Consider the following 57,671-nt stretch of genomic DNA (forward strand, 5'->3'; position numbering starts at 1 on the left):
ATGCCCTTTTTTAATCCAAATTTGAAGAGTTTTATAGTTTGATGGATTTTCCTTTGTCATTTTATTCACCTCCTTGTTAAGGATATTATAGCAAAAAATAGAACGTACGTTCCTATTTTTTCTTGAAAATAAAATATTTCTTTCGATTCACCTCACCACCTTCACTTACATTTAGAGGTGGGAGTCCTCTCGAAAGGCATGATAGAAATGCGAATACAAATGAGACATTTACATATTTTTTTATATTTTCATTTACTCGCTCATCTACATCTGGAAGTTCTTCTTTTCTGTACTTACGCTTTTTGTAATACACACACACTATCAAAAATACAATTGCTAAAACGTTACTCACTACGAGTGATAAAATTGGTATAGCCGGATTCATAATATGAACTACAATGTCTCCCAAAAATAATCCAAAAGTTGCACCAGTAAATAACTTTTTAGTATCGTTCATTTTTTCTCCCCTTACTCTAGCGTAAATATTTCCTCCACCTTCACCCCAAAATATTTGGCGATTTTTAAGGATAACTCTAGACTCGGATTATAATGATGGTTTTCAATCGCCACAATCGTCTGTCGCGTCACCTGCATCGCCTTTGCCATTTCAACTTGCGTTATATGATGTTGCTTTCTTAACTCTTTTATTGTATTTTTCACACCCATAAGCTCCACCTTCGAAAGTAAAGATATCTTTACTTTAATTATAAATATTTTCCATTTACAAGTAAAGATATCTTTACAAATTTTAGAAAAACGTTTCACCGAGCATCTTCCCTAACAACGTACAAGCAAGCGTAACTCAATTTTTATCGGCGATTTTTTTAATATATCGACATCCGTAGCACTATAATCATAAGAAAAAGCTGCCCCAAGTACCTTTGGGAGCAGCTTTTTCCTACTACATAAATCCTAACGCATATACAAGAACGTATCCAAGAATAGAAAGGCAAACCGAGCCGATCAGCCCCGCCATGAATGCTTTACTTCCTAACTTACGGAACGTTTTAAACTCTACATTTAAACCAAGCCCCGCCATCGCCATTGCAATAAGCATATAAGCAATGACAACAATGTATCCCGCAACAACTTCTGGTATAACCCCGAGCGAATGCACTGCACTCATCGCTAAAAATCCGAAGATGAACCACGGAATTGGAAGGTCGCGCCACGATTTTTTTTCCTCGCTTCCTTCACTCTTACCAAACCATAATCCAATTAAAATCGCTACTGGCACAAGCATTGCTACGCGCGTTAATTTCACGATAACTGCGATGTCTACAGCCGTACTTCCTCCTGGCGCCGCAGCTGCGATGACATGAGCGATTTCGTGCAGCGTCGCACCTGAGAATACACCGTAACCGTACGGTGAGAAGCCAAGCACTGGGTATAATAGCGTATAAATAAGTGTAAATATTGTACCTAAAATTGCAATAATCGCTGCGCCGACTGCCGTTTCCTCATCTTTCGCCTTCACTTGCGGCGCAATTGCCACGACCGCAGCCGCGCCGCAAATTGCAGTTCCGCACGCTGTTAAAATCCCTAGCTTCTTCTCTACTTTAAATACTTTCGTTAGTCCATATACAACGAAAATCGTAAATGTAATAACAACCGCTGCGATGACCAATACTTTCGGCCCTGCCTTCGCAATATCAACAAGATTTAATCGCATTCCAAGTAAGATAATCCCGAAGCGAAGTAACTTCTTACTCGCAAAGTTCGTTCCAGCTATCGCTTCTTGCGGGACTCCAATTACCGCACGCCAAACCATCCCAATTAGAATAGCAATTACTAATTGTCCCATAATATTTAAAAACGGAAGCTCTGCTAAATATTTCGCAGCAATTGCGATTAATAGTGTAATCCCAATTCCTTGCGAAAATCCAAAGCCCTTCTTCTTTTGTATAACAAGTGTTTGTTCCATTTTGAACCACTCCAATAATCGTATTGGAACATGCATGTTCTTTCTACTTACATTATAAGAGAGTTTCTATAATAAGTTTAATATCAATATTGAATCTCTATCATCAGAAATACTTATGATAAGATGAAAGAAAAACGAAAGGAGACCATTACATGAACGTAGACATTTTAAAAATTTTTGTTACTGTCGTTGAACAGAAACACTTCTCCCGTGCAGCAGAATTATTAAACCTTTCACAACCCGGCGTAAGTATGCATATACGCAACTTAGAAAACGAATTTGGCACTACACTTATTCAGCGCTCTCCGAAGCACGTTCAAGTGACGGAGGCTGGAAACATATTATATATACATGCAAAGCAAATGCTCTCTCTTTATGAAGATGCTAAGCAAGAAATTAACGAGCTACATAACGTTGTAACAGGAAATCTTCGCATCGGTGCTAGTTTTACAATTGGCGAATACTTACTTCCAAAAATACTGGCTAACTATGCGAATGAAAATCCACACGTCGAAGTTCATACCTTTATCTCAAATACAGAAGACGTTTTGCAAAGCCTTCGCTCTAATCAAATTGATATTGGCTTGGTGGAAGGGCAAGTCGTATACGCCGATGTTGACGTTGAAACGTTTATGCAAGATGAAATGAAGCTCGTCGTCCCGCCAAATCATCCACTGCTCCGCACAAAAGAAATAAATGAAAGCACACTCCAAGATCAAGTATGGGTATTAAGAGAAAGTGGTTCTGGTACACGCGCTTATAGTGACCGCTTTATTCATCAACACCATTTAAAACTGAAGCGCTTCTTTACATTCAGTAGTATCCAAAGCGTGAAGGAAGCTGTTAGTGCCGGACTTGGCATCGCTATCCTTTCTGATTGGACCGTACGGAAAGAGTTACTGGCAAAAGAGCTATTCCACGTTGAAGTTCCAAATGAACAACTCATCCGTCCATTCTCCATCGTGCGCGGCAAATATTTTATTCCGTCTAAAGCTATTCAAGTTTTTTTAAATCATGTAGATTCCTTTGCGAAAAAACAGAGTTGACCTTCACATTAATGTGAAGGTTTACAATACATGTAAAAGGAGTGCGCTTATCACTCAGTTTCAATACATCTTTGATTTTGTTGGTTCATCATTTGAAGGATATATCATTAGGGGCGCAAATGGATTAGATGAAATCAAAAATCATAAACAGAAATAAGTTTGACAAACCATTTTGTATGCGCATACAATAAAAGTAATATTATGAAAGGAAGGTACTTTGACCAATGAAGTTCTAATTCTCTTATTTATTTCATCCATCACAAACAGTGAACAAAAAATGATGAAAACTAGCAGGGGATTAGTCTGTCCATTTGTCGATACTTTCTTTCGAAACGATCATGTAAAAAAATCGTTTATTTATGTACGATTTTTACATGCAAGGGCGACGTTTATCCTCTCTAGTGAAACTAGGGAGGTTTTTTTATGACCATTTTATTCGCACGCAATATTGAAAAGAGCTTTGGTGATCGCACACTATTTACGTTACCGTCACTGGAAATCCAAGCACAGGATCGCATAGGAATTGTCGGAGTCAACGGAGCTGGTAAATCTACGTTATTACAAATATTAAGTAAAGAAATAGAAGCTGACACTGGCATAGTAACTCATCATAGTTCTATCAGCATCATTCCTCAGCTTAGCGAGGAACTACCGGAAACCGCTTCTTCTCTCGCAAAGGGAAAATGGAGTATTTCAAATATTACAGATGCAATGAGCGGTGGTGAACGAATGCGGCTAAAGATCGCCCATGCTCTCGAACAAGATGCAGGCATTTTATTCGCTGATGAACCAACAAGCCACTTAGATATGGTCGGTACAGAGCAATTAGAAAAAGCACTTTTATCTTATAAAGGGGCTCTTGTTTTAATATCGCATGATCGTGAATTTCTAGATAATATATGTACAAAAATCATTGAAATTGAAGACGGCATGATTCAAGAGTATAAAGGAAACTATTCCAACTATCGAAAGCAAAAAGAACGTGAACGAATACAAAAACAAGCAGAATATGAGCAATATATACAAGAAAAAAACCGTTTAGAGCAATCAATTTCACAAAAAAAGAAACGTGCTTCTAGCATGACAAAAATACCAACTCGGTTCAGTTCATCTGAATCTAAACTTTATAAGTTAAGTGGGGCTCACGGGCAAGAACAGGTTAGCAAAGCAGCAAAAGCATTAGAAACACGTCTCGAAAAACTAGAAAAGAAAGAAAAACCAAAAGATCTTTCTCAGGCTCAGTTTGACGTGCAATACCATACACCCATTCATAGTAAAGTGGCAGTACAGTTCAATAAAGCAACAAAGAAAATAGGCGACCGCACACTATTTAAAAATATGAATGGAACTATTGCCCCTAGTGCAAAACTTGCTATTTTAGGTGCAAACGGAAGCGGCAAAACAACTGTGTTCAACATGCTTCTCGCAAACGAGCGTGGCATTCAGCTTTCGAAGAGTTGCAAAATTGGATACTTTGAACAAACACTATCCATTTTAAAAACAGATAAAACCATTTTAGAGAACGTTCTAGAAGAAACCAACTATACAGAAGCATTCGTTCGAACAATACTCGCCCGGCTTCTATTCCGTCGTGAAGATGTTCATAAACCTGTGCATGTCTTAAGTGGCGGCGAACGAATGAAGGTTGCGCTCGCAAAAGTATTTTTAGGAAACTATAATATGCTTCTACTTGATGAACCGACAAACTATTTAGACTTAGCGACGCAAGAAGAATTAGAAAGCATGTTACAAGAATACCCTGGCACAATACTTTTCATTAGCCATGACCGTGCCTTTATTCGCTCTGTTGCAGACCATATTCTACAAGTAGACGAAAGTGAACCAAAAGTATTCCACGGTAATTACGAGCAATACACAAAAAGAACAACAGGGGATTCTGTAAACGTTACTGAACAAGAATTATTACGATTACAAACAAAATTAACAGAAATCATCGGCCGAATTTCCATACCAAATCATCACGATGACATCACGTCTCTCGAACAAGAATACGAAACATTATTAGTTCAAATACGAAAATGTAAAGAAGCGCTCTAATGTCTTCCCTATATATCGACAAGGCCTTCCGCATTTCCCAAGAAATATTTGACCTTCGACATGATAACAAAAAAGCCGTGCATCAGCACGGCTTTTTACTTTAAATACGGACAGCAGTTCCGCTCACTGCAACCATTAGCATCCCTTCGCGAACTACTTCGTAATCCACGTCGATACCAACAATTGCATTCGCATTTTTTTGTCTTGCGAAAGTTTTCATCTCTTCCATTGCAATGTCGCGTGCTTCTTTTAATTTACTTTCATAAGCACCTGCACGACCGCCGACAACGTCACGAACAGAGGCGAAAAGGTCACGAACGATATTCGCGCCCATAATCGCTTCTCCATTGACGATATCGATATACTCAATAATTTCTTTCCCTTGAATTGTAGACGTTGTTGTTACAATCATACTTTATAGCCTCCCATATAAGATGTTCATCTACTTATATGATGTGCTAATTCCGTACAAATTATATTTACGAACTAAACTGAGCTTCGTATAACCTACTGTATCCTCCGCCTTGCTCAATTAATTCTTCATGTGAACCTTGTTCTGCAATACCATCTTTATTTACAACGACAATACGATCTGCATTTTTAATCGTTGCAAGTCTATGAGCGATAACTAATGTTGTACGACCGACAGATAGTTCAGCAAGTGATTTTTGAATCGCTAGTTCCGTCTCTGTATCTAATGCAGAAGTCGCTTCATCCAATATTAAAATGGGCGGGTTTTTCAAGAACATACGAGCAATCGCTAGACGCTGCTTCTGTCCTCCTGAAAGTTTCACGCCGCGCTCACCGATAACAGTATCTAAACCGTCTGGTTGTGAGTAAATTAAGTCTTCTAACTGCGCACGTTTTACCGCCTGCCAAATTTCAGATTCTGACGCCTTTAAATTTCCGTAAGCAATATTTTCACGAATCGTTCCTGAGAATAAAAACACATCTTGCTGCACAATCCCAATCTGCTTACGAAGTGAAGATAACGTCATATCTTTCGTATCAATACCATCAATTTGGATTGACCCAGACGATTGTTCATAAAAACGTGGGAGTAAACTACATAACGTTGTTTTTCCAGCTCCTGATGGTCCAACAAACGCAACTGTTTCACCTGCATGTATTTTCAAGCTAATATCATTTAAAATCGGTTCTTTGTTTTCATATCCGAATGTAATGTTGCTATATTGAATATCACCATGTACATGTTTCACTTCCATCGCATCTTTAGAGTCTACAATGTCTGGCTCTGTTTCAAGAAGCTCTACATATCTCTTAAAACCAGCAATCCCTTTCGGATAGCTTTCAATTACTGCATTAATTTTTTCAATTGGGCGGAAGAAAATATTCGTTAATAAAACGAATCCGATAAATCCACCGTACGTTAATTCACCTTGCAGAACAAACCATGTACCGCATATTAAGACGAAGAGCGTTACGAGACGCATGAGCATATAGCTAATCGACGAATTTAACGCCATAATTTTATAGGCCATTAATTTTGTTGTACGGAAACGAGCGTTGTTAACAGCGAATTGCTCTTTCTCAAACTTTTCATTTCCGAATGCTTGTACAACGCGGATACCACCAACGTTGTTCTCAATACATGCATTGAAATCAGCAACATCTGAGAATAAACGTCTAAACGTACCTGTCATTTTTTTATTGAAGTAAAGCGCTAACCATAATAAGAATGGAATAACGAAGAACGTTAATAACGCTAACTTCCAGTTGATCATCATCATAAATGAGAATGCCCCAACTAAAGTCATTACAGCGATAAATAAATCTTCTGGCCCGTGGTGAGCAATTTCTCCAATTTCCATTAAGTCGTTTGTAAGACGTGAAATTAAATGACCTGTTTTATTATTGTCAAAAAATCTGAATGATAGCTTTTGAATGTGATCAAATAATTTCTGCCTCATATCCGTTTCAATGTTAACACCAAGCATATGTCCCCAATATGTAACGACATATTGTAAGCCTGCATTTAATATATACACTGCAAGTAAACCGAAACAAGCCCATAAAATAAGTGTCCAGTTTTGTCCTGGCAATAACTTATCAATAAATTGATTTACGATAAGTGGGAAGCCAAGTTCTAGTAACCCTGCGACAACCGCGCAAGAAAAGTCGAGTATAAATAAACCTTTATACGGTTTATAGTAAGAAAAAAATTTACGTAGCATATTTCCCCTCCATTTTCCAAAATTAAAAAGACTCTCTAAATGATAACCATTATCAAATAATTATTCAAGTTATTCGTCTATGAAACTTCAAAATTCAAAATAAGGTTTGCGATAGTTGTCGTTTTTTGCCGGAAAGTCGATATATTGGAATAATCGCTGATATATTTTCAGTTGCGCCGATATATTCGGATAATCGTTGATATATTTCGAGTTGCGCTGATATATTGGAATAATCGCCGATATAAATTTCAGTTACTACTAACTCCGCCCGCCCAACAACAAAAAAGGGTATCACCACAAGGTGATACCCTTTCTTCTATTACATCGCTTCCGAATCCCACTCATGCTCCTGCTGAACAAACACAATACCTAATTCATGATGTCCCCCAGCGTATAATGCCGTTTGGGCAAGGCGAATCTCTCCATTTGTATCTAATACTTCTAACTTGCAAAATGCTCCTGTCGTCTTCGTTTGAAGCGCATCATAAAATTCCTCAGCACTTCTTGGAATGACTCCATTTACTTTCGTAATCACTTCTCCAGGCAGCAAATTCAGCTCTGCCCCAATTGTATTCGGAATTGTATCTAATACAACAAGTCCATCATTACGTGCAGCGAAATACGCCGGTCTTGTTTCATCGGCAATTTTTTCTTGCATGGAAATCGTGAAACGTCCAAGCATCGCAACTCCCATCGCGATAATGGCAAGTACGTGCCACCAATAACTTGCGATTCCTAAAACAAGCACAAGTCCTGCTAATCCGTACACACGTCTTCCTGTAAATAATAAAGCTTCCGTTGGCTCATAGCTTCTAATCCTTCTCATAAATCCAATTAAAAATGGAACGAGGAATAGAGAATATGTATCTGAACCTATTGAAACGACAGGCCACCATGAAATAAATTGTGTTACCGCGTCACCTGGTACAAGAATAAAAATAGGAACGATCCATAAACGCTTTGATTCGTGTAAACCAATCTTTAATCCGCGCTTACCCTTCCTAATCTTCGGCGTCGAATATCCTACTGCATTTTTAGAAATCAACAAGCCCTCTACAACGAGCATGACGCCTAGTAAAATAGCAAGAGATACAATCGTATTCTCTTCACCCTCTCCAAGCTGTAAGAAGGAAACTGGTAGCTTAGAAGATAATAGAACGCATACAATCGCGATACTAAGCGTATAAGCCGCTGATAAATATCGATACATAGCAGTTAATCCAAATAGAAACGTCCATAATAAGATGACCCATAAGCTTGCTTTAGAAACAACAAGTCCAAGTCCAATCGTAATAATAGATACGATTAATCCGTATTTAACTCCTGCGAATAGAGATGTTCGCAGTTCAAACCAAATATCATAAACTTTAAAGGAAAAATCCTTTCGTTCACGTAACATACGTAAGTATCCAACGAAGATACTACTTATTAAAAATACATAGACAGCAGGGTGTAAGAAAAAACGTCCAACTGCCCGCATTATTTCAAAAATCCATGCCTCCACGAACCCATTCACCACCATTTATATCATTCTTTCTTTTTATATTATCATAACTGGACAAACGTTTGTTTAACACAAAAAAATACAGGCAGCAAACTGCCTGTATTTCACTTTATTTCGCTATTAATTTTAATGCGGACTGTAATTGTAAATCATTTTCTCCAGAACGGATTTTTTCAATAATTTTCGTTTGAATCGCCTCAGCTGTCTTTTTATCCAGCTGCCCTGTCGCTTCCATCTCATTCGCATTTTGGAATGCTTTCAGCGCTGATTCTGTCTCTTTACTAAAGTATCCATCTTCACGCCCCGGTACATATCCTAGGCTCTTAAGCATTTCTTGTGCGTGTTTTACTTGCACATCATTTGAATTGTATGAAAGTGTTTTTTCAATTTGAATTGGTGTCGCATGATAATAATCTGGTTGCTTCACTTCTACTGTAGGCGCGATTCCTTTTTTATGAATCCAGTTTCCATCCGGTGTTAACCATTTAAACATCGTTAATTTAATGTTGCTGCCATCTTTAAATGGAACGGCCTGCTGCACGGTACCTTTACCAAACGTTTTTTCACCAATTAAATCGTATCCTTCTCCCTCTTTTAGCGCACCCGCTAAAATCTCTGAAGCAGAAGCACTTCCGTTATCAATTAATACTGAAATTGGATATGGCTTTTTCTCCTTCAGTTCCGTAGAGAATTTCTTTTTCTCACCATTTCGTTGCTCTACTTGTAGCATCGGCTTTTTATCCGTCATAATTTCCCCTAGTATCTCTTCTACACTATTTAAGTAGCCACCAGGATTGCCACGCACGTCAATAACTAAGCCTTTGATATTTTTCTTCTCTAACTCTTTTAACTGATCCTTAAATTCTTTCGCCGTATTTTCAGCAAAAGAAGTGATTTGCATATAACCGATATCTTTTCCGCTCTCTTGTTTCACAGAACTAAACACAGTGAAGATTGGAATTTTTTCACGCTTAATTTTAAATACAATCGGATCAGCTACTCCTGCACGCTTAATTTCAATCGCGACAGTCGTTCCTTTTTTACCACGAATCTTTAATACCGCTTCTTCACGTGATAAATCTTTCACACTATTTCCATCTACAGATAAAATTTGGTCATTCGGTTTAATTCCAATCTTTTCTGCTGGTGAGCCTTTAATTGGAGATACGATAATAAGCTTACCGTCTGTTTTGTTCACCTCAGCCCCAATCCCCTCTAACTCAGGATCAAGTGATTCACTAAACTGTTTAGCCGTTTCTTTATCCATATACGTGGAATAAGGGTCCTTCAGCGTAGACAACATGCCTTGTATTGCACCTTCGACTAACTTGTCATCCTTCACGTCTTCCACATAACGTGAATCAATTAGTGCATACGCCTCATTAATTTTTGCCAAATTCCCTTGCGCGGTGCTAGCGTTTCCACTCGAAATTGTTTGCGTTACTTCTGCTGGGTTAACCCCAAATAAAGACATACCTGCAAACATTCCGCCAGCACCAATTAAAAATGCAACAACCATTCCAATAATTGCAACTCTACGTTTCAATGCGGAATTCCCCTTTCCAAAACACACAGGTGGTGTAGCAAAAGGCATCACACAGTGTGTGATGCCTTTACCTATTTCTACTATATGATAAGCTTGTACGAATTATGTTTGCAACTTTTTATACTTTTAAGAAGCGACGAATTGACATTACACTTCCCCACATACCGATTAAAGCCCCGATTAACACTAATAAACCAGCTAATTGGAACACGAAAGGACTGTATGGTAGAAGTTCGAAAATTGTTCCGCCAAGTTTTTCATTAAACACACTTTGTAATGAATTATACGTAACTAGAATTAGGCCAATTGGAATAATTGATCCTAATACTCCTAAGAATAATCCCTCTAATAAGAATGGCCAACGAATAAACCAGTTTGTTGCACCTACCAGTTTCATAATTTCGATTTCTGTACTACGAGCATAAATTGTAATTTTAATTGTGTTAGAGATTAAGAACATCGCTGTGAATAAAAGACCTGCAATTAACGCAATACCGATATTACGTCCTGTTTTTACAGTATCAAATAATTTTTCAACTTGCCCTTTACCATATTGAACATTACTTACAAACTGCATTTTCTCAATCTTTTTCGCGATTGTCGCTGTATCTGTTGGTTCTTTTGCTTTTACAATGAATACGTTTTTAAGTGGGTTATCTTGTTCAAATAACTCAAACGTTTTTCCGCTATCACCTAAGCTTTTAATTAAGCGTTTTAGCTCTTCTTCTTTAGAAGAATATTTAATAGAGTCTACTTTTGCAACCTTACTCATATCATCTTCTAATTTCTTTTGATCAGCTTCTTTTGCTGCTGGATCAATGTGTACACGAATCTCTACATCTTGCTCTACTTTCGTCGCAAAATGGTTCATATTCATAATCGCTGTTAAAAAGACACCTACAAGTAATAATGTAACTGTTACTGCACTAACAGAAGCAAACGTCATCCATCCGTTACGTGATAGATTCTTTACACCTTCTCGCAAATGTCGACTAAGGGTCTTAGCCTTCATATCCGTATCCTCCCTCAATCTCATCTCGAACAATTTTTCCGCCTTCAATCGCGATTACACGATGACGGATTGTATTTACGATATCTGCGTTATGTGTCGCCATAACGATCGTTGTACCGCGTTCATTGATACGTGTGAAAATCTTCATAATATCAAGAGCTGTTTCAATATCTAAGTTACCTGTTGGCTCATCGGCAATTACAACCTTTGGTCTATTAACAATTGCTCTCGCAATCGCAACACGTTGCTGCTCTCCGCCTGAAAGTTCACTTGGAAGTGCGTCTGCACGATCTTCAAGACCTACAAGACCTAAAACTTCTGTTACACGCTCGCGAATAGCTTCTTTTTCTTCTTCAATTACCTCTAAGGCAAACGCAACATTCTCATATACCGTTAACTTAGGTAGCAATTTAAAATCTTGGAAAATTACGCCTAATTGACGACGGAAATATGGAACATCTCTTTCTGCTAATGTTTCAATAACAAGTCCATTTACATTAATCGATCCTGTAGATGGCTTCTCTTCACGATACATCATTTTAATAAATGTAGATTTCCCGGCTCCACTCGGTCCAACTACGTATACAAACTCACCTTGTTTAATGTTAACTGTGAGACCAGCAATGGCTTTCATACCATTCGGGTACTCCTTATAAACATTCGTCATTTTTATCATTATTTATCACCCAATACTTAATGATTTTTTTTCGAAATACTTTTCTGTACATCTAAAAATAAAAGATAACCTTTTATTCTCGCTTAACCACTCTTGTTGAAGGTAGTCTACTTACAATCTTTTTATAAGCAATACTACTATGTAATATATTTCAGCAAAATTCTACAAACCCCATTGTAACATCAAACGGTTTCCAGTTCGGATACAATTTTGTTACAGTTATGTTACACTCCAAAAAAGGAAACGAGCTGTCATAATTCTTATCCAAAATCATTTTGGGATAAGATTATGTAATCAACTCGTCCATTTTACCCTTTTTATTTATGTTCAGCTAACCACTCAGCTACTTTTTTCGCATCCTCACCTTGAATAATTCCTGGTGACATGGAACCGCGACCTTTTTCAATAATCTTTTCAATCTCTGCTGCATCATATTTCTGTCCCACTTTTCGTAAATCTGGTCCAGTTGCTCCCGATAAATCTTTCGCATGACAGCCTATACAACTTTTTTGGTAAATTTGCTCGGCGCTATCCGTGCTTGCAGATTGTTTCGAAGGCTTACTCTCTTCTTTATTTCCACATGCTCCTAAAGCAAAAACAACTGATGTTCCTAGCGCAATAGCCAACAATTTCTTTTTCACTTCTATCGCTCCCCATTGTTGATATTCTTTTCATTCCTAACACACTCATTTTCATTATAAGCATTATCTTTATATAGAAAAACTAAGGTATATTTCATATTTTTCAAAAATACAGTAAGAATCCTGATAATATAAAGCTTTCATAAGTTGTTTCAATTCTGTGAACAACGTAAAAACTTCTATAAAGAATTCTTTTTGAACAGAAAATCAGAAAAGTTCTGTTAAAGTCTTACTCTATTGCCGCTCTGTTTTACTATTCTCTTCTTTTTACAAAACAATATACAACATTATATGCTACATATAATCCCATCAAAAAGAGAAGTTGTCGTTTCCAACTTCTCTTCCTCTTTACTTCATTTATAGAAATAAAATCAAATTCTTTATATCCTCGATTACCCTCAGCATACGCCGACAACTCTGTTGGCTTTTTTTCGCTTCCCCCGCATTAACGGGCAGTAAGATCCCCAACTCAAAATTCAGCGAAAGCAAAGAAGTTAGGTGCGGAATCAACTGTCTGTAAAAGCCCGATTGGTGAAGGCTAATAATCAGTGGGGATGTCCCCCACTGATTAAAGTTTCACTTTATTAGATGCGAGAACGTAAGTAAGCATCAATAAATGGATCAATTTCTCCATCCATAACTGCTTGCACGTTACCAACCTCTGTATTTGTACGGTGGTCTTTCACAAGAGAATACGGGTGGAATACGTAAGAACGAATTTGGCTACCCCATCCGATTTCTTTTTGTTCACCGCGAATTTCATCTAATTCTGCTTGTTGCTCTTCTAATTTCTTTTGGTATAATTTCGCTTTTAACATTTTCATCGCGTGCTCACGGTTTTTAATCTGTGAACGCTCTGACTGACATGTTACAACTGTGTTTGTAGGTGTATGTGTAATACGAACTGCTGAGTCTGTCGTATTAATATGCTGTCCACCTGCACCACTTGCACGGTACGTATCAATTTTCAAGTCCTCTGAACGTATTTCAATTTCAACTTCATCATTGAACTCAGGTACAACTTCACAAGATACGAACGATGTATGACGACGGCCTGAAGAATCGAATGGTGAAATACGCACAAGACGATGTACACCTTTCTCTGCTTTCAAGTAACCGTAAGCGTTATGACCTTTAATTAATAAAGTAACACTCTTAATACCAGCTTCATCACCTGGTAAGTAGTCAACCGTTTCTACTTTAAATCCACGTTTTTCAGCCCAACGTGTGTACATACGTAATAGCATAGAACCCCAGTCTTGTGACTCTGTTCCACCAGCACCTGGGTGTAATTCTAAAATCGCGTTATTTTTATCATAAGGATCGCTTAGTAGTAACTGAAGCTCATACTCATTCATTTCTTGAATTAAGCCTTTCACTTCCGATTCAAGCTCCTCATGTAAATCTTCATCATACTCTTCTTTTAAAAGCTCATGCGTGATTTCTAAATTTTCGAATGTTTCATCTAACTGACGGAACTTTCCAACCATCTCTTTCAGTGCATTAGCTTCGTTAATTACAACTTGTGCGCCTTGTTGGTCATCCCAAAATCCAGCACCCATCATTGTCTCTTCTAATTCTGCAATTTGTTTTTCCTTAGTAGGAAGGTCAAAGAGACCCCCTAAAAGCCGCTAATCTCTTAGCCATTTTCTCTAATTCTTGTCTAATTTCTACTAATTCCATTTCCTTCACCTCTATGTAATTGCTGTTACTTTCGTATGAAAACAAGGGAAACTCTCTCCACTTACTAGGGAGAGAGTTTAATCCTTTTTATTATAACTTGCAAAACAAGCTGAATTCAGCAGCCGCATTTTTTATTAGCTTACAATGCCACAGCAGTTTTTATATTTCTTGCCACTACCACATTTACATAAATCGTTACGGCCCACTTGGTCACCTTTTACAACTGGTTTTTTCTTCGCCTCTTCGCCATCACTAGATGGATGAACAGCTTCACCTTGGACAACTTCTTGACGCTCTAAGTTTTGTTCAATTTCAGCTTTCATAATGTAACGAGAGATTTCCTCTTCAATAGAAGCAATCATTGACTCGAACATTGCGAACCCTTCCATTTGATACTCACGAAGTGGATCAATTTGACCGTAAGCACGTAAATGAATACCTTCACGAAGGTGATCCATCGCATCAATATGCTCTGTCCATTTCGTATCTACTACACGGAATACAACAACTTTTTCGAACTCACGCATTTGCTCTTCTGGCAGAAGCTTTTCTTTGTCGTTGTAACGCTCTATTAATTTCGCGATAATTGGCTCGCTCATTTCCTCTGGAGCAAGACGACGTAACTCTTCTTCTTTTACATCGCCTTCTTGCAGAAGGTTTGTATTTAAGTAGTCAACAAGACCTTTAATGTTCCAATCTTCTTCAATTTCCTCTTGAGTATGAAGCGCAACAGCACGTTCTACCGTGGATTTCATCATACCTTCAATAATACTGCGTAAGTTCTCAGAATCCATTACTTCTTGACGCTGTTTGTAAATAACTTCACGTTGCTGACGAAGTACATCATCGTACTGCAGTAACTGCTTACGTGCATCATAGTTATTTCCTTCTACACGTTTTTGTGCAGATTCTACCGCACGAGAAACCATTTTACTTTCAATTGGCTGTGAATCATCCATACCAAGACGATCCATCATCGCTTTCATATTGTCAGAACCGAAGCGGCGCATTAGTTCATCTTCCATAGACAAGTAGAACTGCGTTACACCAGGGTCCCCTTGACGACCAGCACGACCACGTAACTGATTATCAATACGACGACTTTCGTGACGCTCTGTACCGATAACTGCTAGACCAACGTTTTTAATATCGTCTCCAAGCTTAATATCCGTACCACGACCAGCCATATTCGTCGCAATCGTTACAGCACCTTTCATACCAGCTTCTGCAATGATATCTGCTTCACGCGCATGGTTTTTCGCGTTTAAAATGTTATGGCGTACACCTTTACGTGTTAACATTTTTGAAATAAGCTCTGACGTTTCAATTGCAACTGTACCAACAAGAATAGGTTGCCCTTGTTTATGACGATTTACAATATCCTCAACAACTGCATTGAATTTACCTTCCATTGATTTGAAGATTAAATCAGCACGGTCATCACGAATAATATCTTTGTTCGTTGGAATTACGATAACATTCATATTGTAAATACTACGGAATTCTTCTTCTTCCGTTTTCGCTGTACCAGTCATACCAGATAACTTTTCATACATACGGAAATAGTTCTGGAACGTAATTGTTGCGAGTGTCATACTTTCATTTTGAATTTCTACGCCTTCTTTTGCTTCAATAGCTTGATGTAAACCTTCGCTATAACGACGACCTTTCATAAGACGACCAGTGAATTGGTCTACAATTACGATTTCGCCTTCTTGTACAACATAATCTGTATCAAGATGCATAACAACGTGTGCACGAAGCGCCTGATTAATATGGTGAAGAAGTGCTACATGTTTTAAATCGAATAAGTTTTCAATATGGAAAGCTTTCTCAGCTTTCGTAATACCATCTTCTGTTAACATTACATTTTTCGTTTTCACATCAAATGAATATTCTTTTTCATTTTCTAATGTACGAACGAATGCATTTGCAAACATATATAGCTCTGTTGATTTTTGTGCTTGTCCTGAAATAATAAGCGGCGTACGCGCTTCATCGACTAAGATAGAATCGACTTCATCGATAATAGCAAAATGAAGTGGACGCTGAACGCACTGTTCTCTATATAAAACCATGTTGTCACGTAAGTAATCGAATCCAAGCTCATTATTTGTGCTATACGTAATATCAGCAGCATAAGCCTCTTGTTTCTCTTCGCGTGACATACTGTTTAAGTTAATTCCTACTGTTAAGCCAAGGAACTCGTGAAGTTGTCCCATTTCGTTCGCATCACGTTGTGCTAAGTATTCATTGACTGTAACAACGTGAACACCTTTTCCTGTTAAAGCATTTAAATATACAGGTAATGTAGATGTTAATGTTTTACCTTCACCCGTTTTCATCTCAGAGATATTCCCTTCATGTAAGGCAATACCACCCATTAACTGTACGCCATACGGACGCATTCCAAGAACACGAGTCGCAGCTTCACGAACAACCGCAAAAGCTTCAGGTAGTAGATCATCTACTGTCTCACCTTTTGTTAGACGTTCTTTAAATTCAACCGTCTTTCCTTTTAATTGTTCATCAGTTAAAGGCTTAATAGATGACTCTAATGCATCAATTTGCTCAACTGTCTTCTGCATACGTTTAATTTGGCGTTGATTTACATCAAACACCTTTTTTAAAATACCGATCATAGGAAATACGCTCCTCTTTTTATTAAAATAAAACTTCCGATTGTTTTTCTTTTTCTCTATTACAATCAGTCGTCATAAAAATCAAATGTATGTTATGCCAATTTTTCTCCTAATTAAAAAAACTAAAATGTATATACCTAATGATAATTGTAACACTTGTCTTATAACTATGACAACAATCGGCCGAATGTCAGGCCTTATATTTAGAAAAAGTTTTCATTTCATGTGTTACGTTTCTTTTCTCTGTCTCGTTATTTCAAATGCACGTTACAAATTTCGTATTAAATCTAAATCGATAATTACAAAAAGCCGGAAATTTCGCAGGTGCAGCATCCGTGGATACTTACACCTGCGCAAAACCTCCGACTTTAAAAGATAATATTATGTTGCAAGATTTACTCAACCACAGTACCCAAAAGCACACTTAAAATATATTTGTATCAATCATGCATTAATTTATCGGTATTTCCAATTCATGATATTTCCCTTTCTTATCCTTCGCAAAAGCAATGAATTTCACTTTAGTTGATTCATTTGAAAAGTTTTTATAATTTTTATTAAGGTCATCCCCTATAAAATAATTTGTTCCTATATATCCTCGCACTGTTTTACCAGCAGGTATGAAAGGATCAAACTGGTATTGTTTAGGTAATTCCATTGAATAAGGGATTAAATTATAAAACTCGCCTATTTTAGAATAAAATAATACATTGGAAATAGACTGATCACTCAGTAAATTAATATCCTGATTTGTTGTATTTGTAATATCTAAGGGTAAAACATACGTCATTACTTCACGGTCTTCATAAGGATCATAAACTTTTGTAGGATCAAGAGGATCAAGTGCATGAAACGTAACTCCTTGTCCATCTTCAAAAGTTCTATTAGATAAAAACTCATCGATTACCACTTTATAAGATTCATTATTTAGATTTAATGTTTTAAATCTAAATAAACTCGCAAATATACATAGCAACACACACAATTCAATAATTATTAAGACATGCTTTCTTGTCACTCTTAATCTACCAACTTTCCATTATTAACATGTACAATACGATCTACTATTTCATCATCTAGAACATGCACATCATGACTGGCTACAATAATAGTCGTTCCTTTAGATTTTTCTACTTTCAAAATATCCAAAACATCTTTTATCCCATCACTATCTAAAGCATTAGTAGGCTCGTCTAATAACAATAATTTCGGTTGTTCCATTAAAGCTTGCGCTATCCCTAGACGTTGTTTCATACCTAAAGAGTATCTTTTATACTTTCTCTTATCTGTTTTATCAAGCCCAACTCTTTGAATAATATTATAAATTTCCTCATCAGAAATTTTATTGTTAATTGATGATAGAAATTTCAAGTTCTGAAAACCAGTATACCCTGGAATAAAACTTGGATATTCAATCAATATCCCCATAGAATCAGGGAATTGCTTTTGTTTTCCAATCATTTCATTATCTATATAAACAACTCCAGAATTCAAACGCATTAATCCTGATATAGCGCGTAAAATCATCGTTTTACCAGAACCATTATGCCCCTTCAAAACTAAAAACTCTCCTTTTTTTACTGACAAACTAATATTATCTAACACAATATTTCCTTTTAATCTTTTCGTCATACATTCACATTTAATATAATTATCCATAAATTATTCACCTATCACATCTAGTTTTTTTAAACAAAAACTACCTAATAAAATCATTACAACAACAATTACTACTCCGATTAAAAGTAACTCATGCCATTGAATAGATTGATTATTACCTAAAGTCAATTGAATTGAACTGTGATCAACAAAATACCAACGATTCGGCATAACAAAAGAACCTAAAAAATAAATACTATGAAAGAAAATAGACAAAAATAGGTACATCAACATCAGTATAAAAACAATAGTTATTGGTATATAAAGCGTTAAAAACTCAAAAATTAAAGCTAATAAAAAGCTTATAATTATTTGAATTAGCATAGTACCTACTATCTTATAAGAAAATTGACTATATACATTTGAAAAAGAATGCTCGCCAAAAGTAAGTACATAATAAACAGTAAACCAAATCAAATACATAGCAATCCAAATACTAATTATGTAAAAAAACAAAGATAGTATTTTCGTTAACCAAAGAAAATGCTTCTTCTTAACACGAGGAAATAAATAAACACCATTCTGTTGAATATCCGAAAGAGCAAACTTCCCTACTAGCAACAAAGGAACGATTTGAAAGAATATCCAATAAAAAGGGATAGAAAATCGCCCTTCCTTATAAAAATAAGATAAATCCACAAAGTCTACTCCATGAAAAAATCGATAAAAGGTAACATCTACTAATACAGGTTCTTTACCATTACTAAGAGGCTGATTGTATAAAAAAGTAACTACAATCATAGCGTAAATTAAGAATAAAAAAGCCATTATATTGATGGAATCTCTAAACCTTACATGTAAATCTCTTTTTAACAAATGATATAAAATCATCATGTAAACTAGATCACCTCTGTCTCATCATTCATAGAAATATAACTTTTTTTAGATAAAATCCATACACTTATAAAAAAGATAAAAAAACATCCAAATAAGCGTATAAGTAAACCAGTAGCATCTTCAAAAACATTTATATAAAAAGCATTTGTAAATAAAAATCCATGTAATATAAATCTATCTAATAAAACAGCAGTAATCATACATATTATTACAAGTAAACTAGGTAAAAATAATTGCAATAAAGCACTTATCATGCATATAAAAATATTCGCAAATAATTGAATGCAAAATAACAATGCATAATTTACAGAAACACTATTTACAGCCATCATATTTGACATCAAAAATAACTGTAAAATCATACTTCCAGCGAAAAAACAAACAAAAATGAATAGTTTCAAATAATATATAGAAACTAATTTCAATGCATTATTCACTCGAGAAACTACATAAATACTAAAAAAATTCGACATAGAATATACAGAAAAAACGATTGTTAAAGGAATAAATATGGTCGACAAATTATAAAACGACATAACCTTATACAAGGTTTCCAATTCGTTCATTTTCTCTTTTACAATTCCAGGTTCAAAATAATTGAACAAGCAACCAATGATACTAACATTAATTAAAAAGAGAATACTGAACCAAATATATTTCATCCTTATAGTTTCTTTCATTACATTATAAAAGAACATGCTTCCTACTCCCCCGTAAATAAAGAACTACAGAACAAAACCAAATACATAACAGCACACTAAGAAAAATTTGTAATTCAAAAAAGCCTAAGTCTTTAATTAAATAATCTTTAGGATTGAGAATTCCCTTTCCAATACCAAGCCAAAAAATATGTAAAATAAATGGCACTAAATAAATAAAATAAACTCGTTTTATAAAAAACGAAACTGATAAAGCCAAACTTGAAAAAAACGCACCGTATAAACCATTTAAAAATACATACATAAGAAAATATAAAGTAGGATACTCATAATAAACCGTATTAAATTGAGCTGTTGGTGAAACAGTAGCAGCCATATAATTTAATATCGGATGCGGAGCAACTGTTGGATAAGTCATCGCATATAAATAAAAATGAAATAGTAAAGGGACACTTATAATAAAAAAAGATACAATAAAATTCATAAAATAAAGTAGCTTAAAATAATGACTTATTCCCATTTTAGAAATAGCAGAATAAATAAATCCATAATTTTTATCAATTCTATAAATCCCTGCTACAGCCATTGCAGAAATCATCGGAAATATAAGTAAATAAAATTCACTATAAAATGGCGATCTATTGTGATGTAAAATGTTAGACAAATATGGAGATACCTTTATAATCCCAGCATCGTTAAACCCTTTCGTTGTTACTAGCATAGAGATATATTGAGCAGTAACAATTACTAACATAATAAATAAAGCTAACCAAAACATCCTACCTTTTAAAATCCTTCCTAAAAAGTAACTCATCTACAGCGCCTCCATAAACCATTAATCAAATTTAAACCTTTTTTAATATGAACAATTGATCCGCAACACCATAACATTTATTTTCTTTATTTAACCAGATGTAACGAAAAGCAACATTTGCTCTCTCCCCTTCAAATTTAGGAAACTCAACTTCATACTGATAAATATCATTTGTACCTTTTCTTTTTATACTCTTAACTTCTTGTTTCCACTCAATTACTTTCCCATCATTTTGTTCAATCCGTCCCAAAAGATACGTTGGTTTATTCTTATTTGTAACACCCGTTAAAAACACATAATAATTTTCCGGTATAACTCCTGATTTTATTTTTTTATTTGAAAGCTTATCTTTTATTACAATATCATTTCTATCTATTTGCCCTTGAAAGAAATCATCACCAGTTTCATTTCCCATAAACACTTGTTCAAAAACAGTATTTTTATTAATTTCTTTCAACTGAATACTTTTCAAATTATCTTTTTCTGTTAAAGTATCTTCAATATTTACACTAGGTTCATCTACTTTCTTATGACAAGAAGCTAATAAACAAATACTCAATATAAAACAACAGAATACAATATATTTGGAAATAAGCTTCATTTCAGCTCCTCCTATTTTAAAAATGAAATAGCAGAAAAAGTCGTATAATCCAGATTAAGAACTAGACGACTTTTTTTCTTAATACTCACTAAAAGCACCTCCGATAATTTGTAGCATTATATTGATTTTATTTTTTCACTGAATAAATAAAATAAATCTTTATAACACAATATTACAATATCAATACCTCAATACATCTTCAATACATTTCAGAATATTTAATATCATATTTATATTTGTAAACATTTTGCCAAATTAACAAAAATAATAATACACTCCTAGCAGCGAATTACTTATAGAGATAACTACTTACCTAAGCCTGTTCCAAATCATAAAAAGTAACTCGCCTTTTAATTTCCCCATACTGTTTTGACGAAACACTGTCTAAAAATCACTTCTTAATGAAATGGGCTACTTATAAATTTTTTCACCTTTCGAAAAGAAAAAACTAAAACATAAAAAAAGCGCAGCCATTTCGGCTGCGCTTTTGAATTATTATTTAGTTTCGATTAAACCATATTTCCCATCTTTACGGCCGTATACAACATTAGTTTCATTTGTATCAGCGTTTGTGAAGACGAAGAAATTATGTCCTAGCATATCCATTTGTAGGATCGCTTCTTCAACGTCCATCGGTTTTAAATCAAATCGTTTTGTACGTACAAGTTCTAATTCATCCTCTTCTACCGCATCCAGAACAGCTACTGCTTCTGGAAGGATAAAGTTCGTTTTCACAGAACCTTTCTCACGTAACTTACGATTTACCTTTGTTTTATGTTTACGAATTTGTCGCTCGAGTTTATCAACTACTAAATCAATAGCAGCGTACATATCGCTATTAGTTTCTTCTGCACGAAGTAATAAATCAGTAAATGGAATTGTTACCTCGACACGTTGCTTGTCAGAGTATACTTTTAAATTAACTTTAATCTCTGGGAATGTATCAAAATAACGCTCTAACTTACTTAGTTTTTTCTCTACATATTCCTTTAATGCTGGAGTTACTTCAATATTTTCACCACGAATGTTGAATTTCATAGATGAATTCCTCCTTTCAAGCCTATGTACTATAATTTCGACATTGGCTTAAAAATTCCTTCTAACTTTTTTAAAAAAATTAGTGGAATTGCGATTTTTTTATCGTTTTTTGTTGAAATGAAAAGATGCATCGTTTCTATCTTTATTTTATCCTATTAGCATCGTGAATAACGAATATAACTGTGGACAATCCGTTACAGAAAAGAAACAACTTTTTGACAACTTCATTCATAACAAAAACCCCTTGTAAAAAACAAGAGGTTCTACCATATATATAACGTTGCCACAAACGCAGCTTTCTCTTCCCAAAAACAATATTCCTACAGTTTTACAACATTAGCTGCTTGTGGTCCACGTGCTCCATCTACAATGTCAAACTCAACTTGTTGCCCTTCTTCTAATGACTTATATCCATCTTGTTGAATAGCAGAAAAATGAACAAACACATCATCACCATCTTCACGCTCAATAAACCCAAATCCCTTTTCTGCATTGAACCATTTCACTCTTCCTTGCATGTTCATTCCATTCCCTTCACTCTAAAAATCAGGGCATTCGCCCCATAATTTGACTATAACGAATGACAACTTACGAAGTCAAAGAAGACTTATCGTCTTTTTATGATCCCTTTCGACAGTTACAAGTCAACTTCTACAGAGCGTCAAACTAGAAACTTCCCTTGCTCCTCTGTCGTATAAAAGACTTCCAATTTGTCTAACTGTAATTCCTGTCGTATATATATCATCAACGAGTAAGATATGTTGTCCATGAAACATCTCTTCTCCCTGAAAATAAAAAGGATTACTTCCCGAAAGCCTTTCTTTACGTTTCTTCTTACTTTGCTTTTCTGTTTCTCTTCTTCTTAATGATGGATGAGAAATTTTGACAGGTAAACAAGCTGCTAATAACTCTGCCTGATTAAAACCACGTTCATATTCCCGTTCCCTACTAAGCGGAACAGCAATAACACTTGAAACACTCGTAAAATGCTCTTGAAATAACTCCCGAAAAGATCGATGAAAAATATGAACTAACTCCGCATCCCCCCGAAACTTAAACTGTGCTACTATTTCTTTCATCTCATCATCGTACACGTACAAAGAACGATTTTTAAAAGGACGATACTTCTCCTTGCTTATCCATCTTATGCAATCCACACAAATATCATTTTCTTTATATTCGGAAGGCAAGTCCTCTAAAGGTCGCCCACATTCCATACAAATGTCTCCTATAATATAGGAAAGTTTCTGCTCACATCTATCACATATATATTTTTTATGAGGCTTTACAAAGAAGGTGTACCAACTAACTGTTTCCAATATATACTCATCGCAAAGTAGACAATGCATCAATCGATTAATCCTTGTTCTTTTGCCTTTTTGTTCATACTTTGAATATGTTTTTTCGCACGTACCATCGCCTCTGTCTTACCGTAATGAAAATAAACGACCTCGCCATACGGTTCTTCAAAACTACGACCTGCTCGGCCTGCAATTTGTACGAGTGCACTTTCCGAAAAGATTTCTTCTTCTGCCCCTAACACCGCAACTTGTAAATTCTTCACAGTTACTCCTCTCTCTAAAATTGTCGTCGTAACTAATAACGGAATTTCCCCCTTTCTGAAAGCTGCTACTTTTTCCTTTCTCATTGGATCTTCTGCATGTACACCATCGATTCTATGATCCAACACTTTCAATAATAGGCTCATTTCTTCTATATATCGCACATGAGGAACAAATAAAAAAATAGGATGTTTTTTGTTTACGTACATTTCTAACCATTGTAGTAAAACTCGAGGGATTTTTTTATGATGGAGGCTTTTCTTCCAATTTCCGCACCAGCAAAATAGAGGAACTGGTAACGGATGACGATGATATCGTCCAGAGACAATGATACCTTTTTGCTTTCCACTTCTGAAATTACGTTTCCACTTTTCATCGGGAGTTGCCGTTAAATAAATACGTGCCGCTTTCTCTTTCATCGCTTGTTGCACTGCATACTGTAACATTTGATCTGCATGATACGGGAAGGCATCAATCTCATCTACAATCATGACATGAAACGCTCTATAATAACGTAACAATTGATGCGTCGTTGCAACGACTAACGCTGCATCTTTTTCACGATCTACACTCCCTCCGTATAAAGCAGCTACATTTATATTAGGAAACACTTCTTGTAATCTCGGTGCTAATTCCAGTACAACGTCTGTTCTTGGCGTTGCAATACAAACTCTTTCTCCTTTTTGAAGTGCCTTTGCAATACCGTAAAATAACATTTCTGTTTTTCCAGCCCCGCATACAGCCCAAATAAAAAAAGATTCTTTCTGCTTAATCGCTTCTATAACACCTTGCGCGGCCAACTCCTGACCAGTAGACAAAGTTCCGTTCCACTGTAACGAATTTAAACTTGTTTCACCTTTTCTTTCCGCGATCCCACGAACGAGTACAGTACATTCACTAACTCTTCCCATCGTGATACACTTCCGGCAATACGTACACACTTTACTGCACCTTTTACATGAAAATGATGCAAATAGTCGCTGCTCTATATTTCCGCAGCGCTGACATATATATTTAGAAGGCTTCTTTTTTATGCCTTGTACACATACGACCTCTCCCTTCTTTTTCAAATCACTTAATTCTCTCCGTAAATCTGAAGAAAGTTCTTCTAATAGCAACTGTTTTCCAGCAAGCATCAGCAACCACCTCCAGCACTACTATAAACCCTTCTCATAATCTCGTAAAAACTCAAAAAAGCCGATAACCTACTTATAAAATAGTAAGCTATCGACTTTATACACATGTTTTATTCGTTTATAAATCCTAGAATCTACCGTATCCTAAGAAATGTTTTTGGTTGTAGCTACTGCTTAAGCTAGCGTAAGCAATCCCTTTATCACCAGCATGAATCATTTGGCCATTACCAACATAAATACCGATGTGAGATGGACCTGGCTTATAAGTACCTTGGAAGAATACTAAATCTCCAGGTTGTGGGCTACTTACTTTAGAAACTGAATTCCAGTAACCTGCAACGTCTTGACGTCCTACACCGAAGACGTAAGAAATAAATCCACTACAGTCAAAACCACCGTTTGATGGAGATGCACTTCCCCAAACATACGGTAAACCTAAATATTGTTGTGCTTTACCAATTACGCCAGGAGCTGGAGCTGGGCCTGGTGCTGGCTCTGGTTTTTTCGTTTCTTGCTTAGGTGCTTCTTTTTTAGGCTCTTCTTTTTTAGGTTCTTCTTTTTGAGCTGGTGCTGCTGGCTGAGCAGGCGCCGCTTGTGCTGGTTGAGCTTGCGCATCTTTAGCAGCTTGTTCTGCTTGCTTTTGAGCAGCAGCTTCTTGTGCAGCTTTTTCTTGTGCTTCTTGTTCAGCAATACGTTGTAATTGCAGTGCTTGTTTTTCAAGATCTTTCAATTGACTTTCCGTACTTGTCATTGAAGTTACAACTGTATCCATTTTGCCGCTTAAATCATTTACTGCTGTTGATTTTTTCGCTTTTTCAGCGTCAAGTTCTTTCTTAGCAGTTTCAATTTGAGCTTGTGCTTCTTTTAATTCTTTTTGCTTTGTTTTTACCGTTTCAACGTCTTTTTTCACGTTCGCTTGATCTTCTTGTTGTGTTTTCATGATATCTTCATCAGACTCAAGAATTTTAGAAACAGAAGCTAAACGATCAACTAGATCTGCAACGTTTTTAGAGTTTACAAGAACTTCTGTTACAACATTTGTGTTTGGTTGCTCTTGAAGTGCAACTAAACGTTTTCTTAATAACTCTTCACGTTTTGCAATTTTCGTTTGTAGTTCTGCAATATCTTTATTTTTATTTTCGATTAATTGCTCAGTATCAGCAACTTTTTTCGTTGTTTCATCAAGCTTTGAAGCATTCTCTTGAACAGACTTATCTAAACCTTGAATTGTTTTGTTTAAGTCATTCATTTGTTTTTGTAATTCATCACGTTCTTGTTGTTGTTTATGTAAAGTGTCATTTTGTGTATTAATTTGTGATTTCACGTCAGAAATTTTATCTTCTGCAAATACATTTGGTGTTAGTCCTGAAAACATTAACCCTGCAACTAATGCGCAAGATGCCATTTTTAGCTTTTTCATTTTATTTTTTACACCGCTTTCTTTTGTCTTTTTTCCGTATATAACCTATAAAATTTATACCATAATTCGGGATTTTTTTTGCTAATGTTACGCTATTGTAAAACAAATGTAATATTATATGTAACTCTATCTCAAAATATGCATATTTTTGTATATATGTGTAGAATTTTAAAAGCTTTTTATAAGCAAAAAAAAACGCAAGGTTTCCCTTACGTTTTGTTACATACACTAATACAAATGAAATCAAAACGTTATTTCATCCATTTCTCAGCCCAATTTTGGACTTCATCCATAACACTTTCTAATGCTTTCCCTTTTTCAGTTAAGCCGTACTCGATTCGAACTGGTACTTCTGGATAAACATTACGAACTACAATGCCTTCGCTTTCCAATTCCTTTAAACGCTCTGACAACATACGATCGCTCATATTTGGTATAATATCTGCGATTTCTCTAAAACGTTTTGACTCTTCAAGCAAAGATTTAATAATTAAGCCAGTCCATTTCTTACTAAGCAAAGTAAAAGCTGACTCAAACTTTGGACATAAACAAGAATTATGCTCCATATGTTTCACCTCTCCTCCATTATAATATAGTCTCTTGTAAAAAGTAAGTTATAAAACTTTCCTCGTTAATTTATTTTACGTACATTTTACCATTTCCAAATATTAACTTGTCAACTACACGTAAAATATCCGTAAAAAAACCCTCTTAAAAAGAGAGCTTTTTATATCTTATTACTTCGTATACCACCCAAGACCTAGCGCACCTTCACCTAAATGCGTACCAATTACAGCACCGAAATAACCTGTGCGGATTGTGACATGAGGATATTTTGCTTCTAATTCTGCCTTCCATTCATTCGCTTCCTCTTCACGTTGTGCATGAATGATAACTGCTTCCATAGGTACACCTTTACTTGCTTGCTCATCAAAAATTTCAACAATTCGTTTTAACGCTTTTTTACGTGTACGAATCTTTTCAAATGGAATAATGATTTTATCTCTAAAATATAAAACGGGCTTCACTTGTAACAAACTACCAATGAAGGCTTGCGCACTATTTAATCGTCCGCCACGTTGTAAATGATGTAAATCATCTACTACAAAATAAGCGTCCATCGTTTTCTTCATTTCATCAAAACGGGCAACGATCTCTTTCGGATCTTTTCCTTCGCTTGCTAATTTTGCCCCTTCACGTACATAGAATCCTTGTACTTCACAGCTAATTTCAGAGTCGTACGTATATACATCAATACCCTCTACCATTTGCCCGGCTGTCGTTGCCGTTTGATATGTACCACTAATCCCACTTGAAAGATGAATGCTAATAACCGCATCATAATCCTTCGATAGTTCTTCAAATAACTCAACAAACTTTCCGATTGCTGGCTGAGAAGTTTTCGGAAGTTCTTCTTGCTCACGTACTTTTACATAGAAATCATCTACTGAAATTTCAGCTTCTTCTTGATAAGATTCCGTTCCAAATACAACGTTTAATGGAATCATATATATATTGAGTTCATCACGAATATGCTTCGGTATATATGCTGTACTATCAGTAACAATAGCTGTTTTCATTTGCGTACCTGCCTTATAAAAAAGTTTTTATTCCCTAAGTTTACACGAAAACTAAAAATGGTGCATCCATACATGAAAATGCCGATTTGAAATTATACTAACCACCTCGACAAATTACAACAAAAAGGTGAAATACTCACCAAAAATTTCAGCTTATTTATAAAAAATGTTTGAATATAAAAACGCCCGCTTTTAAAATGTAAAGTACTAGTCATTTTGATAGATAGGGGCGTATACGAGTGTTATTACAATATTTAACAATCAAAGACTACGGTGAGCACGAAATTGTCATTCAAAAATCAAGATTTATCTGTTATGTTAGCAGAGCTACAACTGAAGAAGAAGCTCAAGAATTTATACAAAAAATAAAAAAACAAAATTGGAATGCCACACATAATTGTTCTGCGTATTTGATTGGCGAACAAGATCAAATCCAAAAAGCAAATGATGATGGAGAACCTAGCGGCACAGCTGGCGTACCTATGTTAGAGGTCCTAAAAAAACGCGGTTTAAAAGATACCGTCGTTGTCGTTACTCGCTATTTTGGCGGCATCAAACTTGGCGCAGGTGGATTAATTCGCGCATATGGAAAATGTACAAGTGAGGGTATTAATCATGTTGGTGTCGTTCAGCGAAAACTAATGCGTGTTATGCAGACCGAAATTGATTACACATTACTTGGCAAAATTGAAAATGAATTACGTAATTCGAAATATGCCATTAAAGATATACATTATCTCGAAAATGTCACATTTGATACGTATGTAGAAGAAGATGGAAAACAAGCATTCACAGATTGGATGATTGAATTAACAAATGGGAAATGTACAATTACAGAAGGAGATATGTTGTACTTAGAACAAGATGTTATCTAAGAATAACTATATTATCACCTCTAAAGATTAATGTAGTGAATTACTTCCCTACAAATGAACTAAGGAGATTATATATGGAAGAACGTTATTATCATCTCCAAAATAGCAGAATAAAAAAGAAACGAAGAAGAAAGTTTTTCTACTTCCTTATTTTCGTATTTTTATTTGGCGGTGTAGGACTTTATATATTAAATTCCTACTCTTCTCTCATGGGGATGTATAGTGGTTTTACTCGTCAAAAATCGGACTTGAGAACCGAAGATGTAGAAATTACAAAAGAGCCTTTTACACTCCTCATTATGGGTATAGAAGATTATGCAACGGACGGTCAAAACGGTCGTACAGATTCATTAATGTTTGCGACAGTCAATCCTAAAACGAAAAAGATTTCGCTTATGAGTATCCCTCGTGATAGTCGCGTTCCAATTGTTGGTAAGAACAAAGAGGACAAAATTAACGCTGCACATGCTTACGGCGGAGAAGAAATGGCAATCAAAACGGTCGAAGGTTTTCTAAAAGTTCCTGTAGACCATTATATTAAAATTGATTTCCAAGGCTTTAAAGGTATTGTTGATGCTGTTGGCGGTGTTACCGTTGATGTCCCATTCGATTTTTGGGAGCGTTCGGACATGGATTACTACAAAAAAATCGAATTTAAGCAAGGACAACAAGACTTAAATGGTGAAGAAGCACTCGCATACGTACGTATGCGAAAGCAGGATCCAAACGGCGATTATGGTCGGGCCGCTAGACAAAGACAATTACTAGCAGCTGTTGCTCAAAAACTAAATTCAGCCTCTACTGTATTTAAAATTAAAGATTTAACGACAGTCGTTGGAAAATATATAAAAACTGATATTCCTATTTCAGACGGACTTGCTCTTTACAATAAACTATCTGGGTTTGATCCTTCTACAATACAAACACTCAAACTCGAAGGAGAAGACAAAAAAATAGGCGGTATTTATTACTTCCTTCCAGATCCAATCGGTGTAGAGACAGTACGTAACGAAATTAAAAAAGAGTTAGGAGAAAAAGCGAACACTCAAGAAAATCCAACTACAAAAACCGAATCAAATCCTAACTCTAACGAAAAAGTAAAGAAAGAAACGAACCAAAACCAGAATCAGAACAAAACACCAATTGAGCCACCTCCTTCTACGAATGCTCATGCAGAGTGGATTATGAGAAATCAGCAATAACAAAAAGAGCCAAATCGTATACGATTTGGCTCTTTTTTATTTACTTATTAAAGTGTTGTAAAATTGCTTCTACAATACGCTCTGATGCACGGCCATCACCGTAAGGATTAGATGCTTTTGACATCTTATCATGAGCTTCTTTATCTGATAACAATTCATCAGCAAGACCAAAGATTGTCTCTTCGTCTGTTCCCGCTAATTTCAATGTACCTGCTTCAATACCTTCTGGACGCTCTGTTGTATCACGAAGAACAAGAACCGGTACACCTAGTGACGGTGCTTCCTCTTGTACACCACCAGAGTCAGTTAACATTAAGTATGAACGAGCTGCAACATTGTGGAAATCAATTACATCTAGCGGCTCAATTAAATGAATACGACCATGATCGCCTAGAATATCATTCGCTGTTTCACGAACAACAGGGTTCATATGAACAGGATACACAACTTGTACGTCTTCATGCTTATCAACAAGACGTTTAATTGCACGGAACATATTACGCATTGGCTCTCCTAAGTTTTCACGACGGTGAGCTGTCATAAGTACAAGACGATCACTTCCAAGTTTCTCTAGTACAGGATGACTATATGTTTCTTTTACAGTCGTTTTTAGTGCGTCAATCGCTGTATTTCCTGTTATGAAAATGCGTGACTCATCTTTATTTTCTTTCTGTAAGTTCGTTGCCGATTTTGTTGTAGGTGAGAAATGAAGATCTGCCATTACACCTGTTAGTTGGCGATTCATCTCTTCTGGGTATGGAGAATACTTATCCCATGTACGAAGTCCTGCTTCTACATGACCTACTGGAATTTGATTATAGAAAGCAGCTAAACTTGCGATAAATGTAGTCGTTGTATCACCATGTACAAGCACGATATCCGGCTTTGCTTCTTTCATTACTTTATCTAAACCTTCTAAACCACGCGTTGTAATATCAATTAAAGTTTGACGATCTTTCATAATATTTAAATCGAAATCTGGTGTAATTCCAAAGATACTTAACACTTGGTCTAACATTTGACGATGTTGCGCTGTTACAGTCACAATCGATTCAATTTTGTCTGGATGCTTTTGCAACTCTAACACAAGAGGTGCCATTTTAATTGCTTCTGGACGTGTCCCGAAAATTGTCATTACTTTTAAACGTTCAGTCATTTCATTGCCTCTTTTCTTTCACTAGTTACAAATTCTATTATGACATATAAGAACATACATGAATACATGCCTTTTTAACGAATAATGGAAAAGTCTCTCTTACAAATACTTTCTCTTCCAACCGAATAATAATCTATCTCTTGCTTCTTGACACCCTCAATAGTATAACAATTTCTTCCATCGAATAAAATAGGCTCTCTCATAAGTTGTGCGTACTTTTCTAACGGATAAGCTCGGATAGCCTCCCATTCTGTCATGATAAAAGCCGCATTCGCTCCTCTAATCGATTCATCTATACATTCACTATATTGTATAGTCTCTCCAAAGATATTTTTCATATTTGGAATCGCCTTCGGGTCATATAGAACTACATCCGCACCTATATGAATTAATTCTTGTATCATAATAAGAGACGGTGCATCTCTTATATCGTCAGTATTCGGTTTAAATGCCGCTCCCAGCACCGCAATCCGTTTCTTGTTCATATTTAATACTTTCTTCGCTTTCTCAATCAATAACAACTGTTGTTTATTATTTACTTCAATGACTGCTTTTAACAAGCGAAAATCATGTGCCACATTCCCCGCAATTTGCACAAGGGCCTTCGTATCTTTCGGAAAACACGATCCCCCATAACCAATACCCGCATTTAAAAAAGACGTCCCAATTCTCTTATCCATTCCCATCCCTTGTGCAACGTCTAATACATCGGCTCCTACCTTCTCACATATATTTGAAATTTCATTGATAAAACTAATTTTTGTCGCTAAAAAAGCATTCGATGCATATTTAATCATCTCTGCACTTTTTATATCTGTAACATACATTTTCAAGCGTAATTCACTATACAAATTCTCCACTTTTCGTGCCGCTGCCTCATTATCTGCTCCAATTACAATACGATCTCCCTGAAAAAAATCGTAAATTCCTGAACCTTCCCTTAGAAATTCTGGATTCGATACGATATGTAATTCATATCTATTTTGTAATTTTTCCTCAATCCATCCTCTCATAACATCATTTGTACCTACAGGAACCGTACTTTTCGTAACGACAGTAATGTCGTTCGTCGCATATGTTCCGATATCATCACAAGCACTTCGAATATATGTTAAATCCGCTGTCCCATCTAATAAAGATGGAGTTCCAACTGCAATAAATATAAATTCTGCATCGTAAAATGCTTTTACCCTACTTGTTGTAAAAGTTAAACAATCATTCTCACACGCATCATTTATTAATTCATATAAACCCGCTTCATAAATAGGCAAATCCCCTTGCTTTATCCGTTCAATTTTCTCATCATTTATATCAAAACATGTGACTGAATGGCCTAACATTGCCAATCCTACTCCTGTAATCAATCCAACGTATCCGGTACCAATTATCGTAATTTTCATTTCCTTTTCGCACAGGAATATACAATAGAAAATATACGAATACATAGAATTCTCCCTGTGCTTCCCCCTCTCACATTAAAAATGAGAAAACTCCTTTACTTCTTTATTATATGAATTACTTTTTCCATTCTTTTTTAAGTTTTTGTAAAATTGCATGCAAGAATATAAAATGAAACTTTATTCAGTAGGGGCATCCATCCTCCACTAATTATTAGTTAAGCCAATCGAGATTTTACAGGAATTAAGGTTCCCACATTACTTCTTTTCACTAACTGAATTTTTGGGCGGAAACCTTACTGCCCGTTCATGCGGATAAATTCCCACATTTTAACACGGAATTTACTCATTTCTACGTGTAACACTTATAATACTGAAATAAAAATATTCATTATCGAAGAAACAGAGAAAATGTCATATTGTAAAGTACAATACGATTAACCTTCTTAAACGATTCAACATTCTGTATACAATTGTCATATATTCTATCTGCTTCCATTTGCCGTACAAAGAAAAAAAGATTGAATTCTAATCTTTTTGTGATACCATATGTTATGAGCCTGTAAATAAACATCATAATTTTCAGATAAATACATTTTAAAAAAATTACGTTAGACTATAAAAGGGTGGGGTATTAATGGACTCACAAGTGATTTATGCCATTTTGGCATCTTTCATCACTGTACTCGTCGTTACTCCTTTAGTTATTAAGTTAGCTTTTAAAATAGGAGCAACAGATAAGCCAAACGCGCGTAAAGTGCACCAAAAAATTATGCCTCGTCTTGGCGGATTAGCGATATTCATTGGTGTAGCTGTAGGATTTGTTGTCGGCGGCTTATATGAACAAAGAATGTTATCGATAACGCTAGGTGCGATTATCATTGTAATCATCGGTATTTTAGATGATATGTACGAGTTATCTGCGAAGGTAAAATTCGGTGGACAACTATTAGTTGCCATGATGATTGTAAAAAGTGGATTATTAGTGCAAATATTATATATTCCAATCCTCGGGGATACTGAACTGGGATGGCTTGCTTATCCAATTACAGTATTTTGGATTGTAGGTATTACAAATGCAATCAACTTAATTGATGGCTTAGATGGGTTATCTGCTGGTATTTCATCTATCGTACTTGCAACGCTAGCATATATGGCCTTCACTAGCCCATGGGGCACTGGAGCTGCTATTATTTTACCACTAGCATTAATTACATTAGCAAGTACAATTGGATTTTTATTCTACAACTTCCATCCAGCAAAAATTTTCATGGGAGATACAGGCGCACTATTTTTAGGATACTGTATTTCTGTTATATCGTTACTTGGATTATACAAAAGTGTAACGTTATTCAGCTTTATCGTTCCAGTTATCATTTTAGGCGTACCTGTATTTGATACGACATTTGCGATTATCCGCCGTATCGTAAATAAAAAACCTATTTCAGCACCAGATAAATCGCATTTACATCACCGTTTACTTGCAATGGGCTTCTCTCATCGTAAAACGGTACTAATTATATACGCATTTGGTATTTTCTTTAGTGTAAATGCAATCATTTTCTCTAGTGCGACATTATGGTTATCCATTATTCTTCTTTTCGTTTTAATCTTCTTTACAGAGATTATTGCTGAAGTAATTGGGCTTGTACATGAACGTTACAAACCACTTATTTCCTTCTATAAAAAAGTGAAAAAACGCGAAGACTAATTGTAGTATAGCCTTTACAATTATGAAATATTCAAATAGCATCCTCTTTCTTATAAGAGGATGCTATTTTTTATTTTTTACTCCTCATTTCATATTTCCAAAATATAGTTTGTTTGAGAGTCCCACTATTGGAGAAAGATATACATAATAAGAAAAGGGTTATATTTTCTTTTTTACATCTTGATTGTCAAACTGAGGGTGAATGTTATGATCAAGCGAGTATTTCAATATATTATTTTATTTTTAACAATTACTATGTACGCGTCATCTCATGCAGGGGCAACTACAATGATTCCTGCTGAACATCATCCAAATACTGAAACTACCTCTCCTATCCAAAAAATCGCGTACTTAACATTTGATGACGGACCAAACAAATATACTACGCAAATTTTAAACATCTTAAAAGAAAAGAACGGAAAAGCAACTTTCTTTGTTATTGGTGGAAAAGTGCCACATTATAAAAAAACAATGCAACGATTAATTAAAGACGGACATTATATCGGACTCCACAGTATGTCACACGATGTAAAACGCCTTTATACTGGTGATCCATCTGCTTTAATTACAGAAATGGAACAAACACAAACCATCGTTCAACAAGTTACAAAATTAAATACACATCTCGTTCGTGTCCCATACGGTAGCATGCCTTACTTAAAAAAGAATTACCGTGATGCACTTGTATCTGCCCAGTATAAAATGTGGGATTGGACAATCGATACATATGACTGGAAAAGCTATGACAATCCTTCTGCCATATTAGAAAGAGTACGTAATCAGAGCGACGAACAAGTCGAAGTGATTTTAATGCATGATTCGAGTGTAACCGTACAAATACTGCCACAAGTAATTGATTACTTACAGTCACAAGGATACAAACTTCTTCCCTATAATCCGTCTTCCCATCTCGAAGTGAACTTTTGGAAAGACACAAGATTGTAACAGCTTTAGTGCCTATATGCTAAAGCTGTTTTATTTTTCTCTTCCCACCCTTCCCATTTTTGTGTAAAATTTTAAATAGTGATGAAGTTTCGAGGTGAATAGAAATGAAACGAATAGATCTCATTTTTAACGCAATACAAGAAGGCAATTATACAGAAGGTGTAACCGCATCAGAACTCGCTACCCTGTTGCAACTAGATCGCGCCAATGTAAGTAGCGACTTAAACAAACTTGTAAAAGATAAACGTTTATTAAAAACAAATACGCGTCCTGTTCGTTTTTATATAGAAACGAACGCTTCGTTGGAAACGCATTCAAAGGAAACAACTTCATTAGATACATTTGCAATTGAAAATACAAGCCTTAAAATCGCAATCGAAAAAGCAAAAGCTTCTATTCTCTATCCTCCAAACGGTATGCATACTTTGCTGCTAGGAGAAACAGGAGTCGGAAAATCTATGTTCGCTTCTTTAATGCACGAATATGCAATTGAAGTTGAACAGCTTCCGAAAAATGCACCATTTATCGTCTTTAACTGTGCTGATTACGCAAATAATCCACAGCTACTACTGGGGCAGTTATTTGGGATTAAAAAAGGAGCTTATACAGGGGCAAGTGATCAAAAAGGGTTAATTGAAAAAGCACATGAAGGGATCCTTTTCTTAGATGAAGTACATCGTCTTCCTCCAGAGGGACAAGAAATGCTTTTCACCTTTATTGACCGCGGGGTATACCGCCGCCTTGGAGAAACAGAAAACGAGCGTAAAGCACAAGTACTAATCATTACTGCAACAACAGAAGAACCAAATTCGTTTTTATTAAAAACATTTACAAGACGTATACCGATGACCGTTACGCTACCACCACTTCGTGAGCGTACACATAAAGAACGATTTGCTTTACTGCAACTATTTTTCACAAACGAAGCGATACGTCTGCGAAAAGAAATTCACGTTAGCCCGAATACAATGCGTGCCTTCGTCTTTTACAATTGTCCCAATAACATCGGTCAATTAAAAACGGATGTACAAATTGCCTGTGCGAAAGCCTATTCTGACTTCGTGACAAAGAAACGTGATTCTGTCTATGTTTCAAGTACAGATTTACCTTGGTATATGAAAGAAGGGCTATTCATTGAAAGAAAGAGCCGTCATCTATACCAAATACCAAATGAAACATTTGTATTTACGGGTAATGAAGGTTGGAGTAATCATAAAATAGAAAATGAAAAACAATCTTCTATATACGATTATATTGATTATAAATATGAAGAACTTCAAGCTCGCGGTATTGAAGAGGACGAATTAGAATTACTAATAGAAAATGATATTCAAAGCTTTTTCGTACAATATTTTAACCAAATTTCTAAAAAAACAAGTCATGAAAATGTTTTTAAAATTGTGGATCGTAATATCGTTTCCGTTTGCGAAAAAATTGCGTTACTTGCTGAGAAGCATTTATCTAAGACGTTTGATGAAAAAGTATTTCTCGCTTTAAGCTTACATGTACAGACAACTCTACAACGTTTGCAAGCTGGGAAACAAATTCATCACCCACAATTAAATCAAATTCGTACAAAATATAAAGAAGCTTTTTCCGTAGCGATGCAATGCATTCAACTACTGGAGGATGAATTACAAATAACAATGCCTATTGATGAAGCAGGCTTTTTAACAATGTTCTTCGTTGTTGATCCAATTCCTGCCTCACAAACAGAAGTAAAAGTATTAATATTAGCGCACGGTAACGGCATCGCAACAGAAATGGCAAACGTCGCAAACGAACTTCTCGGCATTGAAGAAGTAACTGGTATTGATATGCCGTTACATGAATCGCCGAAAGATTTCCTAGAGCGTGTGAAAGTGTATATGAAAACACTCCAAAATGTAAATGGGCTTCTCTTACTCGTTGATATGGGATCTCTCGCTTATATTGGGGATATATTAGAAACTGAGTTCAAAATCCCGGTACGTGTTCTTTCCATGACAAGCACCCCACATGCACTAGAAGCAGCTCGAAAAGCACAGCTCGGCTACTCGTTAGATGCATTATATGAAACAGTGAAGAACTTAACACCGTTTTACTTAAACGTACAAGAAGAAAAGAAAAAGCCACTATCACCAATGAAATCTGTTATTTTGACAGCTTGTTTAACTGGGGAAGGCAGCGCTTTAGCTATTCAAAAAATGTTAGAGAACTATTTGCGATTTGACAAAGACTTAATTGAAATTATTCCGATTAGTATCGTCCATGAAAAAGATTTAACAAAAATGATTGAGAACATAAAAAAAGAGCGGAATATCATTTGTATCGTCACAAATTTCGATGTGCAAGTGCCATGCTTAACATATCATTTCCAAGACATTGTAAACTACACAGCGATTCAGCCAATTCAAGAATTAATTACGTATGAAGAAACATATGCAAAAATGGCTGATATTCTTGAACAACAAATGCAGCGGAACGACGGAGCATTACTTATTAAAACAATTCGTTACGCATTAAATACAATTCAAGAATTAATTTCCTTACAGCTAACTCCTGACAGCTTAATGGGTGTAATTCTGCATATGAGCTGTATGGTTGACCGTCTTCAAAAAGGAGAAAGCCTCCTCCCTCATCCAGATAAAGAAAAACGAAGACAAGATGAGTACTGGATGTATATGAAAGTGAAAAAAGCATTACAACCAATTGAAAATACATTTGAAATACAAATACCTGATGACGAAGTGTTTTATGTCATGGACTTCTTCATTAAAAATCAGCCTGTAAAAAATTAATCGAGGCAGTTGTTTAAGTATATCGACCGTAACACGAATTATATCAGCGCTTTTTCAAACATATCGATTTACCGGCAATAATCGCTACAATTTGCACCTAATAGCAGAAAAGGCTGTTCCAAAATATGGACAGCCTTTTTTCTACTTCTTTACTTTCCTGATTCTCCCCCTGATTTCGCCCTTCTTATTGGACTTCGTATACACATTTACATATACATTCGCCTGAATGATTTCTTGAAGTAAGTTATCAAACGCTCGCCCCTGTAAAGGCCCTTCAAAATCCTCCACATTGACTACACCGGTCACGACTCCTTCACTTACACTAATACCTTGCTTTAGCGGACCAAACAAATTTAAAACAACTGGACCAATTTGATCCGCTTTCCCTAAATGAATTTGGCATGATGTAACTTTTTCGATGTTTTTCAATATGACCCGATATTGTAATTTCTTTAAATCATCACTAAATATAAACTCTGTTACGCCATAAGCTTCTGTATTTACAGGAGGTATTTCCCTCTGGCCTGTTAACCTCGCAAAGAAATGTGTTGTCATACGGGCATTCTCCTTATATAAATTTCCCAGCACTACTTCTACTACTTTATGGTTTATACATAATCATTTATGACTTTTTCAAGTTTTAATTACGAAGAAAAGATTCACACAATCTTTACATTAGAATCGTTCCTTTTGCTTTACTACCTCTTGTATAATGCACTTAGAAAAACATCCTAGGAGGTCATTTTGGAAAATAACACATACACTTTTCGCACATTATTAGAGATTTTTCTCGTCTCATTTAAATTAGGACTTACTTCATTTGGTGGTCCTGTCGCCCATCTCGGCTATTTCCACCACGAATACGTACAAAAAAGAAAATGGATGGATGAAAGAAGCTATGGAGATTTAGTAGCACTATGTCAATTCCTTCCTGGTCCTGCTAGCAGCCAAGTCGGTATGGGGATTGGATTATTAAGGGGCGGGGTATTAGGAGCTATTATTTCATGGATCGGATTCACTTTACCGTCTGTGCTTGTTTTGGTTTTCTTCGCCTCGTTCCTTAATCAGTTCGATCTTGGAAGTGCTGGCTGGATTCACGGGCTAAAACTTATAGCAGTCGCTATTGTTGCTCATGCCATATGGGGAATGGCGCAAAAATTAACGCCAGACCGAAATCGTGCGACGATCGCTATTGTAACTGCCGCAATCGCCTTATTATGGCCAAGCAGCTGGACACAAGTCATCCTCATTATAATATCTGGCTTTATCGGCTGGTTTTTATATCGCAACCAACCAATTAGCCAATCTCAACATATAAAAGTACCTATTTCAAAAAAGATAGCAGTTTCTTGTCTCATCCTATTCTTTGGACTATTACTACTGCTACCAATATTAAGACCGTTCTCCTATTACATCGCTTTATTTGATAGTTTTTATCGCTCTGGTGCACTTGTATTTGGAGGCGGACACGTCGTGCTTCCCCTTCTTGAAGGTGAGTTCGTACAAAACGGAATGCTGACGAAAGAACAGTTCCTAGCTGGATACGGATTAACACAAGCCGTACCAGGCCCACTATTTACATTCGCCTCTTATATAGGAGCAGTGTTAAATGGGACGCTTGGAGCCACACTCGCAACAATCGCGATCTTTCTTCCTGCTTTCTTACTCGTTATTGGTGTTTTACCATTTTGGGATAGTGTAAGAAAAATACCTTTCATACAAGGTGCACTACTTGGGGTCAATGCAGCTGTTGTTGGTATTTTATTAGCAGCTTTTTATGATCCTATTTGGACAAGCACCATTATGAACGCTGTAGATTTTGTTTTTGCGTCTCTTCTATTTTGCTTGCTCGCTTTTTGGAAAACACCACCTTGGGTTATCGTTATACTCGGAGCCTTCGGCGGATATATTCTATCCATCTTGTAAGTACAAAAAAACGACGGCATGATATAGCCGTCGTTTTTCTATTAAAACTTCACAAGTTCTATTCCTTCAGGCAACTTGCTCTCCGTTAAAATGCGCAATTCTTTCACACGATCCATTACGTAAGAAGAACGCTTCACAAGCTCTGGATCAATATAAGCTGGATGAACCATAATTTCTACCGTTTGTTCATCTTGTACTCTTTCTTTTAACTTCACAAAGTAATCTTCCGTCACACCATCCGCGTAAAAGTCACTGTAAAATACGTCAGAAAATGGGCGCACTGCTCGCTCTTTCTCACAACGACGAATCGGAACATTATATGTAGCCGCTAATCTCTCAAGAACATCGTGCAAGATCGGCAATCCATGCACGTGATGGTGACTATCTAAATGAGTTGGTGTTAATCCGTAAGATAAGAACTTCTCAATTTGAGCAGTCCATTCTCGCTCGACTTCTTCTGGGTTTATATTCCTTTCCCATACGACGCTTTGTTTATGAAACAATCCATCGCTACTTACAAGTGATGGTACATCTCCAAGAAGTGGTTCTCCTGCTGTTAATACGAGATGTACGCCTACTCCGAGTAGGTTATGCTCTTTCGCTAAGCGTACCGCATGCTCTGTCCCTGGCATATTCATCATCATCGTCGTTGAATTTACAAGTCCATTTATATGCCCATCAATAATGCCGTAATTTGTACCTTCTGTAAGACCGAAATCATCTGCATTTACAATTAACTTAATCATCGTAATACCTCCTAATAGAATAAAAAAAGCGGGCTAAATAGCGCCGCTTTATTTTTCTACCTTTTTGAAGAACTGTGGAAGATATTCTTTATGTGCTTCCAACATTTCATCTAAAATTTGTTTTGCAACTTTATCTGATGGTACAAGTGGATTAATTGTCATAGCAAGCAGCGCTTTATGATAATCACCTGTAACAGCAGCTTCAATTGTTGTGCGCTCAAATGATTTAATTTGCTGTACTAAACCGCGAACTGGTACGGGAAGATCTCCAACCGCAATTGGTTTTGGACCTTCTTTCGTAATAATACAGTTCACTTCAACAGCTGAATCATGCGGTAAGCTTGCAATTGTTCCGTTGTTTCGTGTATTAACAGGCTGGATATCACCTTTATTATTGTAAATAGACGTAATTAAACTACATGCTGCGTCACTATAATAAGCGCCGCCACGTTTTTCTAATTGTGGTGGTTTAATATCTAAGTTCGGGTCTTTATATAACTCGAATAAATCATCTTCTAATTGTTTTACTACTTCTGCACGTGTACCTTTTTCAACTGAAGCTTCTTTCTCTTCTTCTAACATTTCACGTGTTTTGTAGTAATAACGATGGTATGGACATGGAATTGCACGAAGGCCGCGAATAAAGTCTGGCTCCCAGTTAAGCGCTGCAATATTTTCCATCGTAATTTGCTTTTCTGGATCTGTTACAAGCTCTAACACACGATCCATTACACTTACGCCATCCAAGTATACATCTAGTCCGTATACCATATGATTTAAACCTGCGAAATCAACGTGGACGCGACTCGCATCTACTTCAAGTAATCTTGCAAGACCCATGCGGATTCCGATTGGAACGTTACATAAACCAACTACTCTTTGAATATTTGTATAACGAAGGACAGCTTCTGTTACCATACCTGCTGGGTTCGCGAAGTTAATTAACCATGCATTTGGACAAAGCTCCTCCATATCCTTACAAATATCTAAAATAACAGGAATCGTTCTCAGCGCTTTGAATAAACCACCAGGACCATTCGTTTCCTGACCGATTACATCATATTTTAATGGGATTGCTTCATCTTTTGCACGAGCTTCTAATAAACCTACGCGAAGCTGCGTTGTTACGAAGTCAGCACCTTTTAATGCTTCACGGCGATCAAGTGTTAAATGTACCTCGATTGGTAAACCAGATTTTTTAACCATACGTTTCGCTAAGTTACCAACGATTTCTAACTTTTCTTTTCCTGCCTCAATATCTACTAACCAAATTTCACGAACAGGAAGCTCATCATAACGCTTAATAAATCCTTCAATTAACTCTGGTGTATAACTAGATCCACCGCCGATTGTAGCAATTTTAATTCCAGTCATGCTTTATTCCCCTTTCGCTTCTAACTTTTTATAAAGGTCAATAAATTCTGCTGCTAATTCTTTCACTGTAATCGCATTCATTAAATGATCTTGTGCATGAATTAAGAGAACACTAATCTCTGTTTTTTCTCCTCTTGCTTCTGATTGTATGAGCTCTGTTTGGAAATGATGCGCTTCATTAATCGCTTCTTTCGCCTTTACCATTGCTTCATCAGCCTCTGCCATTTTCCCCTGTTTGGCAAATTGAAGTGCCTCCATTGCAAAGCTTCGTGCATTACCACTATTTAAAATTAATTGGAATGGAATTTGTTCTGCTGTAGTCATCATTATTACCGCCCTCTCTATTATGGTTCAACCGATTTACATACCCCTTCAGTTTGAACATTTCTATTAAAATATTAATTTATGAATGATAGTTTGGTGTTCTTGTAGATGGTTCTCATCTTTTTGAACATGATATAAAGGTGATTGTTCTCACAGATAACACTATCTGTGAGAACAATTACTATGTTACATAGGTACAGAGTTGTTATTTCCTTGTGCTGCTGCTTTTTCAGTACGAACAACAGAACGATCGCATAATACAACGAATGGATAATAGATTACCATCGCAATTACAAAGTTGAATAACTGTAGGAGTGCACCTGAAAGATGTCCACCTGTTACAAGATAACCACTAATAATTGGTGGTGTTGCCCATGGGATCATCACAACTGTTTTTGGTACCCAACCAATAGATATAGCTGTATAAGAAGTAATTACTAATACAATTGGTGTTATGATAAACGGTAAGAATAAAATTGGATTTAAAATAATTGGTGTACCAAAGATTACTGGTTCGTTAATGTTGAATGCACCAGGACCAATTGATAAACGAGATACACCGCGTAATTGCGCACTTTTCGCTACAAGTAATACAACGACTAAGAACGCTAATGTTGCACCAGAACCACCAAGATATACGAAAGTATCAAAGAATGGTTTTGTAACAATGTTTGGAACATCAAATGCAGATGTACCACCTTTGAATAAATTCATGTTTTTCTCTAATGCCGGTAAGTATAATGGCTCAATAATACCACCAACGATATTTGGCCCATGTAAACCGAAGAACCAAAGAAGATGAACAAGGATTACAATGATAATTGCACTTGGTAATGTCCCTGCTAAACTTTGCAGTGGTGATTGAATCGTATTAAAAATAAATTCATGAACACTTGTACCAGCTAATTTCACTGCTAATTGAATACCTGCAACTACTGTTAAGATAACAAATGCTGGAACTATAGCTGCGAAAGATCTTAAAACTGCTGGTGGTACTCCATCAGGCATTTTAAAAGTAATGTTTCTTTGTACAAAGAAACGGAATACCTCAGTAACAAGAAGTGCCACGATAATTGCTACGAATAGCCCTTGTGCACCTGTCCAAGCTAAGTTCAATCCGCCTTCTTTCGGTGTTGTTGGCGTAAGAATAATTAACGCACCAAATGAAATAATACCTGCTGACAAACCATCAACGCCGTAAGATTTTGCTAAGTTATAACTTGTTGTAAATGCTATGATTAGTGCTAGAATTGCGAAAGAACCAGTCCACATTCCACCGCCAACTTGTTTCCACGTTTCACCAAACAAACCTTTCATGAAATCTTGGAAAACTTCAGACGGAAAACCATTAATTAGTGATGCCAGTGCACCAACTAAAATAAGTGGCATAACTGCAATAAATCCATCACGGATCGCAGCTAAGTGACGTTGCGATCCGATTTTACCAGCGACAGGAACAATATACTTCTCCATAAATGCAATAAACTTTTGCATTTCGCTTCCCCCCTAATTATTTTTTAAGTGTTAATGCGTGATCTAAAACTGCTTCTCCATTCATCATGCCGTAGTGCATTGGATTAATAACATCGATTCCAACATTTCTCTCATCAGCAAGCGTTTTCATTGAAGAAAGCATGTAACGAACTTGTGGTCCTAGTAATAATACATCTGCTTGATCGATATTTGTTTTTACTGCATCCCCAGATACAGCCCAAATCTTTCCTTCTAGACCGCGAGCTTTTGCAGCCGCTTCCATTTTTGTAACTAGTAAACTTGTAGACATCCCTGCTGAGCAACATAATAAAATATTCATTTGAAAATCCCCCTTGTGTAGTATAAAAAATTTATGTTTTATTTATTTTTCTTTACGCTATTTATTAATGCAATTAGCGTGCCAACTTTTTAAAACCACTAAAATCAGCACTTTTTCGACTGTTTTCTTTGTGTGTTAACGCTTTCAATTAGTGTGTCACCTAAAAAACACACAGTGTGTTATAAAACAACACGCTTTTAACACATAACTGTATGAAAATAGATTAGTGTTTAGTTGTCTAGTTGTGTTTAAAACAAAAAAACAGTAATTTTTTTTAAAAAGCGTAAAAATATAATGAAAAAATATGATATTTCAACTCAAATCAAAAACAAATACCTATTCAAGACACTCGTCTAGCTATTGTCCAGTCAAACTCTATTAAATTACATAGAATAGAAGAAAATAAAGTATTTTGAAAGGGGATTCCAATGCCAAAGCATAGAAAAAAAGGTAGAATGAAGATTTATAGAATACAGGTTCCAAATAAATGGTATAAACAAGAAGAGGATTCTGCATTAAATTCCAACACGAATACACTAGATCAACAGGACACTGAAGATAAACAAGATCAAAAAGACAAACAGGACAAACACGATAAACAAGACAAACACGATAAACAAGACAAGCAAGACGAACAGGACGAACCTAATAAACAAGCACAAACGGAAAATGTAATAATAGTACCCACAGATTCACACAGCTTAGATGTATGGGATGAAATTTCTCTAAAAGAAATACAAACTGGTGAACATACAAGTTTATTTGAAAAAAAAAGTAATTATCAAAACATTAATTTACTCCAAGTAAGCGACATTCGTCTATATTTGGATAAACAACTACAATTTAGTTCCGTCGATGAGCAAATCTATCATGAAGCACTTGTTCATCCGATTATGTCAAAGGTAATAGATCCAAAACGCGTTCTCATCTTAGGCGGTGGCGATGGTCTTGCTTTAAGAGAGGTTTTAAAATATGAAACAGTTCTACATGTAGACCTTGTCGACTTAGACGAAGAAATGATTACGATGGCTCGCAATGTTCCAGAATTAGTTTCTTTAAACCAACGTGCATTTTTTGATGAGCGTGCAAATGTGCACGTATGTGACGCAAAAGAATTTCTGAAATCTCCTTCCTCTTTATATGATGTAATTATTATTGATTTTCCTGATCCAGCGACAGAAGTATTAAGTACTTTATATACAAGTGAACTATTTGCTCGTATAGCTACGTTTTTAACAGAAGATGGGGCATTCGTCTGCCAATCTAATTCACCTGCTGATGCACCTCTTGTATATTGGGGTATCGGTAACACAATTGAACATGCCGGATTAACTGTGAAAAGTTATCATACAATCGTCCCATCTTTCGGAACTGACTGGGGATTTCATATTGCCACTAACTCTGCCTATGTACTCGATCAAATTGAGCAATTATATGTTGTGCCAACTCCTCGAACATTACCTTCTCTTCTTGCTCCTTTGTTTCAATTTAAAGAAGAACATTTAGAACATCGTAACCAAAATCTTGTAAATTCAGAATCGAACCTTATCCTACACGAATGTTACAAAAAGGAAATGGAGTTTTGACGATATTATAGTGAGGAGTGCTACCTTATGGAATACTCTACTTTCGGCAAGCATATAATAGTAGATTTATGGGGAGTAGACTTTTCTCTATTAGATGATGTTCACTTTTTAGAATATCATTTAGTTGCCGCTGCAAATTGTTCTGGTGCCCATGTTTTAAACGTAAGTGCAAAAGAATTCGATCCGCATGGTGTTACTATTTTAGTTTTACTATCTGAAAGCCACCTTTCTATTCACACTTATCCAGAAAAAAACTTTGCAGCCATCGACTGTTACACGTGCGGTACGACCGTTGAACCACAAATAGCGATTGATTACATCGTGAGTATATTAAAACCAAATGAGATGAATATAAAAAAACTAATTCGTGGTATAGGAGAGATTGTTACTACCGATTAAATATCAACCTTACTCATTTATAAAAAGGAGGATTGTAAATACCATCAGTGGAACAAGCATTCCACTGATGGTACCGACACATACATAAAAAAACCTTGCATACGCAAGGTTCATTCCGATACTGACATCTTCCTATATAATTCTACAAATTCACTCGCTAATTCCTTCACCGTAATCGCATTCATTAAATGATCTTGCGCGTGCACCATCAGAAGGGTAACTTCGGTCTTTTCACCACCAGCTTCTTTCTGTATGAGCTCCGTTTGTACACGGTGCGCCTCTTTTAATTCCTCTAACGCTTCTTGTAATTTCGCTTCCGCTTCTGTAAACTCTCCACGCTTTGCACAATCAATTGCTTCCATTGAACAACTTCTCGCATTTCCCCCATGCAAAATTAAATGAAAAGCCTTTGTCTCTATCGTATCCATTTTAGTTCTTTACTCCCCCTTTTCTTCCGCCACTTTTTGTTTATCCCATATTTTTAAGAACGGTAAATAAATGAAGAATGCAAGCGCAAAGTTAACAAGTTGTAACACAACACCTGAAATTTTCCCGCCCGATCCTAAATATCCACTAAATAGAATTGGTGTCGTCCAAGGAACAGCAGCCCCGCTCGGACGAGCAACTAATCCCCATTCCATTGCAAAGTAAGAAACAATCGTTAACACAACCGGAACCAATATAAATGGAATTAGTAAAATTGGGTTCATGACAATCGGCATACCAAAAGTTACCATCTCATTAATATTAAATATACCAGGTGCAATTGACAATCTACCTAAACTTTTTAATTGCTGACTTCGTGCAAACAATAACATTCCAATAACTAAAGCAAGTGTCGCACCAGATCCGCCCATATAAATCCATAAATCAAAAAACTGTGCAGTAATCGTATTTGGTATATCTTGCCCTGCTTGGTAAGCAATTCGGTTTTGATCCATTAACGACAACCAAACTGGACTCATTACACCACCAACAATAGTAGCTCCATGAATTCCACATGACCAAAGAACATGAACGAGAATAACAGCTATTATTGCACCCCAAAGACTAGCACCAAGTACACTAAGTGGTTCCTGTAAAATTTGCCCCACAATATTATGGATACTGCCAAAAGAAGTATTTTCTATAATTAGGCGTAAAATCCAAATAACCGTTACAACAATAAATCCTGGAACAAGCGCGGCAAATGAACGTGTCACAGCTGGCGGAACTGTCTCTGGCATCTTTATAATGATCTTTTTTTGTACAATAAACCGATAAAGTTCAGTAGATATAAGTGCAATAATCATTGCTACAAATAACCCTTGGCTTCCCATTAACGCAGCTGGGATAGCACCTTCTACAAGTACACTCTCTTTTGTACTTGGTATAATATATGCAACTTGAAATGGCGTCGCAAGTAAAAACGTCACAAGCGACAATGCCCCGGATGCTAAAGCGTCCACTTTATAATATTCTCCAAGTCTGTAAGCGATTCCAAAAACAGCTATTAAAGCCATTATATTAAAAGTTGCACTAACTGGATACCCCAAAGCCCTCTGCCAATTCTCCCCAAACAAACCTGCCATAAAATCATTATAACCTGGTATTGGTAAAGCACTAATGATGAGGAAAAATGATCCTATAATTAAGAAAGGCATCGTCAATACAAGTCCATCACGAATTGCTAGCAAATGCCTCTGCTCTGCAACCTTTCCCGCTACTGGCATTACATATTTCTCTAAAAACCGTATCATCTATCCCACTCTCCTCATGGTTTCATTGACAAAGCTGCTTGTAAGATGGCTTCTCCATTACAAAGCCCGTAATGGACAGATTGAATGACATCAACAGGTACTCCCTTTTCCTTACATAACTCTTTCATTTTCGGTAATAAATAACGTACTTGCGGTCCTAGTAAAAGCACATCCGCTTCATCTATGTGACTATTTACTTCAGAACCTGAGACTGCCCAAATCTTGACCTCTATCCCTTTTGCCTCTGCTGCTTTCTCCATTTTAGTAACAATCAAACTGGAAGACATTCCCGCTGCACAGCAAAGTAAAATATTCATCCCTTTTCCCTCCCCCTTTTTCCAAACCTAAATTACGGCGCATCCTTGCCACCACTAGGTTACAAATATATATGTCTAGATTGCCTGCTGTATGCCGAGCTTAAAAACAAAAATTTCTCGGTTTTCACGCTATTCCATCTATCATTATTCTCCTAGTAAAGAGGGCTCTAACTCGCTATAATAATTCAGTATGATTTTTTTAATTGATAGGAGGATATATTTATGAAGGCATATCGCTTCCCACTTATTTTATTATCTTCTATCCTAATTGGTGGTTTCATTGGTTATTTCATGGGTGCCGATGCAGTTGCTTTAAAGCCGCTTGGTGACATTTTCTTAAACTTAATGTTTACGATTGTTGTACCTTTAGTGTTCTTTAGCATCGCGTCATCTATTGCTAATATGGATGGATTAAAACGTTTTGGTAAAATTATGTCTAGCATGGCTGGGACTTTCTTATTTACGAGTATTTTAGCTGCTATTTTTATGATTATTGTCGTGAAAGTATTCCCGCCAGCACAAGGTGTTGTATTGGAACTAACGCAGCCTGATAAAGCTGAAAAAGCAGTTAGTGTTGCAGATCAAATCGTTGGTATTATAACAGTATCTGACTTCTCGAAGTTACTATCTCGTGAAAATATGTTAGCTCTTATTTTCTTCTCTATTTTAATGGGGGTTGCAACTTCAGCAGTTGGTGAAAAAGGAAAACCATTCGCTACATTCTTACAAGCTGGTGCAGAAATTTCAATGAAAGTTGTATCTTTCATTATGTACTACGCTCCAATCGGACTTGCTGCTTACTTCGCAGCATTAGTTGGTGAATTCGGACCACAACTTCTTGGAACTTACTTCCGAGCAGCAATGGTATACTATCCAGCGTCTCTAATTTACTTCTTTGTATTCTTCACGTTCTATGCATACCTTGCAGGTCGTAAACAAGGTGTACAAGTGTTTTGGAAGAACATGGTATCCCCTACAGTTACATCACTTGCAACTTGTAGTAGTGCTGCTAGTATTCCAGCGAACTTGGAAGCAACGAAGAAAATGGGTATCTCTTCTGACGTTCGTGAAACAGTTGTCCTTCTTGGATCTACACTTCATAAAGACGGATCTGTTTTAGGTGGCGTACTAAAAATCGCTTTCTTATTCGGTATTTTCAACATGGAATTCGAAGGACCGAAAACATTGGCAATCGCACTTGTTGTTTCTCTATTAGTAGGAACAGTAATGGGCGCTATTCCAGGCGGCGGTATGATTGGTGAAATGTTAATCGTTTCTCTATACGGCTTCCCGCCAGAAGCATTGCCAATTATCGCAGCAATTAGTACAATCATTGATCCTCCTGCAACAGTGTTAAACGTAACAGCAGATAACGCTTGTGCCGTAATGACAGCTCGCCTTGTAGAAGGTAAGAACTGGATCAAAAACAAATTTGCTTAATAAAATAGAAAGAGGATGCTCATTTGGAGCATCCTCTTTTTGTCGTTATTTGTTGATAAGTCGATATCCCTTGTCGAAACGTCGATATATTGAAAAAATCGTTGATATATTTGAAGTTATGAACGATATATCCGAAAAATCGTCGATATAATCTATTCCGCCACAAATTTGTTATAATCTTCACAAATATTCCACACCCATCATCCATTCTCCGTACTATAATCATGTATGGAAAAGGAGATGGATCTAATGACTCAAAGCGCACCAGAGTTTAAAGTTTTGCAAAGCATTGCATTTCTTGCTGTCGTTTTGCAAAGTTCCTTATTATATACAATGAATCAAGGAAATGTCTTACTTGAGCAATCCCTCATTATGGGCATGCTATTTAACCTTGCAAAGTTTTCAGCACCTGCATTCATATTTATCGTCGGCTTTCACTTAATTCGGCAATATACGAAGCAACTAGCCTACACAGAATATATTTATGAAAAATCCGCACATTTACTCATTCCTTATTTCTTCTGGTCTATTCTTTACTTATTAACAACAAACGATATGATTACACTACAAAGTGGTATAAAAAGTTTATTACTCGGAACAGCTGCACCCCATCTTTGGTACGTGATTATGATGTTCCAAATTCACTTATTGTTCCCTTTACTATGTACACTATTTTATTGGTTTCAAAAACGAACTGAAAATAAAAAAGACATATATAAATATATGACCATCTTTGCTTCTCTATATTTCCTCTTAATGTGGTATTCTTCTCACTACATTTTTAATGGAGAGAAATTGACTAGCTCAACCATTTTACATTATACAGATCGTTCCTTCTTGTTCTACTCATTCTATTTCGTCATGGGAGGAATCGCTGCTGTCGCATTAAAAACGTGGCGTACATTTGTCATGAAACATATCCCGCTTATTACAATATTATTTTTCATCTTATTTTTATTCATCAATTATGAGTTATTTAGTTTTTACGGAGCAAACTCTATTCATTTAACCGTTTCGACTTATTTAAAACCGTCTATGTTTTTATATATCGTCTGCGAAATTATTATACTTTACGTGCTGTCTATTACAATTGTACAGCGACGCGGTTTCTTATATAAAGCTTTACGATTTATCGGGAATTACACGTATGGTGCCTATTTAGCTCATTTTTTCTTCTTACAACTATGTACAAAATTTCTTTCTTTATTCACACAGCAAGAAAACACAATATTATATAGCCTATTATTATTTATAATAACGGCCACAATCTCAATTTCAGCAATGGTCATTTGCAGTACACTACCATTTCATACTTGGATTGCAGGACCTTCTCCTACGAAAAATGTGAGATGGGCTAAGATTATACTTCGAAAAAATCAAGAAAAAGTATTCAAACCATATCTTTGATATAATAGAATTCCATACAAGAAAAGAAAGTAGGACACACCTATGATTAATCAAATTGGACAAATTATGTTATATGTAAATAATCAAGATGAAGCAGTACAATTTTGGACTGAGACAGTAGGATTCCAAATTATTGCGGAAGAAAATAACGGACAAGGCTTTCGCTGGATTGAAATTGCATCAACGAAAGAAGGAGGCACCAGCATCGTCCTTCACGATAAAGCGTTAATTGCGAAGATGCAACCTGAATTAAACTTAAATACGCCTTCACTTATGTTCTTCTCTAATAACTTAGATCAACTGTATAAAGATCTTTCTGCGAAAAACGTTACAGTTGGACAAGTTGTAGATTTACCTACAGGTAGAGCATTCAACTTTGCTGATAATGAAAACAATTACTTTGCGGTAATGCAGCGTAAATAAAAAAGAAGCTATCCGAAAAAAACGGATAGCTTCTTTTTTTAAGAAACTTGTTCTGCATTCGTTTCCTTATGTTGTATATGACTCGTGATCCAAGCAATTCCGCCAGCAACAACGAGATAGCATAACAATATTAAAATTTGTATTTGTAATTGAGACCAATCTCCTAAAGAAATCACATCTTGTAGCCCTCTAAGAGAATGGGACATTGGAAGAAATTGTCCAATTTTGCTAAGAACAGCTATATTTAATTCTCCTGGGAAAGTCCCCCCGCTCGTCGCTAATTGCAAGACGAGAAGCGTTACCGCTAAGAATTTTCCAACAAGACCAAATACCGTTACTAACATAAGAATAAACGTCATGAACGTAAAGGAAATAACGATACTTGATAAAACAAAGAGTGGCACACTTGCAACTTCTAATTTCATAACTCCTAGCACAACTACATCTACAAGTAATGCTTGAATAAGTCCAATTACATATACCAGTCCTAGTTTATTAATAAAATGTACCGTTCCGCTTACCTTCATATTTTGTCTACGGCCAAGAGGTAAAATATTTGATGCCATAATTCCGCCAACATAAAATGCAAGTGATAAGAAATATGGTGCAATACCTGAACCGTAATTCGGCACATCAGAAACTGTCGACTTCACTAATTGAACCGGCTCTGAGAACATCGTATTGCGTGCATCATCATTGCGAACGTCCGCTATCTTCTCTGCACCCTCTCCCAATTTCGTAGAAAGTTCTTCCACGCCCTCGTCAAGTTTAACAAGTCCGTTCGTTAACTTACCAGCACCGTTATTTAGCTCTGTTCCGCCACTCGCAAGCTGATTTACACCTTCTTGTAATGATGTAAATCCACTTCCCCACTTCGTAAATCCATCAGCTAAATGCGCAGCACCATCTGCGATCTTTTTCGTTCCAGTAGTAGCTTCATTTAACTTAACTCCAAACGCATTCATACCTTCTTCAACCTTATGCTGACCATCCGCAAGCTTCTGCGCACCTTGTGTCAATTGTTGTTGGCTATTATTTAAAGTGTTTGTTGCTTTAGCTAATCCATTAGAAGTAGCAATGATCTTTTGAAAAGCAGGATCTCGCTGCACTTCTGGATGACTTTTCACGTACTCTTCTAGTTGTTGTTTTACACTATTCGCTGCATTGTCCGCTTTCACTTGCCCTTCAGCAAGCTTCTCACTTCCATTCATCCATTCATTTGTACCAGCACTTAATTCACTAACCCCTGATTGTAAAGTTTTTTCACCTTGTGCTAATAATTCCATACCACTATGAAGTGAGGTCGCTCCTTGACTCAGCTCGTTTGCTCCGCCAGTTAAGGCTGATTGGCTATCAGCAAGTTTTTCACTTCCCTCTTTCACTTTTGATGTCCCATCACTTAAACGATGAATACCATCTGCAAGCTGATTGGCCCCATTTCTTGCATCTGTCGTTCCTTCATGTAACTTCTCAGCACCATTACTTGCATCACTCAATCCTTGTGCTAAGTCTTGGAACTTTGAAAAAACACCTTCTGTATAAGATTTCGTAATACTATTTGAAATTTTTGTTTTCATATTTTCAACAGCTGTCGTTCCAATTTGAGCTGCTACAAAGTTTTTACCTGGATTTACTTTGTACTGAAGCTGCGCTGGCTCTGGTTTCTCATCCATAAGTGTACTTACCTTTTGAGAGAAATCCTCTGGAATCGTAACAACCATATAATACTTATCTTCTTTTAACCCTTCATCCGCATTTTTTTCTGATACGAAATGAAAAGCTAGTTCCTTATTCTCTTTTAAATTTTTTACAAAATCGTCTCCTGCATGAATTGTTTTTTCATCCATCGCAGCACCCTTATCTAAATTTACAATCGCAACAGGTAATTTATCTAATTTCCCATATGGATCCCAATATCCAGCTAAAAAGAATCCTGAATAAATTAAAGGAACGATTAATAAAAAAATTAAAGCGATACGTCCATGTTTATGGTGCCACATCGCTTTCCAATCTTTAAATATAAGTTGAATTCCATTCATGAAACATACTCCTTCTCCTAATTTAACACCATTAGAATGGTTTAACAGATTTACTATACACGCCACTTTCCATACTGTATAATACATCTTTAATTATCAATTCATTCCTTTTGGTCTATAGAAAGGAGCGTCAAAATGGAACTTCTTCAACTAAAATACTTTCAGACAGTCGCACGATTAGAACATATGACAAAAGCCGCTGAAGAATTGCATATCGCACAACCTTCGCTCAGCAAAACAATCGCTAGATTAGAAAAGGACTTAGGCGTCCCGTTATTTGATCGCCAAGGTCGACAGATTACATTAAACTCTTTTGGAAAAGTATTTTTAAAACGAGTAGAGCGCATTTTCCATGAATTAAGTGAAGGTGAACGAGAAATTAAAGATTTAGCTGAATTACAACAAAGCTCTATTACACTGGCGGTTTCTATTCCAAGAATATTACCAGAACTACTCGGTTCTTTTTTACTAGAGCATCCTAACGTTCGCTTCCAACAATTTCTCGCATCTACTCCTTCTATGAAGCGACAACTAGAGAATATAGAAATTGACTTTTGCATTTCTTCTGTACCAATTGAAGGCGAGGAAATTATGTGGGAACCACTTATTACAGAAGAAATTTTCTTAGTCGTCCCTTCAGGTCATCGTTTATCAGGACGTGAAAGCATCCATCTGCATGAGGTAAAAGATGAACCATTTATTAGTATGAACACTGGTTACGGATTTCGGCACTTAACAGATGAATTTTGCAAGGAAGCTGGTTTCACTCCACATATCGCTTTTGAAGTAGATGAACCAACCGTGATTAGCGACCTCATTAAGCAAGGTCTCGGCATCGCCTTTGTCCCAAGTTTAACTTTATTAAAAAACTCTACTTTAGCATTAAATAAGTTACGTATTATTGAACCAAATTGCGAGCGAACTATCGGCTTAAGTTGGTCAAAGAAACGCTACTTATCGAAAACTGCTCAGCAATTCCGTAAGTTTGTGATTGAATACTTCTCTACTATTAAGGTGTAAAATTATATCAATAAATAACGACACAAATAGAAGGTGCTACCCCAAAAGGGGATAGCACCTTCTATTTTTTATTCTTCTCCAATTCCATTTCCGCTAAAAGTGGCAATACGTTATCAAAAATATGCGTATTATTATTTTCACCTGTTACGTATCCACCGTAATATCTACTAAATACATTGTCGTTTCGGAATGTGACCATATGATCATATAATTCCTTTGCAAACTTTGTATCACCTGTTTGTAGTACGTACAAGATCGTTAGTCCATAAGCGGCTGGCGATTCATAATTCACAGTTTGTTTTCCCGTTTCTAAATTGTAACGACCGTATAGCTTTCCATCCTCCTGGAACTTCTTCTTTATAAATTCCAAATAAGCATCTGATGAAAGGCCACCTAAACTTCGATGATATGCCACGTATGATTGGTCAATAAGATTCACTTCTTTATCGTACGTAAATGTACCATCTTCTTTATACTCTTTTGGGAATGCCCAGCCATGCCTTGGATAATCCGCTAAAAATTGAATGACTTCCTGATATTGCTGTGCAGAAACTTTGCCGTACTTCTTCATATACGAGAATGCGTGCGGATTTAAATATGATGTAGTTGCGAAATTATTTTGTTTCCCTGCATCTGCATCATAATAATCAACGTAATAATTATCTTTCTTATTATAACGAATTACAGCGTCACTCAATTGATCTGCTAAGTTTTTATAACGCTCCTCCTTATACATCTCATAAGCACGATATAATTGTTCTATAATACGAAGATCATCTATAAGTGCATTTGTAGCTGACTGCATTTCTCCCTTTTCAGAGATTTTCCATATAACAATTTGATCCTTATGTACAAAGCTATTTTGAATAACCTTAACTTGTTCATCGAATAACGCTTGATCGTCTTTATCGAGTGTATATTGTAACCATAGTCCTGCTGATTCCGATAAAGCTTCACGACCTTTCGCTTCACCCGTACCTGCCTTTGTATCCGCTAAACGATATGTGGCAAGCGTCCCATTTTCATTTACCATATGTCTTAAAATAAAATATTCTGTACGGTTTCCTTGTATAGCTGACCAAAATACAATGCCACCTAAAGCGATTAAGAGAACAACTCCAATCCCTATGTATAAACGTTTCCGCAATCTTTTCACCTCCCCATTAAGGCTAACCTTAATTTTACCAGAACATACGCAAATTTAAAAAAGACAATCTATTAGATTGTCTCCCGTTCCTCTATCCCTCACAAGCCTCTTTAGAAGGTCTATATAGCGATGCTACAAGTCGATCATATTCACGACGCGTAATCTCTTTATTATACAGCTTCAATAATAAATCTCTATGCTCTTTTGAAAATGCCATCTTTTTAATGACTTCAGGATACATAAAACATCCTCTCCATTTCACATAAACTTCTTCACCTCTAAAAAACAGAACTTATGTTCGCATAAAAGATTATAAAATATTCCTTACTAAAAAACAAACAAAATATTATTAAACATTAACTTCTTTTTATTTAGAATATTCAATCAACATATTACCATATCCACTTTTTAAATACATATATATTTTTGGTAGTTTTTTTGAATAAATCTTCCAATTCAATCAGAAAATAATGGCAAAAAAAGAAGAGGAGTTTACATATGGATACGGTAACATTAGCAAGAGCATTTTTTGGTTCTTCATTAGCATTCCACATTATCTTTGCAACACTTGGCGTGGGACTTTCATTGATGATTTTTATAAGTGAAATACTCTATCACTGGAAGAAAGATTCCGATTACGCCATTATGGCGAAAAGATGGACGAAGGCGTTTGCCATCCTACTCGGTGTAGCAATTCCAACTGGAACAATTGTTGGTGTGCAAATCTCACTTCTTTGGCCTGGTTTTGCCAAAATTGTTGGGCAGGTGATTTCTGTTCCCTTTCAAATTGAGATTTTCGCCTTCTTTTTAGAGGCTTTGTTCATGTCCATTTATGTATATGCAGCTGATAAACTACCTCCATTCATGAGATTAATCTCGCTATTCTTCGTCATGATTGGTGCCACGGCATCTGCCGTGCTTATTACATCAGCAAATACATGGATGAATACACCCGCAGGCTTTTCAATGGGGCCAGATGGATCAGTTTTTAACGTTGATCCGTGGAAAGCTTTCTTTAATCCGAGTTTTGGCACAAGCGCATTCCACGTTGTGATTACAGCCTATACAACTGGGGCTGCCGTCATTGCCTCTATCGCTGGATTTAAATTATTAAAGAAGAATTTAAGTAAACGTGAAGTGGCATATCACAAAAAGGGACTACTGTTAGGTCTCGTCGTGACATTTATTACAGGTGCTACGATGTGGCTTTCGGGACACGAATCGGCGATTGCCTTACATAAGCATTCCCCTGAAAAACTTGCATCTGCTGAAGCTTTATTTGAAACAACATCACATGCACCGTTATCAATTGGCGGAGTTGTAGATCCTAACACACTTGAACTAAACTATGCACTAGAAATTCCGAACATGCTTAGCCTACTAGTGGGACTCGATCCTAGCACCGTCGTAAAAGGACTCAAGGAATTCCCACAAGAAACATGGCCACCATTTTATACACATACACTATTCAACTTAATGGTCGGCACCGCTGCCTTTACTTTTGCAGTTGCAGCAATTGCCCTCTTATATTGGTACTTTGTTTACCGAAAAAAAGGAACAGAATTACCGAAGTGGCTTCTTTGGGGAGCTGCCGCATGTGGACCAATTATGATGCTCGGTATTGAATTCGGATGGATTTTCAGCTGTAGTGGTCGTCAACCGTGGACCATTT

At 36.3% G+C, this 57,671-nt stretch carries 54 protein-coding genes and 1 pseudogene (1 of these 55 running past the window's edge); 16 read left to right on the forward strand and 39 right to left on the reverse strand.

Annotation, left to right across the window (positions count from 1 at the left end):
• Positions 1 to 112: 112 nt before the first annotated feature.
• The 3 genes from FOT98_RS16710 to FOT98_RS16720 all read right to left on the reverse strand — a co-directional run bounded on the left by FOT98_RS16710 (position 113) and on the right by FOT98_RS16720 (position 1,924).
• Positions 113 to 457 carry a hypothetical protein gene (locus FOT98_RS16710; protein WP_260851096.1) on the reverse strand — a complete coding sequence of 115 codons (345 nt, stop codon included), beginning with the start codon at positions 455 to 457 and terminating at the stop codon, positions 113 to 115.
• An 11-nt stretch (positions 458 to 468) separates the two neighbouring features.
• Positions 469 to 666 carry a helix-turn-helix transcriptional regulator gene (locus tag FOT98_RS16715; protein ID WP_061679317.1) on the reverse strand — a complete coding sequence of 66 codons (198 nt, stop codon included), beginning with the start codon at positions 664 to 666 and terminating at the stop codon, positions 469 to 471.
• Between the two features lie 235 nt (positions 667 to 901).
• On the reverse strand, positions 902 to 1,924 hold the full coding sequence (locus tag FOT98_RS16720) for a YeiH family protein (protein WP_063262243.1): 1,023 nt from the start codon (positions 1,922 to 1,924) through the stop codon (positions 902 to 904).
• A 152-nt stretch (positions 1,925 to 2,076) separates the two neighbouring features.
• Between FOT98_RS16720 and FOT98_RS16725 the strand changes: the two genes are divergently transcribed.
• The 3 genes and pseudogenes from FOT98_RS16725 (at position 2,077) to abc-f (ending at position 5,028) form a co-directional block, all read left to right on the forward strand.
• The gene (locus FOT98_RS16725; protein WP_063262244.1) at positions 2,077 to 2,970 is read left to right on the forward strand and encodes a LysR family transcriptional regulator; all 894 of its coding nucleotides are present in this window, start codon (positions 2,077 to 2,079) and stop codon (positions 2,968 to 2,970) included.
• 34 nt (positions 2,971 to 3,004) lie between these two features.
• Positions 3,005 to 3,127: pseudogene (locus FOT98_RS33440) on the forward strand (flavodoxin family protein); the annotation flags it as partial.
• 266 nt (positions 3,128 to 3,393) lie between these two features.
• Complete coding sequence (gene abc-f, locus FOT98_RS16730) at positions 3,394 to 5,028, forward strand: ribosomal protection-like ABC-F family protein (protein WP_063262245.1); 1,635 nt, start codon at positions 3,394 to 3,396, stop codon at positions 5,026 to 5,028.
• Positions 5,029 to 5,128: 100 nt separating this feature from the next.
• Here the strand turns inward: abc-f and FOT98_RS16735 are convergent, their stop codons facing one another.
• The 22 genes from FOT98_RS16735 to FOT98_RS16840 form a co-directional block, all read right to left on the reverse strand.
• Positions 5,129 to 5,440, reverse strand: a complete 312-nt coding sequence (locus FOT98_RS16735) for a heavy metal-binding domain-containing protein (RefSeq protein ID WP_000637523.1) — start codon at positions 5,438 to 5,440, stop codon at positions 5,129 to 5,131.
• A gap of 67 nt (positions 5,441 to 5,507) precedes the next feature.
• A complete protein-coding gene (locus FOT98_RS16740; protein WP_061679322.1) occupies positions 5,508 to 7,223 on the reverse strand; it encodes an ABC transporter ATP-binding protein in 1,716 nt (571 codons plus the stop codon).
• A gap of 319 nt (positions 7,224 to 7,542) precedes the next feature.
• Entirely contained in the window at positions 7,543 to 8,727 is a 1,185-nt protein-coding gene (locus tag FOT98_RS16745) for a PDZ domain-containing protein (RefSeq protein ID WP_144291092.1), read from the reverse strand.
• 109 nt (positions 8,728 to 8,836) lie between these two features.
• On the reverse strand, positions 8,837 to 10,273 hold the full coding sequence (locus tag FOT98_RS16750) for a S41 family peptidase (protein WP_080349976.1): 1,437 nt from the start codon (positions 10,271 to 10,273) through the stop codon (positions 8,837 to 8,839).
• Between the two features lie 118 nt (positions 10,274 to 10,391).
• A complete protein-coding gene (gene ftsX / locus FOT98_RS16755) occupies positions 10,392 to 11,285 on the reverse strand; it encodes a permease-like cell division protein FtsX (protein WP_000645023.1) in 894 nt (297 codons plus the stop codon).
• Complete coding sequence (ftsE, locus tag FOT98_RS16760; protein ID WP_071724655.1) at positions 11,275 to 11,961, reverse strand: cell division ATP-binding protein FtsE; 687 nt, start codon at positions 11,959 to 11,961, stop codon at positions 11,275 to 11,277. Before ftsE ends, ftsX begins: the two co-directional genes overlap by 11 nt.
• A gap of 317 nt (positions 11,962 to 12,278) precedes the next feature.
• Positions 12,279 to 12,602 carry a cytochrome c551 gene (gene cccB / locus FOT98_RS16765; RefSeq protein ID WP_000727965.1) on the reverse strand — a complete coding sequence of 108 codons (324 nt, stop codon included), beginning with the start codon at positions 12,600 to 12,602 and terminating at the stop codon, positions 12,279 to 12,281.
• A 584-nt stretch (positions 12,603 to 13,186) separates the two neighbouring features.
• Positions 13,187 to 14,285 (reverse strand): peptide chain release factor 2 gene (gene prfB, locus FOT98_RS16770; RefSeq protein ID WP_097863750.1). Its coding sequence is split into 2 segments (ribosomal slippage): positions 13,187 to 14,212 and positions 14,214 to 14,285, totalling 1,098 coding nucleotides; the frame shifts between segments, so codons are not numbered across the junction.
• Positions 14,286 to 14,419: 134 nt separating this feature from the next.
• Positions 14,420 to 16,927, reverse strand: coding sequence for a preprotein translocase subunit SecA (gene secA, locus FOT98_RS16775; RefSeq protein WP_063262247.1), 2,508 nt, complete (start codon positions 16,925 to 16,927; stop codon positions 14,420 to 14,422).
• Between the two features lie 451 nt (positions 16,928 to 17,378).
• Positions 17,379 to 17,906: a hypothetical protein gene (locus FOT98_RS16780; RefSeq protein WP_063262420.1), complete on the reverse strand. Its 528-nt coding sequence runs from the start codon at positions 17,904 to 17,906 to the stop codon at positions 17,379 to 17,381.
• A 41-nt stretch (positions 17,907 to 17,947) separates the two neighbouring features.
• Positions 17,948 to 18,586, reverse strand: a complete 639-nt coding sequence (locus FOT98_RS16785; RefSeq protein WP_063262248.1) for an ATP-binding cassette domain-containing protein — start codon at positions 18,584 to 18,586, stop codon at positions 17,948 to 17,950.
• Positions 18,587 to 18,589: 3 nt separating this feature from the next.
• On the reverse strand, positions 18,590 to 19,354 hold the full coding sequence (locus FOT98_RS16790; protein WP_063262421.1) for a hypothetical protein: 765 nt from the start codon (positions 19,352 to 19,354) through the stop codon (positions 18,590 to 18,592).
• A gap of 71 nt (positions 19,355 to 19,425) precedes the next feature.
• A complete protein-coding gene (locus FOT98_RS16795; RefSeq protein ID WP_063262249.1) occupies positions 19,426 to 20,121 on the reverse strand; it encodes a hypothetical protein in 696 nt (231 codons plus the stop codon).
• On the reverse strand, positions 20,108 to 20,896 hold the full coding sequence (locus FOT98_RS16800) for a hypothetical protein (protein ID WP_063262250.1): 789 nt from the start codon (positions 20,894 to 20,896) through the stop codon (positions 20,108 to 20,110). Before FOT98_RS16800 ends, FOT98_RS16795 begins: the two co-directional genes overlap by 14 nt.
• Before the next feature lie 31 nt (positions 20,897 to 20,927).
• Complete coding sequence (locus tag FOT98_RS16805) at positions 20,928 to 21,497, reverse strand: hypothetical protein (protein ID WP_063262251.1); 570 nt, start codon at positions 21,495 to 21,497, stop codon at positions 20,928 to 20,930.
• Between the two features lie 495 nt (positions 21,498 to 21,992).
• Positions 21,993 to 22,535, reverse strand: a complete 543-nt coding sequence (gene hpf, locus FOT98_RS16810; protein WP_000671193.1) for a ribosome hibernation-promoting factor, HPF/YfiA family — start codon at positions 22,533 to 22,535, stop codon at positions 21,993 to 21,995.
• Between the two features lie 320 nt (positions 22,536 to 22,855).
• Positions 22,856 to 23,053 carry a cold shock protein CspC gene (gene cspC, locus FOT98_RS16815; RefSeq protein ID WP_001990088.1) on the reverse strand — a complete coding sequence of 66 codons (198 nt, stop codon included), beginning with the start codon at positions 23,051 to 23,053 and terminating at the stop codon, positions 22,856 to 22,858.
• Positions 23,054 to 23,179: 126 nt separating this feature from the next.
• On the reverse strand, positions 23,180 to 23,884 hold the full coding sequence (locus FOT98_RS16820; protein ID WP_080467733.1) for a ComFC family protein: 705 nt from the start codon (positions 23,882 to 23,884) through the stop codon (positions 23,180 to 23,182).
• Positions 23,884 to 25,233 (reverse strand): ATP-dependent helicase ComFA, encoded by a 1,350-nt coding sequence (comFA, locus tag FOT98_RS16825; protein WP_063262253.1) that lies wholly within the window; start codon positions 25,231 to 25,233, stop codon positions 23,884 to 23,886. The genes FOT98_RS16820 and comFA overlap by 1 nt, the downstream gene beginning before the upstream one ends.
• 127 nt (positions 25,234 to 25,360) lie before the next feature.
• Positions 25,361 to 26,653 carry a C40 family peptidase gene (locus FOT98_RS16830; RefSeq protein WP_063262254.1) on the reverse strand — a complete coding sequence of 431 codons (1,293 nt, stop codon included), beginning with the start codon at positions 26,651 to 26,653 and terminating at the stop codon, positions 25,361 to 25,363.
• A 251-nt stretch (positions 26,654 to 26,904) separates the two neighbouring features.
• A complete protein-coding gene (locus FOT98_RS16835) occupies positions 26,905 to 27,219 on the reverse strand; it encodes a winged helix-turn-helix transcriptional regulator (protein WP_000400858.1) in 315 nt (104 codons plus the stop codon).
• Positions 27,220 to 27,390: 171 nt separating this feature from the next.
• Positions 27,391 to 28,233 (reverse strand): DegV family protein, encoded by an 843-nt coding sequence (locus FOT98_RS16840; RefSeq protein WP_061679332.1) that lies wholly within the window; start codon positions 28,231 to 28,233, stop codon positions 27,391 to 27,393.
• A gap of 239 nt (positions 28,234 to 28,472) precedes the next feature.
• Here FOT98_RS16840 and FOT98_RS16845 point away from each other — a divergent pair, with 239 nt between their 5' ends.
• Together FOT98_RS16845 and FOT98_RS16850 are read left to right on the forward strand one after the other, a co-directional pair.
• The gene (locus FOT98_RS16845; RefSeq protein WP_061679333.1) at positions 28,473 to 29,108 is read left to right on the forward strand and encodes a YigZ family protein; all 636 of its coding nucleotides are present in this window, start codon (positions 28,473 to 28,475) and stop codon (positions 29,106 to 29,108) included.
• Between the two features lie 74 nt (positions 29,109 to 29,182).
• Entirely contained in the window at positions 29,183 to 30,310 is a 1,128-nt protein-coding gene (locus FOT98_RS16850) for an LCP family protein (protein WP_063262256.1), read from the forward strand.
• 40 nt (positions 30,311 to 30,350) lie between these two features.
• Here the strand turns inward: FOT98_RS16850 and wecB are convergent, their stop codons facing one another.
• Together wecB and FOT98_RS16860 are read right to left on the reverse strand one after the other, a co-directional pair.
• Entirely contained in the window at positions 30,351 to 31,466 is a 1,116-nt protein-coding gene (gene wecB / locus FOT98_RS16855) for a non-hydrolyzing UDP-N-acetylglucosamine 2-epimerase (RefSeq protein WP_063262257.1), read from the reverse strand.
• Positions 31,467 to 31,540: 74 nt separating this feature from the next.
• Positions 31,541 to 32,911 (reverse strand): UDP-glucose dehydrogenase family protein, encoded by a 1,371-nt coding sequence (locus FOT98_RS16860; protein ID WP_080467734.1) that lies wholly within the window; start codon positions 32,909 to 32,911, stop codon positions 31,541 to 31,543.
• 589 nt (positions 32,912 to 33,500) lie between these two features.
• Between FOT98_RS16860 and FOT98_RS16865 the strand changes: the two genes are divergently transcribed.
• The 3 genes from FOT98_RS16865 to FOT98_RS16875 all read left to right on the forward strand — a co-directional run bounded on the left by FOT98_RS16865 (position 33,501) and on the right by FOT98_RS16875 (position 38,299).
• Positions 33,501 to 34,574, forward strand: a complete 1,074-nt coding sequence (locus FOT98_RS16865; protein ID WP_061679337.1) for a glycosyltransferase family 4 protein — start codon at positions 33,501 to 33,503, stop codon at positions 34,572 to 34,574.
• A 207-nt stretch (positions 34,575 to 34,781) separates the two neighbouring features.
• The gene (locus tag FOT98_RS16870; RefSeq protein ID WP_061679338.1) at positions 34,782 to 35,519 is read left to right on the forward strand and encodes a polysaccharide deacetylase family protein; all 738 of its coding nucleotides are present in this window, start codon (positions 34,782 to 34,784) and stop codon (positions 35,517 to 35,519) included.
• A gap of 104 nt (positions 35,520 to 35,623) precedes the next feature.
• The gene (locus FOT98_RS16875) at positions 35,624 to 38,299 is read left to right on the forward strand and encodes a sigma-54-dependent transcriptional regulator (protein WP_063262258.1); all 2,676 of its coding nucleotides are present in this window, start codon (positions 35,624 to 35,626) and stop codon (positions 38,297 to 38,299) included.
• Between the two features lie 141 nt (positions 38,300 to 38,440).
• On the opposite strand, the gene exsM is transcribed toward FOT98_RS16875, so the two are convergent.
• Positions 38,441 to 38,854, reverse strand: coding sequence for an exosporium regulatory protein ExsM (gene exsM / locus FOT98_RS16880; RefSeq protein WP_063262259.1), 414 nt, complete (start codon positions 38,852 to 38,854; stop codon positions 38,441 to 38,443).
• Between the two features lie 189 nt (positions 38,855 to 39,043).
• On the opposite strand from exsM, the gene FOT98_RS16885 reads away from it, so the two are divergent.
• On the forward strand, positions 39,044 to 40,225 hold the full coding sequence (locus FOT98_RS16885; RefSeq protein WP_063262260.1) for a chromate transporter: 1,182 nt from the start codon (positions 39,044 to 39,046) through the stop codon (positions 40,223 to 40,225).
• A 41-nt stretch (positions 40,226 to 40,266) separates the two neighbouring features.
• On the opposite strand, the gene chbG is transcribed toward FOT98_RS16885, so the two are convergent.
• From chbG to FOT98_RS16910, 5 genes are all read right to left on the reverse strand, one after another.
• Positions 40,267 to 40,971 (reverse strand): chitin disaccharide deacetylase, encoded by a 705-nt coding sequence (gene chbG / locus FOT98_RS16890; protein WP_063262261.1) that lies wholly within the window; start codon positions 40,969 to 40,971, stop codon positions 40,267 to 40,269.
• Positions 40,972 to 41,019: 48 nt separating this feature from the next.
• Positions 41,020 to 42,345, reverse strand: coding sequence for a 6-phospho-beta-glucosidase (gene celF, locus FOT98_RS16895; protein WP_000145768.1), 1,326 nt, complete (start codon positions 42,343 to 42,345; stop codon positions 41,020 to 41,022).
• Positions 42,346 to 42,348: 3 nt separating this feature from the next.
• Positions 42,349 to 42,672, reverse strand: coding sequence for a PTS lactose/cellobiose transporter subunit IIA (locus tag FOT98_RS16900; RefSeq protein ID WP_000989050.1), 324 nt, complete (start codon positions 42,670 to 42,672; stop codon positions 42,349 to 42,351).
• 183 nt (positions 42,673 to 42,855) lie between these two features.
• Positions 42,856 to 44,163, reverse strand: a complete 1,308-nt coding sequence (gene celB, locus FOT98_RS16905) for a PTS cellobiose transporter subunit IIC (RefSeq protein ID WP_063262262.1) — start codon at positions 44,161 to 44,163, stop codon at positions 42,856 to 42,858.
• A gap of 16 nt (positions 44,164 to 44,179) precedes the next feature.
• Positions 44,180 to 44,482, reverse strand: a complete 303-nt coding sequence (locus tag FOT98_RS16910) for a PTS sugar transporter subunit IIB (protein ID WP_001023569.1) — start codon at positions 44,480 to 44,482, stop codon at positions 44,180 to 44,182.
• Positions 44,483 to 44,910: 428 nt separating this feature from the next.
• Here FOT98_RS16910 and FOT98_RS16915 point away from each other — a divergent pair, with 428 nt between their 5' ends.
• The gene (locus FOT98_RS16915; RefSeq protein ID WP_063262263.1) at positions 44,911 to 46,068 is read left to right on the forward strand and encodes a polyamine aminopropyltransferase; all 1,158 of its coding nucleotides are present in this window, start codon (positions 44,911 to 44,913) and stop codon (positions 46,066 to 46,068) included.
• A gap of 27 nt (positions 46,069 to 46,095) precedes the next feature.
• Positions 46,096 to 46,467 carry an adenosylmethionine decarboxylase gene (gene speD / locus FOT98_RS16920; RefSeq protein WP_063262264.1) on the forward strand — a complete coding sequence of 124 codons (372 nt, stop codon included), beginning with the start codon at positions 46,096 to 46,098 and terminating at the stop codon, positions 46,465 to 46,467.
• Positions 46,468 to 46,577: 110 nt separating this feature from the next.
• Here speD and FOT98_RS16925 read toward each other — a convergent pair whose 3' ends face one another.
• The 3 genes from FOT98_RS16925 to FOT98_RS16935 are packed head-to-tail and all read right to left on the reverse strand — an operon-like array spanning position 46,578 to position 48,523.
• A complete protein-coding gene (locus FOT98_RS16925; protein ID WP_000379646.1) occupies positions 46,578 to 46,895 on the reverse strand; it encodes a PTS sugar transporter subunit IIA in 318 nt (105 codons plus the stop codon).
• A gap of 9 nt (positions 46,896 to 46,904) precedes the next feature.
• Positions 46,905 to 48,206 carry a PTS cellobiose transporter subunit IIC gene (gene celB / locus FOT98_RS16930; protein WP_063262265.1) on the reverse strand — a complete coding sequence of 434 codons (1,302 nt, stop codon included), beginning with the start codon at positions 48,204 to 48,206 and terminating at the stop codon, positions 46,905 to 46,907.
• Positions 48,207 to 48,220: 14 nt separating this feature from the next.
• Positions 48,221 to 48,523, reverse strand: coding sequence for a PTS sugar transporter subunit IIB (locus FOT98_RS16935; RefSeq protein ID WP_048563423.1), 303 nt, complete (start codon positions 48,521 to 48,523; stop codon positions 48,221 to 48,223).
• Between the two features lie 222 nt (positions 48,524 to 48,745).
• On the opposite strand from FOT98_RS16935, the gene FOT98_RS16940 reads away from it, so the two are divergent.
• The 3 genes from FOT98_RS16940 to FOT98_RS16955 all read left to right on the forward strand — a co-directional run bounded on the left by FOT98_RS16940 (position 48,746) and on the right by FOT98_RS16955 (position 51,793).
• Positions 48,746 to 49,963: a dicarboxylate/amino acid:cation symporter gene (locus tag FOT98_RS16940; protein ID WP_061679350.1), complete on the forward strand. Its 1,218-nt coding sequence runs from the start codon at positions 48,746 to 48,748 to the stop codon at positions 49,961 to 49,963.
• A gap of 249 nt (positions 49,964 to 50,212) precedes the next feature.
• Positions 50,213 to 51,370 (forward strand): acyltransferase, encoded by a 1,158-nt coding sequence (locus tag FOT98_RS16950; RefSeq protein WP_063262266.1) that lies wholly within the window; start codon positions 50,213 to 50,215, stop codon positions 51,368 to 51,370.
• 42 nt (positions 51,371 to 51,412) lie between these two features.
• Positions 51,413 to 51,793 (forward strand): VOC family protein, encoded by a 381-nt coding sequence (locus FOT98_RS16955; RefSeq protein WP_063262267.1) that lies wholly within the window; start codon positions 51,413 to 51,415, stop codon positions 51,791 to 51,793.
• A gap of 38 nt (positions 51,794 to 51,831) precedes the next feature.
• Here the strand turns inward: FOT98_RS16955 and FOT98_RS16960 are convergent, their stop codons facing one another.
• Positions 51,832 to 53,832 carry a YhgE/Pip domain-containing protein gene (locus FOT98_RS16960; RefSeq protein WP_063262268.1) on the reverse strand — a complete coding sequence of 667 codons (2,001 nt, stop codon included), beginning with the start codon at positions 53,830 to 53,832 and terminating at the stop codon, positions 51,832 to 51,834.
• 135 nt (positions 53,833 to 53,967) lie between these two features.
• On the opposite strand from FOT98_RS16960, the gene FOT98_RS16965 reads away from it, so the two are divergent.
• Positions 53,968 to 54,852 carry a LysR family transcriptional regulator gene (locus FOT98_RS16965; protein WP_063262269.1) on the forward strand — a complete coding sequence of 295 codons (885 nt, stop codon included), beginning with the start codon at positions 53,968 to 53,970 and terminating at the stop codon, positions 54,850 to 54,852.
• 61 nt (positions 54,853 to 54,913) lie between these two features.
• Here the strand turns inward: FOT98_RS16965 and FOT98_RS16970 are convergent, their stop codons facing one another.
• Both FOT98_RS16970 and FOT98_RS32410 read right to left on the reverse strand, forming a co-directional pair.
• Positions 54,914 to 55,999: a hypothetical protein gene (locus FOT98_RS16970; protein ID WP_063262270.1), complete on the reverse strand. Its 1,086-nt coding sequence runs from the start codon at positions 55,997 to 55,999 to the stop codon at positions 54,914 to 54,916.
• Positions 56,000 to 56,090: 91 nt separating this feature from the next.
• Entirely contained in the window at positions 56,091 to 56,240 is a 150-nt protein-coding gene (locus FOT98_RS32410) for a hypothetical protein (protein WP_000283173.1), read from the reverse strand.
• A gap of 257 nt (positions 56,241 to 56,497) precedes the next feature.
• Between FOT98_RS32410 and cydA the strand changes: the two genes are divergently transcribed.
• A protein-coding gene (cydA, locus tag FOT98_RS16975) for a cytochrome ubiquinol oxidase subunit I (protein ID WP_061679355.1) crosses the window boundary here: on the forward strand, positions 56,498 to 57,671 show its 5' portion. It continues 182 nt past the right edge of the window; the window shows 1,174 of its 1,356 coding nt (coding positions 1-1,174); the start codon lies at positions 56,498 to 56,500; its stop codon lies beyond the right edge, outside the window.

It is taken from the genome of Bacillus sp. HY001, assembly GCF_007558965.1.
Taxonomy (GTDB): Bacteria; Bacillota; Bacilli; order Bacillales; family Bacillaceae_G; genus Bacillus_A; species Bacillus_A mobilis.

Bases quoted from the DNA above. Each gene is read 5' to 3' on its own strand.
- abc-f (WP_063262245.1), top strand. From the start codon at position 3,394: ATGACCATTTTATTCGCACGCAATATTGAAAAGAGCTTTGGTGATCGC.
- FOT98_RS16790 (WP_063262421.1), bottom strand. From the start codon at position 19,354: ATGGCTTTTTTATTCTTAATTTACGCTATGATTGTAGTTACTTTTTTA.
- FOT98_RS16785 (WP_063262248.1), bottom strand. From the start codon at position 18,586: ATGGATAATTATATTAAATGTGAATGTATGACGAAAAGATTAAAAGGA.
- FOT98_RS16725 (WP_063262244.1), top strand. From the start codon at position 2,077: ATGAACGTAGACATTTTAAAAATTTTTGTTACTGTCGTTGAACAGAAA.
- speD (WP_063262264.1), top strand. From the start codon at position 46,096: ATGGAATACTCTACTTTCGGCAAGCATATAATAGTAGATTTATGGGGA.
- FOT98_RS16715 (WP_061679317.1), bottom strand. From the start codon at position 666: ATGGGTGTGAAAAATACAATAAAAGAGTTAAGAAAGCAACATCATATA.
- chbG (WP_063262261.1), bottom strand. From the start codon at position 40,971: ATGATTAAGTTAATTGTAAATGCAGATGATTTCGGTCTTACAGAAGGT.
- FOT98_RS16805 (WP_063262251.1), bottom strand. From the start codon at position 21,497: ATGAAGCTTATTTCCAAATATATTGTATTCTGTTGTTTTATATTGAGT.
- ftsX (WP_000645023.1), bottom strand. From the start codon at position 11,285: ATGAAGGCTAAGACCCTTAGTCGACATTTGCGAGAAGGTGTAAAGAAT.
- FOT98_RS16800 (WP_063262250.1), bottom strand. From the start codon at position 20,896: ATGAGTTACTTTTTAGGAAGGATTTTAAAAGGTAGGATGTTTTGGTTA.
- FOT98_RS16965 (WP_063262269.1), top strand. From the start codon at position 53,968: ATGGAACTTCTTCAACTAAAATACTTTCAGACAGTCGCACGATTAGAA.
- FOT98_RS16955 (WP_063262267.1), top strand. From the start codon at position 51,413: ATGATTAATCAAATTGGACAAATTATGTTATATGTAAATAATCAAGAT.
- FOT98_RS16900 (WP_000989050.1), bottom strand. From the start codon at position 42,672: ATGATGACTACAGCAGAACAAATTCCATTCCAATTAATTTTAAATAGT.
- celB (WP_063262265.1), bottom strand. From the start codon at position 48,206: ATGATACGGTTTTTAGAGAAATATGTAATGCCAGTAGCGGGAAAGGTT.
- FOT98_RS16910 (WP_001023569.1), bottom strand. From the start codon at position 44,482: ATGAATATTTTATTATGTTGCTCAGCAGGGATGTCTACAAGTTTACTA.
- FOT98_RS16735 (WP_000637523.1), bottom strand. From the start codon at position 5,440: ATGATTGTAACAACAACGTCTACAATTCAAGGGAAAGAAATTATTGAG.
- FOT98_RS16915 (WP_063262263.1), top strand. From the start codon at position 44,911: ATGCCAAAGCATAGAAAAAAAGGTAGAATGAAGATTTATAGAATACAG.
- FOT98_RS16950 (WP_063262266.1), top strand. From the start codon at position 50,213: ATGACTCAAAGCGCACCAGAGTTTAAAGTTTTGCAAAGCATTGCATTT.
- FOT98_RS16935 (WP_048563423.1), bottom strand. From the start codon at position 48,523: ATGAATATTTTACTTTGCTGTGCAGCGGGAATGTCTTCCAGTTTGATT.
- wecB (WP_063262257.1), bottom strand. From the start codon at position 31,466: ATGACTGAACGTTTAAAAGTAATGACAATTTTCGGGACACGTCCAGAA.
- FOT98_RS16870 (WP_061679338.1), top strand. From the start codon at position 34,782: ATGATCAAGCGAGTATTTCAATATATTATTTTATTTTTAACAATTACT.
- FOT98_RS16960 (WP_063262268.1), bottom strand. From the start codon at position 53,832: ATGAATGGAATTCAACTTATATTTAAAGATTGGAAAGCGATGTGGCAC.
- FOT98_RS32410 (WP_000283173.1), bottom strand. From the start codon at position 56,240: ATGTATCCTGAAGTCATTAAAAAGATGGCATTTTCAAAAGAGCATAGA.
- FOT98_RS16835 (WP_000400858.1), bottom strand. From the start codon at position 27,219: ATGGAGCATAATTCTTGTTTATGTCCAAAGTTTGAGTCAGCTTTTACT.
- celF (WP_000145768.1), bottom strand. From the start codon at position 42,345: ATGACTGGAATTAAAATTGCTACAATCGGCGGTGGATCTAGTTATACA.
- FOT98_RS16865 (WP_061679337.1), top strand. From the start codon at position 33,501: ATGGACTCACAAGTGATTTATGCCATTTTGGCATCTTTCATCACTGTA.
- comFA (WP_063262253.1), bottom strand. From the start codon at position 25,233: ATGCTTGCTGGAAAACAGTTGCTATTAGAAGAACTTTCTTCAGATTTA.
- FOT98_RS16830 (WP_063262254.1), bottom strand. From the start codon at position 26,653: ATGAAAAAGCTAAAAATGGCATCTTGCGCATTAGTTGCAGGGTTAATG.
- FOT98_RS16740 (WP_061679322.1), bottom strand. From the start codon at position 7,223: ATGCTACGTAAATTTTTTTCTTACTATAAACCGTATAAAGGTTTATTT.
- cspC (WP_001990088.1), bottom strand. From the start codon at position 23,053: ATGCAAGGAAGAGTGAAATGGTTCAATGCAGAAAAGGGATTTGGGTTT.
- FOT98_RS16860 (WP_080467734.1), bottom strand. From the start codon at position 32,911: ATGTATTCGTATATTTTCTATTGTATATTCCTGTGCGAAAAGGAAATG.
- FOT98_RS16820 (WP_080467733.1), bottom strand. From the start codon at position 23,884: ATGCATTGTCTACTTTGCGATGAGTATATATTGGAAACAGTTAGTTGG.
- FOT98_RS16925 (WP_000379646.1), bottom strand. From the start codon at position 46,895: ATGGATACGATAGAGACAAAGGCTTTTCATTTAATTTTGCATGGGGGA.
- hpf (WP_000671193.1), bottom strand. From the start codon at position 22,535: ATGAAATTCAACATTCGTGGTGAAAATATTGAAGTAACTCCAGCATTA.
- FOT98_RS16940 (WP_061679350.1), top strand. From the start codon at position 48,746: ATGAAGGCATATCGCTTCCCACTTATTTTATTATCTTCTATCCTAATT.
- FOT98_RS16720 (WP_063262243.1), bottom strand. From the start codon at position 1,924: ATGGAACAAACACTTGTTATACAAAAGAAGAAGGGCTTTGGATTTTCG.
- FOT98_RS16875 (WP_063262258.1), top strand. From the start codon at position 35,624: ATGAAACGAATAGATCTCATTTTTAACGCAATACAAGAAGGCAATTAT.
- FOT98_RS16840 (WP_061679332.1), bottom strand. From the start codon at position 28,233: ATGAAAACAGCTATTGTTACTGATAGTACAGCATATATACCGAAGCAT.
- secA (WP_063262247.1), bottom strand. From the start codon at position 16,927: ATGATCGGTATTTTAAAAAAGGTGTTTGATGTAAATCAACGCCAAATT.
- ftsE (WP_071724655.1), bottom strand. From the start codon at position 11,961: ATGATAAAAATGACGAATGTTTATAAGGAGTACCCGAATGGTATGAAA.
- FOT98_RS16795 (WP_063262249.1), bottom strand. From the start codon at position 20,121: ATGTTCTTTTATAATGTAATGAAAGAAACTATAAGGATGAAATATATT.
- FOT98_RS16710 (WP_260851096.1), bottom strand. From the start codon at position 457: ATGAACGATACTAAAAAGTTATTTACTGGTGCAACTTTTGGATTATTT.
- celB (WP_063262262.1), bottom strand. From the start codon at position 44,163: ATGCAAAAGTTTATTGCATTTATGGAGAAGTATATTGTTCCTGTCGCT.
- FOT98_RS16850 (WP_063262256.1), top strand. From the start codon at position 29,183: ATGGAAGAACGTTATTATCATCTCCAAAATAGCAGAATAAAAAAGAAA.
- exsM (WP_063262259.1), bottom strand. From the start codon at position 38,854: ATGACAACACATTTCTTTGCGAGGTTAACAGGCCAGAGGGAAATACCT.